The organism is Paraburkholderia sp. J63 (genome assembly GCF_905220245.1).
Classification (GTDB): domain Bacteria; phylum Pseudomonadota; class Gammaproteobacteria; order Burkholderiales; family Burkholderiaceae; genus Paraburkholderia.
The window spans coordinates 115,343-172,044 of the sequence record NZ_CAJMZF010000003.1 but is presented as its reverse complement, the minus strand read 5'-3'; the positions used below and the strand labels follow the sequence as shown (position 1 = coordinate 172,044).

Genomic DNA, 56,702 nt, shown 5'->3' with positions numbered 1-56,702 from the left:
CTGGAATTTCACAAGCTGCTCGCGCGTGCCGCCCGCAATCCGGTGCTCGTGATCCTGACCGACGCACTCGTGGAGATTCATGAACAGCTGCTCGAAGTGATCTCACCGCTGCCCGATAGCGCGGTGATGCCCTCGCGCAAGCGTCTGCTCAAGCACCTGATCGCGCGCGACGAAGACAAGGCCGCCGCAGAGATGGAAACGCATCTGAAGGCGTTGCAGAAGCACTATCTCGCGCAAACGTCCGAAGGCGCGCGCGCCGGGTAAGGCGCGCCCGCGCTCACTGCGGCCTCATTGAGTTCGCAAGCCGCCCAGCTCGCGCGTGGCCGCTTCGGCCGCGCGCAGCCCGAAGACCGCGGCTTTAATGAGCCCGCCCACGTAGCCGGAATTGGCTCCGCCTTCTATGCCCCCCGTCGTCGCCCCTGCCGCGTAGAGGCCTGGCACGGGGCAGCCTGCTTCGTCGAGCGCGCGCGCATCGGCGTCGATCACGATGCCGCCCATCGTGTAGGTCAGGCCCGCGCATAGCGGAATCGCCATATAGCGCGGCCCGCGCACCGGGGCTGCGCCGCCCGCCAGCATCGCCGGCTTCACGGTGCGTGGCGGCTCCAGCGAGGAGAGCGCCGCTTGCTCCAGCGCGCCGTTATAGGTGTCGATGCTTGCGGCAAGCACCTGCGCATCCATGCCGAGTCGATTCGCGAGCGCTGCGACGCTGTCCGCGCGATACACCACCGCGCCGAGTTCCTCGAGCGCCGGATTCGGCGGCAGCAAGAACGCGCGACCGGCCGTCTCCCAGATCGTCTCGTCGAGTATCACAAACGACGAAAGCGGCTCGTCGAGTGACGCAATCGCGTTGGCAAGCGCCACGCCGCCCAGGCCTTCGTCGGTGAAGCGCCGCCCGCTCGCATCGACGACGATCGCGCAGGACGCCACGATATCGAGCACCGGGTACGGCCAAAGCGCTTCGTCGTGCAGTGCCGCCTTGTGCTGCACATGCCCGTAGAAGCGGTTCATTCCGGTCAGCGCCGCGCCCGCCGCGTGCGCCATGCGGATGCCGTCGCCCATGCCGGTGCCGGCGCCGCGCTTGCACAGATGCTCCGGACGAGGTGAGATGGACTCGCGCACCATCTCCGCGTTGCCCTGGAATCCGCCATCGGCGAGCAGAACGGCATTGGCCCGGACCTCCAGGCGCCCGCCCTCTCTCGTCGTCGCCCGCAGTCCGGCACAGCGCCCGCCCGTCATTGTCAGCGCCTGGGCCCGCGTGCCGCGCACGAAGCGCCCGCCCTTCGCGACGAACGCCTGCTCCAGCGCCTGCAACAGGCGATCGCCCCCCTTTCCTCGCCAGTGATGCTTGAAGCCCGTCTCGCGCAGACTGAATGGCATGAGCATGTTGCCCATGAACGGATAATCGCCGCCGCGGCCGAATTGCGCGCCACGCAAGGCGAGCCAACGCACCACGCGGGCGCCGTCGCGGGCGAGCGCATCGGCGAGCGAAGCGTCGCGCAGCCCCGCGCTCGTCTGCGCAATGGCCTGCGCGAGCACGTCCGGTGCCTCGTCGAGATCGTGAAAAGCGATATGAAACACGCCACCGGCATATCGCGAGTTGGCCGGATACTGCGCTTCGCCACCTGCCTCCAGCACGACGGCGCTCACGCCGAGCTCCGTGAAGCGATTGGCCGCCACGAGCCCTGCCAGACCGCCGCCGACAATCGCCACGTCGGCGCTGAGGGTGCTTTCAATTGTCATCGTGTCTCCGCTGTCGAATCCTGCCATCACCCGAAATACGCTTGCTGGATCGCTTCCTGATGCCGCAACGACTCGCCCGCGCCCTGTGCGGCGACGCGGCCGACCGACAGCACGTAGCCATAGTCCGAGAGGGTGAGCGCTTCGTCGGCGTGCTGCTCGACGAGCAGCATCGTGAGGCCCGCGTCGCGCAATACGCGCAGCACATCGAACATGTGCTCGACCACGAGCGGCGCGAGCCCGAGCGAGGGCTCGTCGAGCAGCAGCAGCCTGGGGTCGGCCATGAGTGCGCGGCCGATGGCGACCATGGACTGCTCGCCGCCGCTCAGGGTGATGGCGCGCTGGCTCGCGCGCTCCGCAAGCTTCGGAAAAAGGTCGTATACGTAATCGAGCCGCTTGCGGAACAGCGCCGGGTCGCGGCGGCGTCTCAGACGGTGAAAGCCGAGTTCGAGGTTCTCGCTCACCGTGAGCGCCGCGAAAACCTGGCGGCCCTCGGGCACCTGCACGATGCCGAGCTCGACGACGTCCGGCGCCGAAAGCCGCGTGATGTCCTCGCCGTCGAACACGATGCGGCCTTGCGTGACGTCCACGAGACGCGAAATGGCGTTGATGAGCGTCGATTTGCCCGCGCCGTTCGCGCCGACCGCCGAGACGATCGTGCCGCCCGGGATGTCGAGCGAGACACCGTGAAGTGCCTCGGTGCCTTTATATCCCGCGCAGAGTCCCTCAATTTTGAGCATGTGCCCCCCTGACCCCCAGATACGCCTCGATCACCTTCGGGTTGGACTGCACCTCGGCCGCATTGCCCTCGGCAATCTTTGCGCCGTGATCGAGCACGACGATGCGGTGGCACAGATTCATGATGAAGCCGATGTCGTGCTCGACGATCAGAATCGTGAGCCCGTCCTCGTTCAACTCGCGCAACATGCGCCCGAGCGCAGCGGTCTCGTCGTCGTTCAGGCCCGCCGCCGGCTCGTCGAGCAGCAGCATGGCCGGATCGCTCGCGAGCGCACGCGCGATTTCGATCAGGCGCTGCTGACCGTGCGGCAGATGCACGATGAGATCGTTTGCGCGCGACTCGAGTCCCACGAACCGCAGCAGTTCGAGCGCGCGTTGCTCATAGCGCCTCTCGTCCCCGGCCACGCGCCGCCTGCGCAGCAGTGACGGAAGAAAACCATCGACCAGCTTCGGATGAAAGCCGAGCATCACGTTTTCGAGCACGGTGAGCCCGCTGAACAGACGCACGATCTGGAACGTGCGCGCCATGCCCATTGCGCTTCGCCGATGCAGCGGCGCGCCCGTAATGCGCGCGCCCTGGTAGAACACCTCGCCCGCACTCAGGGCGTCCACGCCCGTGATGAGATTGAAGGTGGTGGACTTGCCCGCTCCATTCGGTCCGATGAGCCCGACCGCCTCCCCCTCGTGGACATCGAACGATACGTTGTCCACCGCGCACAGCCCACCGAAGCGCTTGACGCCCTCCTGAATCGACAGCAACACAGGTCCGTTGACAGGCGTACGCGCCTTTTGAACAGTTTTCATCGTCCGGCTCCGTTCTCTTTCGTCACGCCGTCGCTCAATCCCTGCACGTTGCGGACCGCCCGATTCCGGCCGCGCAACCATGCCGCCAGCGAGACCACGAGGCCGGACAAGCCGTTGGGGATGAAGATCAAAAACAGCAGCAGGCATACGCCATAGGCGAGCGTTTGCAAATCGCCGAAGTCTGCGAGCAACTGCGGCGCGACCACCACTACGAGCGCGCCGAGAATCGGGCCGTACCGCGTGGCAAGGCCGCCCACCACCGCGATCGTGAGCATCGAAACCAGCGTCGGGAACTCGGCCATGCTCGGGCTCACCTGCTGGTTGACCATGGCGAAGCCAATGCCCGCAATGCCGGCGAGCACCGCGCTGAAGACGAACGTGCGCAGCTTCTGGACCGGGACGTTCACGCCCAGCGCCGCCGCCGCGCGCTCGTCGTCGCGAATCGCTTGCAGCGAACGGCCCAAATGCCCCGATACGATGGCGTTCTGCAAAATCAGCACGATGGTCACGGCAACGACGATCAGATAGTAGAGCTGAAGACGGCTCAGCGGCTCGTCACCCATCGCGAGCGGCGGAATCAGGATGCCGGCGGAGCCGCCCGTCACGTCGATCCAACGGTCGGCGACGCCCGAGATCACGAGGCCGAAGCACAGGGACGCCATGGCCAGATAGTGGCTACGCAGCCGCAGCAACGGAATGCCGATCAGCAACGCGACCAGCGCGCAGATGACGAGGCTCGCGGGAACGGCGGCAAGCACGGAAAAGCCGGCCCTCGACTGCAGCAGCGCATACGCGTATGCGGCGATGCCGAAGAAACCTTGATGCCCCATCGACACTTGACCGCAATAGCCGTACAGCACGTTAAAGCCCATGCCGAGGATCGCGTAGATGCCGATGAGCGAGACGAGGCGCATCTGGAAGCCGGTGGTCATGACAAGCGGTGCGCACAGCGCGGCGACCAGAAACACCACGAAGGCAGGCGAAATCAGCGGCAGACGAAGTCCCCGCTCTGCAGCGGGAGAGATAGACGTAGGTTTCATCGGCGAGCGGCCTCGAAGTCGCCCAGCAACCCGAACGGGCGCACGAGCAGCACAATCAGGATGAGCAGGAAAATGATGGGCTCGGCGTAGAGGCTGCTGCCATAGCCGGCTACAAACGCTTCGAGCACGCCAATGGCAAGACCGCCGGCCGCGGACGCGAACGGGCTGCCGAGGCCGCCGAGAATCGCCGCCATGAAGCCCTTCACGGTCAGCCCGACGCCCATCGACACCTGACCGCCAAGCAGCGGCCCGACGAGCACACCGGCGAGCGCGCTGACGAGTGCGCTGAACATGAACCCGAAGCGCACCACCCGCTCCGGGCGAATGCCCATCAGTTGCGCGATGCGCGGCTGCGCGCCCGTTGCGCGAATGCTGAGCCCGAAGCTCGTGCGGTACAACAGGAACCACGTGACGCCGAGCAGCACGACGAAGGCCACGACAATGGCGATCTGCTGCATGGTGGTGGTGATCGAACCGACCGCGATCGGATCGAGAGAAAAGACGTTGGGCACGTAGAGCTGGTTAGCACCCCAAATCAGCAACGCGCCGCCGCTCGCGATGGTCGCGGCGGCCAGCGTGCCGATCATCACCGTCAAAGGCGGCGCACCGCGCCGCACGAGCGGACGATAAACGCCGAACTCGAGCGCGAGCGCCGCAACCATCGCCACGACCATCACTGCGGCAATGGCGAGCGGCGTGGGCAAGCTGCACGTGAGCATGAAGAAGATTGCCGACATGGCGCCCAGCATCACGAACTCGCCCTGCGCGAAATTGATGACGCGATTGGTGCCGTAGATGAGCGAAAGCGACAAGCCGAGTAGCCCGTACACGCTGCCATTCGTCAAACCGGCGCAGAGAAATACCGCCATCCTGTCCATGAGATGGACCCTCGTACATGGGGCGCAGGCGCATTCGCGCGGCACTGCGCCGGGTGGGTTGGGCGCGTCAGCGCGGCTTGAACGTCTGGAGATCAGGCTTCACGAGACGCGCGCCGCCATCGGTCACCTGGACGAATACGTACCAGTTCTGGTCGGGCGAACCATGATGCTGCTGGGGGCTGAAGTGGTAGGCCGCGCCCGCCTCACCTTGCAGGCCCTTGAACTGGCCCAGTTGATCCATGGCGTTGCGAAATGCAAGGCGCGCGCCGGCAACATCGCCCGCGTCGAGCGCCTTTTGCACCGCCGGCGTCGCGATGACCTGGAGCGCCGCTTTGGCCGCGTCGTAGCCAATCACGGGATAGAGCGTCGGCTGATGCGGACCGTAGCGTCCGTTGAAGTCCGCGAAGAACTTCTTTACGTCGGGGCGATCGGGGTCCACCGTGTCCGGAACCAGAACGCCATCGCTCGCCGGTCCGGCAAGGCGGCGCAGCGTGTCGAGCAGCGCGCTGCGCGAGACGACGATCGGCATGTTGATACTCAGTTGACGTGCGGTGCGCAGCACACGCGCGCCATCCGCTGCGTAGGGGAACACCAGCAGAACATCGGGCTTCGCCTCGCGCAGGTTGATCAATTGCGGCGAAAGATCGGTCGCGTTCACGTCATAGGTCTGCTGCGCGACCACGGTGATGTGTTTCGCCTCGAGTGCCGCGCGGGTCGCACGCGCGCCGTCGGTACCGAACGGCAGCGAGTTGTTGATGATGGCCGGGCGCCTGAAACCTTGCTTCGCAAGCAAGTCCGCGATCGCCGCGGCGTCCTGACGGTTGGCCGGGCCAAAGCGGTAGTGCCAGGGCGCGGGCGGATTGGTCAGCGAATCCGTGCCGGCGGACAGCATGAAGTACGGGATCTTGTCGTCGGTCGCGACGGGAATCATGGCGGCGGCCGGTGCCGACGGATTACCGCCGATGATAACGAGCGCCTTGTCGTCTTCGGCACAGCGCGACGCGAAGGTGGCGGTGAGTTGCGGATCGGTCTTGCCGTCGTAGGAGATCAGCGAAATCTTGTGGCCCGCCACGCCGCCCGCTGCGTTGGCTTCGTCGACCGCGAGCTGCACGGCCTGAAAGCCCTGCGTGCCCGTATCGGCCGCCGCGCCACTGCGATCGTCCACCGAGCAGATCACGGCCGGCGCAGCGGCGTGGGCCGATACCGAGCACGCGAACGCAACAGCGGCGAAGGTCTGCCACAGCGCTTGCGTCCAACGGGACTGGGGCCGCGCTGTCGCGGTCGGGTTTGCAACGTTCATGACTGTCTCCTCAACCGGAAAATAAGCATCGAATGGATTCGATCTCGTGTTTTTCATTGGATGAACCTTTGGCATAATCATAAAATCGTGCGTTTTCCGCTGTCAAGAATGACGCCCTAAGGGTTTAGCCTTGGGTTCGCTCCGGGTTAGCTCCGGGTTTAGCTTCGTTTAACACCGCCATCAATCAGGAATGCAAATGAATCAGCAGACTTGCTGCAACACCATGCACAGCGTAAAGCTGGCACGTCAGGGCGAAGTGGGACTTGCATCCGTGCCGCGCCCCGAGCCGGCCCCGGACGAGGTCCTGCTTCGCGTACTGGCCGCCGGCCTGTGCCAGACCGATCTGCATATTCGCAACGCCACCGATTCGCGCACCCCGGATGGCACGACGCTTGGCCACGAGATCGCAGGCGTGGTCGAGCAATGCGGCGAGGCAGTCACGCGATGGCAGCCGGGCGAGCGTGTCGTCGTGCATCCATGCTGGTCGTGCGGCGTTTGCACCGCATGCCTCGCAGGACGCCAGAACGCCTGCCGCAATACCGGTTCGCGCCTCGCGCCGCCTCCCACCCCGGGTGTCACGAAGGACGGCGGCATGGCTCACTACGTCCGCGTGCCGGCGCGTGCGCTCATGGCAATCGGCGACCTCGACCCGGCCATCGCCGCCACGCTGACCGACGCCGCGCTCACGCCATACCATGCGATCGCGACCTGCGCGGAGTTATTGCATCCCGGCTCGACCACCGTGGTGATCGGTCTCGGCGGGCTCGGCAATCTGGCCGTGCAGATCCTGCGCGCGACGAGCACCACGCGCATTGTCGCGGTCGACCGGAGCGACGAAGCCATCGAGGCCGCGCGCCCGTGGGCCGACATCACGCTGCGCGCCGACGCGCAAGACTTCGCCGCCACCATCCTCGCGATGACCGACGGCTTTGGCGCCGACGTCGTGCTCGATTTCGTCGGCACCGATGAGACGCTGCGCACGGCAGCGGCCATCGTCGGCCGCTACGGCGCGATCCGCGTGATCGGTCTGTCCGGCGGCACGTTGCCGTTTGTCGCCCGCTCCGCGCACAACGCGTTGCCGCGCGGTGTCACGGTCATGTGTCCCTACGGCGGCACCTATGCCGACCTCGCCGCCGTTATCGCGCTAGCCCAGCGTGGCGCGATCCGCCCGCTCGTCACGCGCTTCGCGCTCTCCGATGCGCTGCAAGCCTTCGACGCCCTGGAGGCCGGCCGCATTCGCGGCCGCGCCGTGCTCATCCCCGAAGCCGGCTAGCCCACACGCGGGCTCGCCGGGCTGGCCGGCGAGCCTCAACGGGTGTTACGCCGACCGCGCCGCTGCGAAACGCGGCTGCTCGATCATCATGTCGGCAACCTTCTCCGCAACCATCATGACCGGGAAGTTCAGATTGCCGCTCGGAATATGCGGAAAGATCGATGCATCCACGACGCGCAGGCCTTCCACGCCGCGCACGCGCGCGGCGTTGTCCGTGACCGCGAGCGGATCGCTTTGCGGCCCCATGCGGCAGCTGCTCGACGGATGCCAGACGCCCACACAGGCGTTGCGCACGAACGCGCGCAACGCGTCATCGTCCGCGAGCAACTCCGCGAGCGTCGCGCCGCCCGCGATGACCTTGCGCATCAACAGGCTGCGCAATGGTGCGGGACCATCCAGCAGCGCAGCCAGCAGGTCGGTGACGAGCTTGTTGCGCCGGCTCAGCATGGCCACCTGGCGCACCTTCTCGCTGTAGCTGGCCGGAAACGGATCGGCCGTCACCGCGCTCACGCTGGCCAGCGCCTGCACGGCGGCCATGCGCCGGAAGCCGTCCATCAGGCGTTGCAGATCTCGCTCGTCGGCGAGCATGTTGAAATCGATTTCCGGCGCCGTACGCCAGTCGGGCGAGGCGAGCCGCACTTCGCCGCCGTTCGAGAACGGCTTGTTCACGTACATGAGCATCGTGCCGATGCGCTCGCCGACGGCATGCCACGACGTCTTCGTCACGATCGACACGAACATGTCGCCGGCCGGCGCGCCGCCGATTTGCGACGAGTAGCGCCAGCCGGTCAGGATGTGCCGCCGCGTCGCCGCGTTGACGCGTGCGCCCTTGCGGATGAAGGAGGCTAGCGCGATCGAGGGATGCTCCATCAGATGCTGGCCGACGCCCTCCAGCGCCGCCACGACCTCGAGGCCGAGTTCGCGCAGATGCGCCGCCGGCCCGATACCCGAGCGCATCAGAATGGCCGGCGATTGCAGCGCGCCCGCCGAGAGCACGACCTCTTGCGCGCGCACCTCGGCGGGACGTCCGGGCATATCGAGCCGGATGCCGACGCAACGACGGCCCTCGAACAGGAGGCCGGCGACTTCCGTCCCGGTCCAGATCGTGAGATTCGGGCGTGCGCGGGTGGCGGTGTCGAGGTACGCCATCGAGGCAGATACGCGCTTTTCATCGGCGTTGGATATCGCGATCGGAAAGTAGCCGTCGCGGAAGTCCCCGTTCTGGTCCGGCAGATACTCGTAGCCCATCTGCCGGAGCCCGGCGGCCACCGCGCTCGCATGACCGGGCCAGACGTCGGGCATGATGCGGCGCACCGGAATGCGTCCCGATGCGCCATGCAGCGGACCGCTGAAGTCGAGATCGCGCTCGACTTTCCGGAAATACGGAAGAACGTCGTTCCAGCTCCAGCCTTGCACGCCGCGCGCCTGCCAGTCGTCGTAGTCGGACGGCGCCCCTCGATTGAAAAACTGCCCGTTGATGGACGAGCCCCCGCCGAGAATGCGCGCCTGCTCGTACTTGCGCAGCTTGCGCGCCGCGCCGGAGCCGGGTTCGGCGGCCACCGTCGTGACGCGCAACTCGGGCCACAGGTAGCCCGGATTCAGATACGCGGTGCCCGGGTAGCTGTCGAGGATGGCGGCGGGCAGCCTGTCGTTGGGCAGATCCGCACCCGCCTCGCAAAGCAGTACGCGCCGTGACGGGTCCGCCGAAAGGCGATGGGCGAGCACCGAGCCCGCCGAACCGCCGCCCACAATGATGGTGTCAAAGGTTGTCATCGTGTCTCCTGCTTTTATGGTCTTTTCGCGTGACTGCGCCTCAGGAGCCCGCATCAATCCAGGCTGACTGCCACGCTCTTGAGCGACGTGTACAGATCGAGCACCTCGCGGCCACGCTCGCGTCCCCAGCCCGACTGCTTGTAGCCACCGAACGGCAATGCCGGCTCGTTCACCATGTGTGCGTTGACCGACACCGAGCCCGCCTTGATACGGCGCGCCAGCTTGTGCGCGACGCTGAGATCGCGCGTCCAGATACCGGCGAACAGACCGAATTCGGTCTGGTTGGCTTCGGAGGCGATGTGCTCGAGATCCTCGTCGTCGAAAGGCATCGCGCAGACGATCGGCCCAAAGATTTCCTCGCGGCGGATCGCCATGCCCGGCGAGGTATCCACGAACACGGAAGGCGCAACGAAATAGCCGTCCGGATCGAATGCGCGCGGTGCACCGAGGCGGCGGGCGCCTTCCTGCTCCCCGAGTTCGGCATAACGTTCGACGCGCTCCTTCTGCGCGTGCGAAATGACCGGCCCCATCTGGCTCGACGGATCGAGGCCATGGCCCACGACCAGCTTGTCGCCGTGGGCGATCACGCCTTCGACCACGCGGTCGAAGACCTTCCGGTGGACATAGAGCCGCGAGCCGGCCGAGCACACCTGGCCGCTGTTGAAGAAGATGGCATTGGCGGCGGCCGGCGTCGCACGTTCGATATCCGCATCGGGAAAGATGAACACCGGCGACTTTCCGCCCAGTTCCAGCGAGACCTTCTTCAGGTTGCCGAGCGAGGCCTCGACAATGCGCTTGCCCGTGCCGGTCGAGCCGGTGAAGGCGACCTTGTCGACGCCCGCGTGCGCGGCGAGCGCCGCACCCGCCGTCGCGCCAAAGCCGGTGACGATATTCACCACGCCGGGCGGGAAACCCGCGGCCTCGAATAGCTGCCCGAGCCGCAGCGCGTTGAGCGGCGTCTGCTCGGCGGGCTTGAGCACGACCGTGCAGCCCGCGGTCAGCGCGGGGGCGAGCTTCCATATCGCCATCGACAGCGGGAAGTTCCACGGAATGATCTGCCCCACTACGCCCACGGCTTCGCGCAGCGTATAGGCGTGCCATTCCCCGGGCTGCGAGACACTGACCGTCTCGCCATTGAGCTTCGTGGCCCAGCCTGCCATGTAACGCACCATCTCTGCCGTGCCGGCGATACCGCGCCGCGCGATGGCGAGCGGCTTGCCGTTGTCCACGGTTTCGATCTCGGCGAATTCGTCCCCATGGGCTTCGATGAGGTCGGCGAGCCTGAGCAGCAGGCGCGTGCGCTCCGCGGGCTTCATGCCCGGCCAGGGACCGGTTTCGAACGCGCGGCGCGCCGCCTTGACGGCGAGGTCGATATCCTCTGCTGCGCCTTCAGGCACTCGCGCGACAACCTGCCCCGTGCCCGGATCGAAGACATCGAAGGTTTTGCCGGAGCATGCCTCGACCCAGCGCCCGTCGATCAGCATGCGATGCGCCGAAGCGATGAAGCCGGCGCTCTGCTCGCCGAGCGTGGCATACCGGGGCGATGACAATCCAGTCTGCATTTCAGGAATCCTTATGAAGAGAGGGAGGGCTCGAGCAGCGAGCGCAGATCGAAACGCTCATCGGCGACATGCGCGGGCAAGACAGCCGCGCCCGCCGCGATGAGACGCCGCGCAGCGATATGATCGCCAGGACGGTTCACGGACTCGACGGAGATCAGGCGACCTTGCGCGAAGCCATAGATGGAGAACTTCATGGCGCCGCGGTCGCCGCGCAGCACGATTTCCTCGGCGCGCCGCATGCCAAGGCCGGCGATCTGCAGCTTCGCCCCGCCTTGATCGCTCCAGAACCACGGCACCGCGTCGTACGCGCTCAAGGCAACCGGCTCCTGCTGCGCGAGGCGCGCGGCCAGATAGCGCGCCTGATCGACGGCGTTCTGCACCGATTCGATCCGGCAGCGCCCGTCGGCAAAGCGCGACGGAAACGAGGCGCAATCGCCGAGCGCATAGACGTTCGGATCGGCGGTCGCAAGCGAAGCATCGACGACAATGCCGTTGTCGGTCTCGAGCCCGGCCGCCTGCGCCAGCTCCGCGTTCGGCACGACGCCGATACTGAGCACGACGAGGTCCGCCGGGATAGTCGTGCCATCTGCCAGTTCGACGGCGCTCACGCGACCCGCTTGCGCGTGGATCGCATGCACGTTCGCATCGAATGTGAATGTCGTGCCAAGCGCCTCGTGATGCGCCCTGAACGCCTCGCCGACCGGCGCGCTCACAACCCGGCTCATCGGCGCGGGGCCGGCTTCGATCACGTGCGCGGGCACGCCCCGCGCGGCGGCGACCGCCGCGAACTCGAGGCCAAGAAAGCCCGCGCCGATCACCACCGGCTCGCGCGCCTCGGCGAGCGCCGCGCGCAACGCACCGGCATCGCGCAACGAGCGCAGATCGATCAAGCCGTTCGCACGCGGCGCCGCCGCAAAGTTGCGGTTGCGCGCGCCCGTGGCAAAGACCAGCTGTTCGTAGCCGATACGGCGTCCGTCGAACGTCCACACACACCGGGCGACGCGGTCAATGCGCGAAACGCGCTCGCCGAGCATCAGCTCGATGCCTGCCTTCGCATAGAAGGCCTGTTGCTGAAAAGTGAGATGCTCCGCTTCGCACGCGCCGCCCAGATACGCCTTCGAAAGCGGCGGACGCTGATAAGGAAGTTCCGACTCCTCGCCGACGAGCGCCACACGCTTCGTGTAGCCGGCTTCGCGCAGCGAGGCCGCGAGCTGATAGCCCGCCTGCCCCGCTCCAATGATCACGATACCTGCCTCTGCCATGACTAGACCCTCGCAAATGCTCAAGCGTCCTCGTACGTGATGACCAGCGCCGGACACAGCCGCGCCGCCTCACGCACCGATTCATGCAGTTCGGGCGGCGGATTCTCCTGCAACACAATGACGAGACCGTCGTCCTCGTTCTGGCTGAACACCTTGGGCGCGGCCACCACGCACAATCCCGCTCCGATGCACTTCGTTGCGTCGACCTTGATTTTCATCTCATTTCCTTGCTCAGTTATCCGCTCAAAAAGCGATTGGGAAGTGCGCGCCACCCGTCCCGTGCCGCGCACGCGGCGCGCATCACCATTCGACTGGCAGTGCGTCCACGCCATAAACAAAGGCGTCGTGCCGGAACTTGATGTCCTCGAGCGGCACCGCGAGCCGCAGTTTCGGCAGGCGCTGGAACAGCGACGTGAACACGATCTGCAATTCCGCACGCGCAAGCGGTTGACCCAGGCACTGATGCACGCCGTAGCTGAACGCGACGTGGTGCCGGGCTTCGCGACGAATGTCGAACGCGTCCGGTTCCGGGAAGTGCCTGGGGTCGCGATTGGCCGCGCTGATGAGCGCAAGCACACCCTCGCCCTTCTTGATGAGCGTGCCGGACACCGTCACGTCCTCGAGCGCGACGCGCGGCCCGTTGTAATGGACGATCGTATGAAAGCGCAGCATTTCCTCGACCGTGTTGTTCACCAGCGAGGGATCGGCCACCAGCGCATCCTTTTGCGCGGGATTCGTCAAAAGCGACAGCGTGCCGAGCGCAATCATGTTCGCCGTGGTTTCGTGGCCGCCCATCAGCAGCAGCTCGATGGTCGCGAGCGCCTCTTCGCGCGTCATATGGCCGGGCACGACCTGACTCGTCACGAGACGGCTGATCAAGTCGCTGCGATTACCGGGCGACTCCATCTTCTGCGTGATCAGCCGGTCGAGATATTCACGCATCTCGGCACCCGCGCGCACCGGCACCTCCGGGTCGGCGGTGAGATCGAGCTTGGCCTTGCTGCGCTCCTGGAAGAATTCGCGATCCTCATAGGGCACGCCGAGAATGCGCGAGATCACGGTGGTCGGCACCGCGAGCGCGAAGTCCTCGAACAGGTCGGCCGGCGAACCTTTCGCCTCCAGCTCGTCCAGCAGAATATCGACGGTTTGCTGCAGCTCGGGCCGCATCGCCTCGACGTGATGAACCATGAACTCCTTGGTCAGCATGCGGCGGTAACGCGTGTGCTCCGGCGGGTCCATGCGGATGATGGTCGGAGGGTGCTCGTTCATCAGCAGCGACGCGCGCGCCGGGGCGATGAACGGATAGCCCGGCGTGGACGGAATCGTCGAGAAGCGGTTGTCGCCGAGAATCGCGCGCACGTCGTCGTAGCGCGTCGCGATCCATGCCTGCGTACCATCGGGCATCGTCACCCGGGACAGGCCCTCCTGCTTGCGGATTTCGCTATATTGCGCAGGCGGCGCGAACGGACAGCGGCGCATTGGAAAGGCCTGCGCAGCGGCGGATTGATCTTGCATGGTGTCTCCTCAGTAAATGACGTGCGCAGCGCGCAACTGGGCAATCGTTTCCGCATCGAGGCCGATACGCCCCGCGAGCACGTGGTCGGTGTGCTCGCCGAGCAGCGGCGGCGCCTTGGGCGGAGCAAGCGAGCCCTCCTGGAATTTCAGCGGCGACCCCACGAGGTTGATTCGCCCAGCGGTCGGATGATCGATTTCGCAGATCAGGTCGCGCGCCTTCGCTTCCTCCGAGGTCAGCGCCTCGAGCACGTTTTGCACGAGCCCCGCGGGCACGCCCGCCGCACGGAACAGCGGCAGCCATTCATGACGCGAGCGGGTGCGAAAACGCGCGGACATGATCTCGTCGAGCGCTTCCCGGTTCGCGCGGCGCCCGTCGTTATCGATAAAGCGCGGGTCGCGCGCGAGTTCGGGCAGACCGAGCACGTCGGCGCTGAAGCGCGCGAACTGGGCATCGCTGCCCACATGGAACATCAACGGGCCATCCTCGGCGTGATAGAGGCCCTGCGGAATGATGTCCGCGTGACTGTTGCCGTAGCGGCCGGGCGGCGTGTTCAGCAGCAATGCGTTGGCGGCAACCGAAACATGATTGGCAAGCGTGCAGTCGAACAGCGCGATGTCGATGGCCTCGCCGTGACCATTGCGCAGACGCCGCACGAACGCCGCCAGGATGGCCTGGGTCGCGTACATGCCAGCGGTGATGTCGCAAATCGGCACGCCGGCTTTCGACGCTTCGCCGTCCGGCTCGCCCGTGATCGACATGAGACCGCTTTCGGCCTGAATCACCGAGTCGTAACCGGGGCGCGCAGCGCTTGGACCAGTGCGGCCATAGCCGCTCACCGAACAGTAGATCAGCCGCGGATTCTCGGCCTTGAGCGCCTCATAGCCGAGCCCGTATCGCTCGAGCGTGCCGAGCATATAGTTCTCGACCAGAATATCGCTCTCGCGCGCCAGTTCCCTGATCAGCGCGGCGCCTTCCGGCTTCGAGAAGTCGATCGCGATCGACTGCTTGCTGCGATTGATCGCCAGGTAGTAGGTGCGTTCGCCGCCTTGAATCGCGGTGCCCCAATGGCGCGTCTGATCGCCCCCCTTCGGATGCTCGACCTTCGTCACTTCCGCGCCGAGATCCGCAAGCATCATCGCGCAGAACGGAGCGGCAAGTACGCGTGAAAGATCGAGAACGCGCACGCCCTTCAATGGCGGCTCGTGTTGATCGAGCGGCGGCAGGCCAGGTGCTGCGGCACGAGTCGCGGGGTGGATGTTGCTCATCGCTGCGCCTCGCCTTCCTGCGCAAACGCGTTCGGCCCGGATGTGAGCCCGAACTCGCGCAGCACCTCTTCGGTATGCTGGCCGAGCGTCGGGGGCGGACGGCGAATCAGCGTGGGTGTCTCCGAGAGGCCGATCGGATTCGACACGACCTTGAAGCGTCCTGCGTGCGGATGATCGAGCTCCGCCACCAGATCGCGCTGCACACGAGGATCTTCGAATACCTCCTCGAAATTGAGCACCGGCGAGAACATCGCTTGTGCGTCCAGCAGCTTTTCGTTCCAGTGCGCGAGCGGCATTTTGGCGAACGCGGCCGCGAGCCCGGCATCGACAGTTTCACGGTGCGCCAGACGCCCCTCTTTCGTGCCGAGCCGTTCGTCGGCCAGCAATTCGTCGGCCCCGACGGCAGACGCCAGGACGCGCCAGAACTTGTCCGTGTGAGCGATCACCATGATATGGCGCCCGTCCGAGGTCGCATACGTGTTGTACGGCACGATCTGCCAGTGCGCGTTGCCGATGCGTCCGGGCGTTTCGCCGGTCGCGAAGTAATAGGCATCGCGGGGAATCATGCTGAAAATCGTGGCGTCGATCATCGAAAGATCCACGCGCTGGCCACGCCCGGTGTGATGGCGCGCCTCGACGGCGGCAAGCACGCCGATCGTCGAAAGCAGCGGCGTGATGAGGTCCGAGTAAGGCATGCCCGTCTTGAGCGGCCCGGTCTGCGCATCGCCGGTCAGTTGCATGATGCCCGACATCGCCTGGACCACGGGATCCATGCCGGGTCGAATGCTGTCCGGCCCCGTGCGCCCAAATGCGGAGGTCGAGCAGTAAATCAGGCGAGGGTTGTTTGATGCGAGCGTCTCGTAGCTGATGCCGAGCTTTTCGGCCACGCCGGGCCGGAAATTCTCGACGACGATATCCACCTGCTCCGCCATTTTCTGCGCAAGCCGCTGGCCTTCCTCCGTCGTGAGATCGATCACGACGCTGCGCTTGTTACGGTTCAGCGTGAGGAAATACACGGCGTCCTTGCCAAGGAAGGTCTCTCCCGTCAGCCGCATCGTGTCGCCTTGCGGCGGTTCCACCTTGATGACATCGGCCCCGAAGTCGCCGAGCAGCATGGTGCCGAACGGGCCATTCATCATTTGCGTGAAATCGAGGACCTTGAGACCCTCAAGTGCACTTTTCATTGTTGCTCCTCCTGTCTTTGCGCCGCCTTGCCGTGCGCAGGTTAGTCGCCGGATTCGAGATCAGGTTGCCAATTTTTATTAAAGTCATTGGATCAACCTTTGATCAATTGCGACAAATACTGCATCGCGATCGGGTTGCTGTCAAGGACCGGCGATACCCTTCAGTTCTGCCTAGTCGTGGCGGCAGTCGGTCCCGAGATAGCGCTCGATAGTCGTCTCGTCAATCGGCAACCCGCCGGGATCCGCCATCTGGCTGGCCGCCCAGATATAGAGCAGCCAGGCGCCCGCGCCACGCACCGCAGCCCGAGAGGCCGGCCAGAATTTGCGTTCGACCCAGCGCACGAGCCGCATGCGGGCATGAGTCCCTGTCTTGCGCATTGCCTTCGTCCTCCTCCTGATTGGCGTCGGCTCAGGTCCGCTGTACCTGAATACCCATACACGGGCCGAGACGCGCCGGTGGGATCACCTGCCATGAGCCGTCTGCGTGACGGAAAAAGCGCATCGACAAAGTCTCGATCCCTCGCGCGACTTCAATGCGGATGCAGCGCTGCGAGCCGGCCCGCTCGCGCACGACCGAGGCGCGCCCGCCCGCCTGCCCGAACCATTTGTCGACGATCCCATGCAGGGAATCCGTCCGGTTTTTCATCGTGACTCTCCTGACACCCTCAATATTGGTCCATTGACCAAATACTAGATGTCACATGACCAATAAATCAAGAACGCGATGACCAGGCTTTACACCTAGGCAAGATCCTTTACCCCTGCATAGATCACCGGAAAATTTCGATGCCCGGCTGCTGTTCGGGGAAAGTGCGTATAATTGGTCAGAAGTGCTGTCTACACCTGGATTAATCTGGTCTATTGACCAAATACAATGAAAACTCTGACTATTGCGCTCGATTGCGCGGACGAAAAGGACAAGAAGGGAGCACAGCGTGGGAGGCGCGAAACACGTGTGCCGGAGATTCTTGAGGCGGCGATACGTGTGTTTGCAAACGAAGGCAACGCGGGGTTCACGCAACGGCGCGTGGCCGCCGCCGCCGAAGTACGACTCGCGACCTTGCAGCACTACTTCGGCAGTCGCGACGCTCTTTTGCTGGCAACGATCGACGAACTCGCGAAGCGTTACTTGAGCCGCTTCAGGCAAATTGCCGAGGATTCCTCACAATCGGCGGAAGCGCGGCTCGAAGCCCTGCTCGACGAGACCTTTGATGTCCTCACCGGCGCCGGGAATGTGGTGAGTCCATTCGCGCTTGAAGTCTGGTGCCTCGCCGAGCACCAAGAGCAGGTGCGGGAGAGGAACGAAGCAGTGAGCGGCGAGTTCCAGGCACTGTTCGGCAAACTGGTCGCCCAGATGAACCCGAATCTCAACGCTGGCGAATGCCAGATCCGAGGTGCGCTCATCTACTCCCACTGGCAGGGTTTGATCGTGTTCCTGCGGCGAGCCGGACGCAATACACCGAATCTCCCCGCGTTTCAGCATGCAACCCGCGTGGTCTGGAAGGCACTCAGCACGGCGCCGGCTTGACCTGCGCTGCCATCAGCGAGATCACGGCCCGGACAAAGCGGGGGGAGTGCCCTCTACCGCGGACCAGCGCGACGCGAGTCCCGGAGTCTTCAGCGGAGCTGGCCACCGCCCGCATCGGCGATAATTGAATGCCCCACCACAACCTCCGGATCATGACCGGGGAAGCGGGCCGCCGATGCATCAAGCAACGCCCACACTGACCGCCGAACAGCCATGAAACCGCATCTTCACGTCATTGCCACAGCGCTGCTGGCCGCCGCGCTGTTCGGCGTAGCCACGCCGCTCGCCAAGGCGCTGCTCGGCACGCTGCCGCCCTTCATGGTCGCGGGTCTCTTCTATCTGGGCAGCGGCGCCGGGCTCGCGCTCGCGATCCTCGTGCGGCGTCTGCTCCGCCGCGCGGACGAGCCGCCCGCCCATGCGCCGCTGCGGCTGGCCGAAGCGCCCTGGCTCGCGGGCGCGATCCTCGCGGGCGGCGTCGCCGGCCCGGCGCTGCTCATGTTCGGGCTCGTGACGACGCCCGCCGCCACGAGTTCGCTGCTGCTCAACCTCGAAGGCGTGCTCACGGCGCTCATCGCGTGGGTCTGCTTTCGCGAGAACTTCGACGCGCAGATCGCGCTGGGCATGGCGGCCATCGTTGCGGGCGGCGTGCTGCTCTCGTGGAGCGGGCCGCATGCAGGCCTCGCGCCGGGCGCGCTGTTCGTGGCCGGAGCCTGCCTGTGCTGGGCCATCGACAACAACCTCACGCGCAAGGTCTCCGCCAACGACGCCATGACGATCGCCTGCCTCAAGGGCGTGGTCGCGGGCCCCGTGAATCTGGCCGTCGCGTTCTGGCTGGGCGCGCACTGGCCGGACGGCGCGCGCCTCGCGGGTGCGCTGGCCGTGGGCTTCGCAGGTTATGGCGTGAGCCTCGTGCTGTTCGTGATCGCGCTGCGCAATCTGGGCTCGGCGCGCACGGGCGCGTATTTTTCGGTGGCGCCGCTATTCGGCGTCGCGCTTTCGCTGCTGCTCTGGCCGCAGCGTCCAGCGCCGACGTTCTGGCTCGCGCTCGCACTCATGGCGCTCGGTGTCTGGCTGCACGTGCGCGAGCGCCACGAACACGAGCACACGCATGCTGCGCTCGACCATACGCATCGGCACCGACACGATGCGCATCACCGGCACGAGCACGACTTCGACTGGGACGGCACCGAGCCGCACACGCATGCGCATCGCCACGTACCGCTCACGCATACGCACGCGCATTATCCGGACGTGCATCATCGGCATTCGCATTGAATCAGGCACAGCAATTTTCCCCAGGCGCTCGCGCAAACGAACGCGCACCATGGCTCTCGGCGCCTGCACGCAGGCATGAATGAAGGAGACAACGCGATGGCTTCCCTCTACCGTGAGATTCCCCTCGAAACCGATGCGGCCCACGCATGGGCGACGCTGCGCGATTCTCGCAACATCGCGCGGATATTCGCGGGTGTGCTGACCGACGCGCATCTGGAAGGCGACATGCGCACCGTGACGTTTGCTAACGGCAACGTGGTGCAGGAGCGGATCGTCGCCGTGGACGACGCTCACATGCGCGTGGCCTACACGGTTTGCGGGCCGAATTTCGATCAGCACGCCGCTTCGATGCAGATCGTGGCCGATTCCGGCGGACGCTGCCGGATGGTGTGGATTAGCGATTTCCTGCCCGATGAAAGGCGCGCCATGGTCGAGCCGCTGATGGACGCGGGCTGCGTGGCTGCGGGGCAGTTTTTCCGGGGATGAGGGAGGCGGGAAACCAGACGCGAGCGCCAAAGCGCTCGCGTTTCGGTATGCAGGGTGTCAGTGCCGACCGCTCGGGCCCGGGCTTGCTGGCGTGTCGTCTTCGGACGTATCGAAACCCCAGTCGCCGTAGTCGAGCCAATCTTCGCCAAGCAATTCGATGGGATGCTGCGTGCGCGACGAACCGTTTCCGCAACTGAGCGACCCGGCGGGACAATAACGGTCGCAGCCCCAGCAAATGCGTTCGGGATGCTTCGGATGCAGCGGAATCTTCTTGGCCATGGCAGTGCATGAAAACGGCGGACAGGCAACGAAATGCATTCTAGGACGCGCGGCCTGATGTTCCAGAGGCGCATTGCCGCATTCCTTCCCAGCCCGACCACCTCCTGCACGCCATTACGAATTGTCGTATGAAGTTAAGTTCCGCTGCCGCTTCACATTCGGGGGTTACGCGCGGATCGGGCAGTTAGTTGCACTTTCGGCAAAGCACAGCGCCTTCTCCATTCTTTTCAGCTCGACAACTCATCAAGCGAAACGCCATTGGTGCGCGGGCCAAAGGCGCCAATCGACACCATGACCACGAGCATGCAAAGCGTGATGCCCGCAAACACGCCATGCACGCCGAAGTCGCGCAGAAGCGCCGCGATGATGAAGCCCGACATCGTCGCGCCCACGCGGCTCGCCGAATAGACGACGCCGTTCGCGCGGCAGCGCACCGAGGTGGGAAAAAGCTCAGCCTGGTACGCGTGGTAGCAGACCGAGATCGTCTGCCCCGCGAGGCTGATCAGGATGCCGAGCACGATCAGCGCCGCAGTGCCGCGCGCCTGCGCGAACGCCAGCCCGAAGATCACGACGGCAAGCGCCGAGCCGACGATGAGCCATTTGCGCTCGATCCGGTCGGCCACCGGCATGGCCAGCAGCGGGCCGCACGGCAGCGCGATGGCGATCACGAAGGCATAGAGCAGGCTCTTCGTGACGGTCACGCCCTGCCCGATCAGCAGCGTCGGCACCCAGTTCGCGAAGCCGTAGTAGCCGACGGCCTGGCACAGGTTGAACGCCATGAGCATGATGAGCCGCGCACGGTAGGGCGGCCGCCATAGCTCGGCGAGCGATGCGCGCCGGTGCGTGGGCGGTGCAGGCGCGAGCGCGGGCGCCGGCAAGTCGCGGCCGCTCTCGCGCCGCGCGGCCCGCTCCAGTCCCGCGATGATGTGCTCGGCCGCTTCGGTGCGCGCATGGGTGGCGAGCCAGCGCGGGCTTTCCGGCACCGAGCGGCGCACGAACCACACCAGCACGGCGCCCAGCGCACCGGCCAGCACGACCCAGCGCCAGCCGTCGAGGCCGAACGGCGCGATGGGCACGAGCCACCACGAGAGCAGCGCCGAAGCCGGCGCGGCGGCAAACATCACGGCCTGATTGAACGCCATGGCGCGCCCGCGCATCTGCTGCGGCACCATCTCCGTGACGTAGCTGTCGATCGTGACGATTTCGATACCCACGCCGATCCCCGTGATGAAGCGCCACAGAATCAGGCCTTCGGATGAATGCTGCATCGCCATCAACACCGAGCCGACCGAGTACCATAACAACGAGAACGTAAAAACGCTTCGGCGTCCGAACTTGTCGGGCAGCCAGCCGAAGCACAGCGTCCCCACAAAGAGCCCGCCGAAAGTCGCCGCAACGAACGCGCCGATGCCGTTGAAGCCGAAGAAACCCGCGGTGGTGGTGTGCAGCAGGCCGCTCTTCGCCAGCCCCGGCGCGATGTAGCCCGTGAAGATGAGATCGTAGACTTCGAAGAAGCCGCCCAGCGAAATGAGCAGGACGAGTTTCCATAGCTGCCACGTGACGGGCAACCGGTCGAGCCGCGCGGACAAGGCCTGCGCCGCCGCGTGTCCGGTGACGGTCGCCTCCCGTTGTGCGCCGTGCACCTCGTCCGTGGTGAGGGTTCGTTGCATGTCTGTCTCCATGTCCGCCCTGCGTGCGGCATCGCGCGAGCGATTGCCGCCGCAGAGGTTTCGTTATGCGGGCTTGCGCGAGCGTCTGTGGCCCGCGATGAGTGGCGGCGAAGCGGCGCCGCTACGGCTGCGCTTTCGCGCGAGCGAGCCGCGCGAGCACTTCCTCCGTGTGCTCGCCCACCTTCGCGAGCGGCTGGCGCACGCCCGGACGGCGACCATCCATCAGCAGCGGAAGCAGCACGACTTCCGTGGTCTCGCCGTCGTCGGTCTGCATCGGCGCGAGGCCGCCGCTCTCGCGCAGATGCGGGTCGTCGAACAGTTGATCAGGGCGCACGATCGGGGCGTAGGGAATGCCCGCTGCTTCGAGCCTCGGCGTCAATTCGCTCACGTGCACCGTCTTCAGGACTTCGCCGAGACGCGCGAGCAATTCGGGCCGCACGGCCACGCGCGAAGCATTGGTGGCGTACTGCGGCTCCTGGGCAAGATTCGGACAACCCAGTACCTCGCACAGCGTCACGAACTGCTTGTCGCTCACCGCGCCGATAAAGAGCTGCTCGCCTTCGGCGAGCGTGAACACGTCGTACACGCTCCACGCCGAGACGCGCGAGGGCATGGGCGGCGGCGCTTCTTTGGTCATGGCGTACTGCTGCATGTGCTGGGCGCCCAGAAACACGCAGTTCTCGAAGAGCGCGCTCTGCACCTCCTGGCCACGCCCGGTCGCGTCGCGCTCGCGCAGCGCCGCCAGCACGCCGATCGCACCGAACATGCCGCCCATGATGTCGTTGACCGAGGTGCCCGCGCGCAGCGGCCTGCCCGCCGGCCCCGTCATGTACGAGAGCCCGCCCATCATCTGCACGACTTCGTCGAGCGCGAGACGGTGCTCATAGGGGCCCGGCAGAAAGCCCTTGTGCGAAACATAGATGAGGCGCGGATAGCGCTGCGAAAGCGTGGCGTAGTCGAGCCCGAGCTTGTTCATCAGGCCGGGGCGGAAGTTCTCGAGCATCACGTCGCTTTGCCCGATCAGCTCGATGGCCGCCGCGCGCCCCTCCTCCGTGTTGATGTCGAGCACCACGCTCTTCTTGTTGCGGTTGAACGAGCGGAAGAAGCCGATGCCGAGGCCGGGCAGATTGCGCGTCTTGTCGCCGCCGGGCGGCTCGATCTTGATCACCTCCGCGCCCAGATCGGCAAGGATCATGCCGCACGTCGGACCCATGACCATATGCGTGAATTCGACGACGCGCACGCCGTCGAGCGGAAGCCGTTTTTCGGTGTTCATGAAAACCTCAGGATAACGAATCAGTGTGAGCGGGCGGCATGAAACGTCTTCGGCAGGCCCGCGCGCCAGAGCGTGCCGTGCAGCGTTTCGTTCCCGAGCCATTGCGCCAGTTGTGCGCGCAAGGCGAGCAAGGCCTCTACGTCGATGCCGGTCCGGATGCCCATGTCGGCCAGCATGAACGCCAGGTCCTCGCTCGCGGCGTTGCCGCTCGCACCCGGCGCGTGCGGGCAGCCGCCGATACCCGCGAGCGAGGCGTCGAAGCGCGCGATGCCCGTCTCCAGCGCGGCATAGACATTGGCGAGTGCGAGGCCGCGCGTGTCGTGAAAGTGGGCGCACCAGAGCCGCTCGCCCGCGATGGCGCGCGCCTGTGCGAAGAGCTCGCGCACCGCGGCGGGGTTCGCGTAGCCGACCGTATCGGCGAGACTCACACGGTCCGCGCCCGCATCGAGCAGCGCCTGCATGTAGCGCAGCACGTCCTCTCTTTGCACGCGCCCCTGCAGCGTGCAGCCGAACGCCGTGCCGATGCCGCCTTCGATCAGCGTCTTCGCGCCCGCCGCGTCGCGCGCGGCGCGCATGCGCGCGACTTCGGCGACCACTTCGCCGGGCGTCTTGCGCAGGTTCGCGAGGCTGTGCGCCTCGCTTGCGGAAAGCGGCACGAGCATGAGGTCGGCGCCCGCTTCGAGCGCGCGCTCGGCGCCCTTGAGGTTGGGCACCAGCACCGAAACGAACAAGCCCGGCAAGCGCTTCGCGAAATCGACGAGTTCGGCCGTATCGGCCAGTTGCGGCAGCAAGCGGGCGGGCACGAACGAGCCCACCTCGATCTCGCGCAGGCCGGCGGCGTGCGCCGCGCGCAGCCACTCGCATTTGCGCGCGGTGGGCAGTACGCTCTCGATGCTTTGCAGGCCATCGCGCAAGCCGACTTCGCGGATCACGGCGCGCTCGGGGAATGAGGGCATGAAGGGTCTCCATAGATTGCCGGTTCGTATCTCGCCGCATAACGGGGCCGACGATGTGCTAACTTTAGTCATTCCCCACGATACATAAAGCGGTAATTTGGCATCGTTGTCGTTCCAAATGGGAAACACAGCGGAAACACAGCAAAGCCCCCGCGCCTCACCCGCGCGGCGGACCGAAAGCCCCTGGAGAGAGACGGAGCAGCGCGCATGCACGACATCGACATCAAGACCTTGCGATTGCTGGTTGCCGTGTGCGAGCACGGCAACATGGGCCGCGCCGCGCGCGACGAGCACATCGAGCCTTCGGCGATCAGCAAGCGCATCGCGCAGCTCGAGGCCAGCCTCGGCGTGCCGCTCCTCACGCGCTCGCGGCGCGGCGTGCAGCCTACGCCCGCGGGCGTCGCGCTGCTCGAGCACGCGCGCAGTGTGATCTTCACGCTCGAGCGCGCGCTCGGCGACATCGCGGCATTCGGCAGCGGCTTGCGCGGCAGCGTGAGCGTGTGCGCCTCCGCGTCGGCCATTGCCGAGGCGCTGCTGGACGACCTCGCCTCGTTCATGCGCATGCCGGCGCACCAGAACATCCGCGTGAACGTGGACGAGCGCACCTCCAGCGAGCTGGTGCAGCGCGTGCGCGATGGCGTGGCGGCGGTGGGCGTCTGCTGGGACAACGTGGAGCTCGCGGGCCTGCAGTCGCGGCCGTGGCGCGAGGACCGGCTCGCGCTCGCGGTGCATCCCGATCATCCGCTCGCGCGCCGCAAGAGCGTGGCGTTCGCCGATACGCTCGACTACGAGCACGTGGGCCTGCCGCCATCCACGGCGGTGCATACGCTGCTGCAGCGCTCGGCGGCGCGCAGCGGGCGCACCATCGACTATCGCGCGACCGTGTCGAATTTCGACGCAGCGTTCCGCGTGGTCGCGGCCAACCTCGGCATCAGCGTCGTGCCGCAGGAAGTCGCCCAGACCTACGCGCGCGTCATGAACGTGCGCACGCTTGCGCTCGCCGATGCCTGGGCGCGGCGGCGCTTCATCGTCTGCTTTCGCGAGTTCGACGCGTTGCAGCCCGCCGCGCAGCGCATGGTCGAACATCTCGTCGCGCGGGCGCAGTTGTCGGGCGCGGCAGCGCGCGACGCGGGCCAGGCGCGGGACTGAAGCGGCGCCTCACGAAGGCCGCGCCGAAGCCCCGTGCGTCGTTTACACTTCCAGCATTCCCGCATTCCCGGTTCACTCCCCAACGCTCGCTTCTTGCGCGCCCCAAGCCGCCTTTGCCATGCCTGATGAAAAACGCCGCCGCGTCGTAGTCGCAAGCCTGCTTGCCGCGCTCGGCGCCGCGCATGCCCGCGCGAGTGGCGGCGCGACGCGCAACTTCACCATCGCGCTGGTGCTCAAGGACCTCCCCGATGCCTTCACTCAGGCCATGGTCGCCGCCGCAAAGGTCTTTCAGGCGCACGCCCCCTACCCGTTCGCGCTGCTGGTGCAAGGCGTCGCGACGGAGACCGATGCGGACGGCCAGATCCGCCTCATCGACGCGCTGGCTGCCCGGCGCGTGAACGCCATCGTGCTCGCGCCCACCGATTCGCGCGCGCTCGTGCCGGCCGCGCGCCGCTGCGTGAAGCAAGGCATCCTCACGCTGACGATCGACAATCCGCTCGACGCCGACGCGCTTCGCGCGGCGGGCATCCGCGTGCCCTATGCGGGCCCCGACGACCGGCGCGCCGCGCGGCTCGTCGGCGACTATCTCGCGCATCGTCTGCGGCCAGGGGACCGGGTCGGCATTATCGAAGGCGTGCACGGCGCGCGTAATGCACAGCAGCGCACCGCCGGCTATCGCGATGCGATGCAGGCCGCGCACATCGATATCGCGGCCATCGCGCCCGGCGACTGGGACTATGGCAAAGGCCGTCTCGCGGCCGCTGCGATGCTCGCGGCGCACCCCGGCATCCGCGCGTTGCTCTGCGCGAACGACAACATGGCGCGCGGCGCCGTGGACGCCGTGCGCGCGGCGCAGTTGAGCGGCCGCGTCTTCATCACGGGCTTCAACGACGACGACGCCATCAAGCCGCTGATCAAGAAAGGCCAGGTGCTCGCCACACTCAACCAGTTCGCCGCGAAGCAGGCCGTCTACGGACTCGACGTGGCGATGCAGGCCCATGTCGAGCAGCAGACCCAGGACGATCTTTCGGACTTCATAGAAACGCCTGTTGTCCTCGTGACGAAGGACAACGTCTAAACCGCTCGCGCAATGAGACACCTCCCGCCCCTGAACGCTTTGCAGATCTTCGAAACGGTCGCCCGCTACGGCAGCTTCACGCGCGCGGCGGAGCACCTGTGCCTCACGCAGGGCGCGGTGAGCCGGCAGATCCTCGCGCTCGAAGAGTACTACCGGCTGCCGCTGTTCCGCCGCTCGCCCAAGGGTCTCACGCTCACGCCCGAGGGCGAGCAGTTGCTGCCCGCGGTGCGCGATGGTTTCGCGCGCATCGAAGAAGCCTCGATGCGCCTCACGCGCCAGCGCACCGAGCTGGCGCTCAAGGTGCCCACCTGCGTCATGCGCTGGATGCTGCCGCGCATCATGCGCTTCCAGGCCGAGCATCCCGACCTCCAGGTGCAGATCACCACTACCTGGCAGCACGAAGCAGATTTCCAGGCCGAGCCGTTCGATGCCGCCATCGTCTATGCGCCGGCGCCGGGCGCGGGCGTTCATGCGGTGCTGCTCTTCGACGAATACCTCACGCCCGTATGCGCGCCCGAGTTGCTGGCAAAGCATCCCCTCGCGCAAGCCGACGACCTCGCGCAGCAAACCCTGCTGCACCCGACCCGCGATCATCGCGACTGGAAGCTGTGGCTCACGCAAGCGGGCGCGCAGCACGTCAACGCCCACGCGGGCCCCACGTTCGAGTCGCTCGATCTCGCGACCAGCGCCGCGATGCAAGGCTTTGGCGTGGCTATCGGCGACCGCACCCTGGCCTGCGAGGACCTTGCCGCAAACCGGCTCGTGACGCCCTTCGAGCTGGCCGTGGCAACGGGGTGGCGCTACTATTTCGTCTACCCCGAATGCGTCGCGCAGCAACAGAAGGTGCAGCGCTTCAGCGAGTGGATCGCACACGATCGCGAGCGCCAGGGCGCCGGTTGACGGGCAAGCCGAACGGCGCCCGGAGCGCCATGAGGCAAACGCATGACCGCCATGAGAATTATTCGATTGCCGCGGCCGCGCGCTTTGGGCTAAATGGACGTTTTCTATCGTGGCGTCTGCAATGGCGCCGCCTGCCCGAGGGAGAACACATTGATGCAGAGCGCCGCCCGCACCCGCTCGAAGCTGCCCGACGTGGGTACGACGATCTTCACCGTCATCGGTCAGCTCGCCGCCGGGCACGATGCGCTGAATCTCTCGCAAGGCGCGCCCAGCTTCGAACCCGATGCGCGGCTCGTCGATAACGTGGCCGCCGCCATGCGCGCGGGCCATAACCAATACGCGCCGATGGCGGGCATTCACACGCTGCGCGAAGCGCTCGCCGCCAAGTTCGAAACGCTGCATGGCGCGCACTATGATCCGGCCAGCGAAGTCACGGTGACGGCGAGCGCGAGCGAAGGCCTCTACGCCGCGATCAGCGCGCTCGTTCATGCCGGCGACGAAGTCATCTATTTCGAACCGTCGTTCGACAGCTATGCGCCCATCGTCCGCCTGCAGGGCGCGACGCCCGTGGCCATCAAGCTCGCACAGCCGGATTTTCGCGTGAACTGGGACGAAGTCGCCGCCGCGATCAATCCGCGAACGCGCATGATCATCGTGAACACGCCGCACAATCCCACCGCCACGCTCCTCGACGAGCACGACATCGCGCGTCTCATGGCGCTCACGCGCAACACCGACATCGTGATTCTCTCCGACGAGGTCTACGAGCATGTGGTGTTCGACGGCGTGCAACACCAGAGCATGGCGCGCCACCGCGAACTGGCCGAGCGCAGCGTGATCGTTTCCTCGTTCGGCAAGTCGTATCACGTGACGGGCTGGCGCGTCGGCTATTGCCTCGCGCCAGCCGCGCTGATGGAAGAAATCCGCAAAGTCCATCAGTTCATGATGTTCGCCGCCGATACCCCGATGCAATACGCGTTCGCGCAAGCGCTCGCCGAGCCGGCGACGTATCTCGGCCTGGGCGCGTTCTATCAACGCAAGCGCGACTTGCTCGTGCAGGCGCTGGCCGGCTCGCGTTTCGAACTGCTGCCGAGCGCCGGCAGCTTCTTCCTGCTCGCCCGCTTTCGCGCGTTCTCCAGCGAGCGCGACAGCGATTTCGTGCTGCGCCTGATTCGCGACGCGCGCGTGGCGACCATTCCGCTCTCCGCGTTCTACACGGACGGCACCGACGACGGCCTCATCCGCCTGAGCTTTTCGAAAGACGACGCCACCCTGCTCGAAGGCGCGCGCCGGCTGTGCGCAATCTGAGCGAACGCGGACCGCTGCGAATATTTCGTACAACAAACGACAACCATCGCCACTTTGTATGGCATCGCCCAAGTGCCAAAGCGCCAGGGACGATCGACAGGAGATCACCATGAAGCTACCCAAGCTGCTGCTCGCACTCGCCTGCGCCTGTGCCGCGCTTCCGGCGTTCGCGCAGACGACGACGCTACGCTTCGGCGTGGAGGCGCAGTATCCGCCATTCGAATCCAAGGCCGCGGACGGCAGCCTGCAGGGCTTCGACATCGACATCGGCAATGCCGTGTGCGCCACGGCGCATCTCACCTGCAAGTGGGTCGAGACCTCGTTCGATGGATTGATCCCCGCGCTGAACGGACGCAAGTTCGACGCCATCAACTCCGCGATGAACGCAACGGCCAGGCGCCGCGAAGCCATCGACTTCACCACCGTGATCTATCGCGTCCCCACGCGCCTGATCGCCCGCAGCGACAGCGGCCTCACGCCCACCGCGGCATCGCTCAAGGGCAAGCAGGTGGGTGTGCTGCAATCGTCTATTCAGGAAACCTACGCAAAGGTGCACTGGCAACCCAAAGGCGTGAACGTCGTGCCCTACCAGGACCAGAACCAGATCTACGCCGATCTCGCGTCGGGACGCCTCGACGCGACGCTCCTGCTCGCGCCCGCCGGCCAGTCGGGCTTTCTTTCGCGGCCCGACGGCAAGGGCTTTGCGTTCGTCGGCGCACCGGTGCGCGACGACACGATCCTTGGCAGCGGCGTGGCGTTCGGCCTGCGCAAAGGCGACGATGCGCTGCGCCAGCGCCTGAATGTGGCCATCGCGACGCTCGAATCCGATGGCACCGTCACGTCGCTCGCGCACAAGTATTTCGGCGATATCGACGTGTCGCCGAAATAAGAGCTTGCGGATCGGGCCCCGCGCACGGAGACGCCAATCCGCAAAGCAGTGCTAACGATTACTGGCGCTTTTGCTGCTGCAAATATTGCTGCACGTCGCTCATCGAGACGCGGCCCGTATGCGCCGTATCGATCTGGTCGAAGTGCTGCGCGATATAGCCGAGGCCATTGCTTTGCGCCTGCGCCTTCGTGATCGAGGCGCCGTTGCTCAGCACCGAATTCGCGCCTAGCCGCGCTTCAATGCGCTTTTGCGCTTCTTGCTGCAACTGCGTGCCTGTGGATGGCGTCACGGGCATCGGACGGTTGGTGGGGAAAAACGGGCCGTCCACGCCGTGCCCGCCTTGCGGGAGCGTGACGGGTGCCACGGCCTGGGTGGCCGCCTGCGCGTTGCCGACCACGGCAGCGAGCACGATTAGCGGCGCGAGGCGCCACAGCTTATCGAATTCGGACATGATCACTCGCATTCAATGGGTGTGCCAAGGGATGGGCATGCGGTCCCCGGCTCGCCGGGGACCCGTCTCTCAAGCTTACTGCGTTGCCGTGGCCTGTGCCGTGGCCGTCGTCGGCGTCGTGGGCGTGCCGGCCGGGCTCTCGTCGGACCACGGCGCGGGCAACGTCCAGAGCGAAAGCGCCAGCGCAATGGGCTGTCCGGCGTAGTAGTTCGCGAGATCGGCCTTCATCTTCGGACGCGCCACGTCGTCCAGATAAATCATGTGTCCGCCCTGGAAGAAGTTCACCTGCAGGTTCGGCGCCAGTCCCTTCACCGTTTGCAGACGCGCGAGTTGCTTCTCCGTATTGAAGAACGGTGTGGCGAGATCGTGATAGCCGTTTTCGGACAGCACCTTCAACTGCGGATTCAGCTGAATCGCGCCCAGCAGATCAGGCAGCGTATCGGGCAGCGGCTGACCGTCGTGCGAGAAGTCCCATACGTTGATGATGTTGTCGTTCAGCGGCATATAGGTCGCGTTCGGCGCGCGGTAGCCGAGGTAATCGGGCATCTGCGTCGCCAGCGCGGTCGTGAACGGCTGCGAGATCAGAATGTCCGACGGGTCGCTGTCGCTCTGCAAGCGCGGGTCCGAATTGGGCAAGGACACGCGTCCATCGTAACGGCCGATGGTGGTACCCGGAATCAGTTCGAGATTGAACGGATTCGCGTTGAAATAGCCCTGTAGCGCCTGCAACGTCAGGCTCGATGGCCAACGCCACGAATCGAGCGTGCGCGCGGGCGGGAACACGGGCGTGCCGAGCGCGTCGGGTATGCCAAGCTGGCTCAGCACCCACGATTGCGCGTATTTTCCGAAATGGTTGTACTGGCCCGTCGCGAAGATCTCCGACTGATAGGCAAAGAGCCCCTGATCGATCATCGGCGGCGATACCTGATTGAAGTACGCGGCCACCTCGGCATAGCCGGGGTAGTAGCCCGCGAGCGTATCGGTATCGAGCGCGAGGCCCTCTGTTGAAGCCGTGATGGCCGTGGCCTCGATCGCATCGGCGAAATAATTCAGGATCGACGACTGCAGCACGATGCCCGTGAGCTTGACGCCGGCCGTCTCTAGCGCGAGCGCAAGCATGTCCGTGCGCGGCGTGCCATACGATTCGCCATAGAGATAGATGGGCGAGCCGCTGCGGTTGTTCACCGCGAGATAGCGCATGATGAAATCGCGCATCACGTTGACGTCCGGATCGCAGCCCCAGAAGCTCTGGTTCGTGTACGGCTGGATGGCCTCCGAAAGCCCCGTGCCCGGAGGATCGATGAAGACCATGTCCGTGGTATCGATCAGGCTGTCCGCGTTATCGACGAGCGGAAAGTTCGGCCAGTTCGTCATCAACGGGTCGGGCGTGGCCACACGCGTGGGCGCGAACGAACCCAGCCGCAGCCAGATCGACGCCGAGCCTGGCCCGCCGTTATAGATGAACGTGACGGGCCGCGGCGTGCCGTTCGTGCTCGGCGCGGTATAGGCGACGTACGACATCGTCGCTTCAGGCGTGCCGTCCGGATTCGAAGCCGTTAAATGGCCCGTGGTGGTCGTGTAATTGACCGTCGTTTTTCCCGCTGTCCATTGATAATGCATAATCGCCGCCTTTTCCGCGACTTTCTTGAGCGCAAGCGCGTCGCCTGCATTGGGCGAATAGGCGATCGGGTCCACATAAGGCTGATTGCGATTTTGCCCTTGCTGGTTGCCATTCTGCGATTGCTGATTCGCGGCCACCTCGTTCATTGCGCTCGCCCCAGAAGACCCGGAGCTGCCATCGCCGCCGCCGCATCCCGCGAGCATCAGCACGCCAACGATCAACGCGCAGGGCGCGGCTAGCCAGCCCACGCTGCGCGGGCGGCCCTTGCTGGAGCTACTGTCTGGATTCATTTCTGTCCCTGTGAATGGTGAAGTACCGCTACACAAAGGGCGCCTTCGCCGCGGAGACGCGTTGGGGAAAACAGACCGCACATGCAGGATTCGTCGGCACGCAATGGCTGACATCAAGCTTTCTATATTCCGACAGTTTTAATTCAATTCACCGGATCGGCAATTATTCCGGATTACTAACTATATAAATCGCTTGATTCCGGAAACTTGTACCGCCTTGCGCCAATTAGCCGGCTGAAATATTTCGTAATGAAACTCGGCAGAGGAAAAATAGGAGGTTTCGCAGCGCTTTGTCAAGACGAGTTTTTAGCCTATGCGCCGTGGATAATTGAAGGTCGTTTTAATTGCAGTGGCTTAATAAAATACGCAATAGCGTGAATGGGAGATTTTCTGAAATTCCTGATCTCCGCGCGGGGGATAACTTCTTCAGTTCGATGCGTACACAACGATTTATCCGCGCGTGCCACCACATCGCTCGACGTGGTGGCACGGCGGCCCCTACTCACTCAATGACTAATATCCTCAAGCGCCAAACCCCGCGTGTTCGGCCCGAGCAGAATCATCACAATACCCACGAACATCGCCACGCCGATGAAAATCGCCACGCCCGGCACGCCGTAGTGATGCAGCAGAATACCGATGGCCAGCCCCGCGAACGCCGCCGCGATCCGGCTCCACGAATACACGAAGCCCACCGCGCGGGCACGCACGCGCGTGGGGTAAAGCTCGGCCTGGTAGCCATGGTAGGCATACGACATCACGTTCGACGCCAGCGTGAACAGCACGCCCAGCACGATCAGCACCGAGGGCTGCGAGGCCTGGGAAAAGAGCGCGATAACAATCGCCATGATCAGAAGGCCGCCGACAATCTGCGTCTTGCGCTCGAGCTTGTCCGCGAACCACACACCGATTAGCGGTCCGAACGGATTCGCGATCGCGATCACGAACGCATAGGCAAGGCTCTGCGTGACGTGAATGCCACGATCGATCAGCAGCGTTGGCACCCAGGCCGCGAAGCCGTAGAAGCCGATCACCTGCGCCATGTTGAAGATCGAGAGAATCACCGTACGGCGCAGATAAGGCGGGCGCAGCACTTCGCCGAGCGAGCCGCGGCCGCCCTTTTCGAGCTGAATGGCGCCGGGCTGCGCGAGCTCGATGCCCTTCTCGGCCACCACGCGGCGCTCGATTTCAGCAACGATGCGCTCCGCTTCGTCCACATGTCCGTGGCGCGCGAGCCAGCGCGGGCTTTCCGGGATGTTGCGGCGCAGGAACCACACCACCACCGCGCCCACCGAGCCGATCAGAATCACGACGCGCCAGTAATCGAGGCCGAGCGGCTGCGTATCCTTGAGGATGTATGCGAGAAACGCCACCACGGGCACCACGCTGAACGTGATGAACTGGTTGACCGCATAGGCGCGCCCGCGCTCGGCGCTCGGAATCAGCTCGGAGATGTACGTGTCGATCGTGACCAGCTCGATGCCGATGCCGATGCCGGCGATGAAGCGCCAGATATTGAGCCCGAGGCCCGTCGTCTGGAACGCCATGATGGCCGTGCAGGCGACGTACCAGATCAACGACCACGTAAAGATGATGCGGCGCCCGTAGCGGTCGGCCACCTGACCGAACACCAGCGCGCCGACCCACAGCCCCGCGAACGTCGAGAACACGAAGGTGCCGAAGCCGGCGACCTTGAGCGGCCCGAGCGCGGAAAAGAAGCCGAGCGACTCGGGCGTGAAGAGGCCCGAATGCACCATGCCCGGCGCCACGTAGCCGGTGAAAAACAGGTCATAGAACTCGAACACCCCGCCGAGCGAAAGCAGAACCACCATCGTCCAGACTGTGCGCGACGGCGGCAGCCGGTCGAATCGGGCGGCTATTTCCGCGGATTTTTCTATCGACATCGGAATACCTCATTACATTTTGTAAGCATGGGGAGAGCAAAAGGCCGATGTATCGCACGCAATGCGAAACGAAGCGCACGCGGTCTCCTCGGCGCAGATCCTTGCGTCGTCATCGTTTTCGCGTCGCGGTGCGCGCTCGCGAGACGCAGCAAGCCGCCGCCGCACGCATTCGAAATGCGACACAGCTTGCAGCTTATTGGCACCGGAGCATCGAGACACCTGGTTGAAACCCAAATTCGCGCGTTTTGTGATGCCATGCGGGGCCGATATGGCCGCTATGTGGAATGCGATGGATTTTCGTTCTGTCGAACCGGGTTGCGTTTTTTACGCGGCCATCGAAGTGAGCGATGGCCGCGGAAATCCACTCGACCGGATGCTGGATTGGCCAACCCAGATATCGGCACCCCACACTTTATTTAGATTCGTGCACCGACCCGGCATCAATACGCTTCCCGTCGACCCGGAAATCGCCCCCGCGACGACCTCGAGCGGCAAAAAATTCTTCTATAAGACTGCCCGATTCCTTCCCCTTTTTACAAGGGTCTTTACCACCTTGACAAGCAATCGACGGCTCGAACAAAAAATCACGCACGGCGCGCGGGAATCGCCCACGACACCCCGCGAGGCCTTACCCGGCGGCCTCCCAGGCTGTGAACGTTTTCAGCGCGCGTGCGCCCGATCGGTGCAAACGCGCCACGTTCGCGGCCAATCAGGACCGCGCAACGGCTTTCCACAATATGAAATCGATGGACAGTAAGCCCCCAGAGCTCCGCAAATTGAGGCAAAATCCAGGTGTTTCGCCGACTGCGCGCAGCCGGTGGTCTTACCACCCCGTTTTTGAACCCCGCCAAGAAGCCGATGAGTACTCAGCAACCCACCATCATCTATACCCTGACCGATGAAGCGCCGCTGCTCGCCACCAGCGCGTTTCTGCCGATCATCCGCACCTTCGCTGCGCCGGCCGGCGTGAACGTCGAGACCAGCGATATTTCCGTGGCGGGCCGTATCCTCGGCGAATTTCCGGAGTTCCTGAGCGAAGACCAGCGCGCGCCGGACAATCTGGCCGAACTCGGTCGCCTCACGCAGCTGCCGGAAACGAACATCATCAAGCTGCCGAACATCAGCGCTTCGGTGCCGCAGCTCGTTGCCGCGATCAAGGAACTGCAGAACAAGGGCTTCAAGGTCCCCGACTATCCGGAAGACCCGAAGACCGACGAAGAAAAGTCCATTCAGAAGCGCTACTCGAAGTGCCTCGGCTCCGCGGTGAACCCGGTGCTGCGCGAAGGCAACTCGGACCGCCGCGCGCCGCTCGCCGTGAAGAACTACGCGAAGAAGCACCCGCACAGCATGGGCGAGTGGAGCATGGCTTCGCGCACGCACGTCGCGCACATGAAACACGGCGACTTCTACCACGGCGAAAAGTCGATCACGAACGACCGCGCGCGCGAAGTGCGCATGGAACTCGTGACGAAGAGCGGCGAGACCATCGTCCTCAAGCCGAAGGTTTCGCTGCAGGCCGGCGAGATCGTCGACAGCATGTTCATGAGCAAGAAGGCGCTGCTCGCGTTCTACGAAGAGCAGATGGAAGATGCGCGCAAGACCGGCATCATGCTCTCGCTGCACGTGAAGGCCACCATGATGAAGGTCTCGCACCCCATCGTGTTCGGCCACGCCGTGCGCACGTTCTACAAGGACGCGTTCGAGAAGCACGCGAAGCTGTTCGAAGAGCTCGGCGTGAACGTCAACAACGGCATGGTCGATCTGTACACGAAGATCGAAGCGCTGCCCGAATCGAAGCGCGAAGAAGTGATCCGCGACCTGCACGCGTGCCATGAGCACCGTCCGTCGCTCGCGATGGTCGACTCGGCCAAGGGCATCTCGAACCTGCACGCGCCGAACGACGTGATTGTCGACGCGTCGATGCCCGCGATGATCCGCGCCGGCGGCAAGATGTGGGGCGCCGACGGCCGCCCGGCCGACACCAAGTGCCTGATTCCGGAAAGCACGTTCGCGCGCATCTACCAGGAAATCATCAACTTCTGCAAGACCAACGGCGCATTCGATCCGCGCACGATGGGCACGGTGCCCAACGTCGGCCTGATGGCGCAGAAGGCCGAAGAGTACGGCTCGCACGACAAGACCTACGAGATCCCGCAAGACGGCACGGCGCGCATCGTCGACAACGCCACGGGCGAAGTCATCGACGCGCTCACGCAGGAAGTCGAGCAGGGCGACATCTGGCGCATGTGCCTCGTGAAGGACGCGCCGATCCGCGACTGGGTCAAGCTCGCCGTCACGCGCGCGCGCAACTCGGGCATGCCGGCCGTGTTCTGGCTCGACCCGTACCGTCCGCACGAAAACGAGCTGATCAAGAAGGTCGAGGCCTACCTGAAGGACCACGACACGGACGGCCTCGAGATCCATATCATGTCGCAGGTTCGCGCGATGCGTTACTCGCTCGAGCGCGTGATCCGCGGTCTGGACACGATCTCGGTCACGGGCAACATCCTGCGCGACTACCTGACCGACCTGTTCCCGATCATGGAGCTGGGCACGAGCGCGAAGATGCTCTCGATCGTTCCGCTGATGGCGGGCGGCGGCATGTACGAAACGGGCGCGGGCGGCTCGGCGCCGAAGCACGTGCAGCAGCTCGTACAGGAAGACCACCTGCGCTGGGATTCGCTCGGCGAATTCCTCGCGCTGGCCGTCTCGCTCGAAGACCTCGGCATCAAGACGAACAACGCGCGCGCCAAGCTGCTCGCGAAGACGCTCGACGCCGCCACCGGCAAGCTGCTCGACAACAACAAGGGCCCGTCGCCGAAGACGGGCGAGCTCGACAACCGCGGCAGCCAGTTCTACCTCGCGATGTACTGGGCGCAAGAGCTGGCCGCGCAGAAGGACGATGCCGAGCTCGCCGCTCACTTCGCCCCGCTCGCGAAGGCGCTGGCCGAGAACGAGCAGACCATCGTGAGCGAGCTCGCCGCGGTGCAGGGCAAGCCGGTCGACATCGGCGGCTACTACAAGCCGGACTTCGCGAAGCTCGCCGCAGTCATGCGCCCGAGCAAGACGTTCAACGCAGCACTCGAAGCCGTGGCGAAGTAAGCCGCGCGCGAAGCCGGGAGGCTGGGCTGGGGGCTACCCCGCCCGGCCTCGTCCGGTACGAGGCGTCTTGCCTCATTCACGTAAATCGCCCTTGCAGCGTATCTCGCTGCAAGGGCGATTTTGTTTTGGCGGGGTTCAGTTCACGTGCCGCATCCGCCGTTTTGTCCTAATTGAACCGATGAATGGCGGCAGCTATGCGCGCTACCGTGCGATGATCGAAGCAGGACAAGAGACCTTTCCGCAATATTCACGGCAAACACTCCATGCGAACGACCTCTCATGGCAGCCCCCGAATAGCGCTCGGACGTGTACTCAAGCAACCGCTGCTGAACGCCGTGGCGTGGTTGCCCGATGGGGTCCAGCGGGCCATGTTCACGCCCCCGATACGGCGTATCTGCATTCGTGTACCGGTGCTGCGCGCGGTCTACTCGGGGTGTCTGCGCCGCCATCCGATCGATCTTCAGTATGGAACGGACACGAGCGGCCTCGTGGATCCGCCCATCGCGCACCGTGACGCCCACCTCGTTGGGCAACTGCGGCCTTACATGGGCTCGCAGCCCACGATCATCCGCCGCGCGCTCGACACGCTCGGCGATATCGCCGGCTATACCTTTATCGACATTGGCTGCGGCAAGGGCCGGCCCATGGTCGTCGCCTCCGAATATCCGTTCGCGCTGGCGCTGGGCTACGACATCAGTGCGGACCTTGTGAGGATAGCTAACGAAAATTCCGTCGTCATGGCACGGCACTATCCACAAAGGCCGCCTATTCGCGCGCTGCACGCCAATGCCGCCGAGTTGCGGTTTCCGGCGGGCAAGGTGGTCGTATTCCTGTTCAATCCGTTCGGCCCCGAATTGATGGCGGAGTTGCTCGACAAGCTGGAGTCAGCGCTCGCGAACGGCACCATCGAGCACCTCTTCATCGTGTACGACAACCCGGTTTGCGGAGCGGTTTTCGACGCATCGAGCCATTTGCAACGCTGGTTTGCCGGGGTATTTCCCTACGACCGCGGCGAAGTGGGTTTTGGGCCGGAAGACGCGGAGAGCGTCGTCATCTGGCAGAGCTTGCGCGGCGCACGCCCCGACAAATTTTCGGATCGCCATCGCCGCATTGAAACCAAGGACCGGCTCAGCGCTTCCCTCGAAGACTGAGCGCCCCTCGCCGCCGCGAAAAACTCATCGAGAGAGGATAAGCCTGTGCCGACTGCCACGGTCGCGATGCCCGCGTCGACGCTCTCACCCGCTGCTTTGCGCTACGAATTGCTCACCTGCGGAACCATCGACGCCCTGCGCGCCTTCGAGCCGCAATGGCGCGCGCTTTCCGCATCGGCCGAAGCCCATTCGCCTTTCATCGACTTTGCTTACTTCGAGGCCGCGGCGGCCGCGGCCATGGCGCTCGGCGCAACGATCGAAGTCGCGACGGTGCGCGATGCCCACGAGTTGCTCGTGCTATGGCCCGTTGCAATCACGCGCAAGGGCGCACTGCGCAGCGCCGAGGCGCCCGGTTGCGGATGCGGCGAAGAATACGGCGGCCCCTTGATCGCCGATACGCGCCGCACCGAGCTCTACGACGCCGCGGTCCAGGCCATCCTGCGCATTCACGCCGACGTGCTGCACATTCCCATGCTCGAAAACGGCAGCGCGCTGCAGCGTGCGCTCAATGCGGCGCCGCAATCATGGGTGCAGGCGTCGCTGCCTGCCCGCTGGCGCGTCATGCCCGGCTACGCGATCGGGCTGCGCGCCTACCCCGCCTGGAGCGATTTCCTCGCGACACGGCATGCCACGTTGCGGGCCGCGCTGCGCTCCAGTATCAAACGGCTGCGGCGCAACGGCGAAGTCCGTATCGGCTGGTGTGAAAGCGCGGACGAAACGGCGCGCGTCTTGACCTGGCTGTTTGCGAACAAACGCCAATGGGCGCTCAAGCGCGGAATCGAGTCGCGCTATCTGATGGATGACCGCATGCGCGATTTTTTCATCGACCTTGCGCGCAAGATCGACCTCAGCCGCATGCCGCTTGTCGCCTGCGTGCAAGTCGACGGGCAGCCGGTGGCCGCTTCGGTCAATCTCGTTGGCGCGCGTGCGATCGAGTACCTGATCACGACGTATGACGAGGCGTTCAGCGTGTATTCCGTCGGCAACCTGCTGGTCGAGTACCTGGCCCAATGGGCCCATGCGAATGGCCGCGATTTCGATTTCCGGCCCCTGCACGGCGACTACAAGGCGCGCTGGGCAGATCGCGAAACCTGCCATGAATCGCGGCTCGTGGTGCTCAATGCGCGTGGACGATTAATCGAATTGCCGTTGGCATGGGCCCAGGTAAAGCGCGTCTACCGCAAGGCCCGCGCGATCACCGCCTGACGCCCGGCCTTCGCCCAGCGAGGCGCATTCGTAAAAGCCGGCATCTGGTTTCCCCTAGGACCACGATCAACACCTCTTTTTGAAAAGTGCTTGCTATCGCACCACCGCTGCAATACATTGGTCTCTCCAAAACCAATTTGGGAGACCGATCATGCGTCAACTCATTACCGCCGTAGTCGCCGCTTCGGCATTCGGCGCAGTCGCGGCCCACGCGCAGGAAGTCGTCGTTATCGGGCATTCCGCCCCGCTGACCGGTCCGCAGGCGGCCAACGGCAAGGACAATGAGAATGGCGCGCGCCTCGCTATCAACGAGCTCAATGCGCAGCACGTGAGCGTCGCGGGCAAGGCGGTCACCTTCAAACTGGATTCGCAGGACGACCAGGCGGACCCGAAGGTCGGCGTGCAGGTCGCCCAGAATCTGGTCGATCACGGCGTGGTCGCCGTCATCGGTCCGTACAACTCCGGCGTGGCGATCCCGGCATCGCGCGTCTATCACAGCGCGAATATCCCGATGCTGCCCGTCGCGTCCAATCCCGCGCTGACGCAGCAGGGCTTCAAGAATATTTTCCGCATCGGCGCGAGCGACGAGCAACTGGGCGGCACGATGGCCGAATTCGCGGTCAAGACGCTCCACGCCAAAACGGCCGCCATCATCGACGACAGAACGGCCTACGGCCAGGGCGTGGCCCAGCAGTTCGAAGACGTCGCGAAAGCCAATGGCCTGAAGATCGTCGATCATCAGTTCACGAATTCCCAGGCGACCGACTTCCTCGGCATCCTCACGGCCATCAAGGCCGAAAATCCCGATGTGATCTTCTTCGGCGGCTACGCGGCCCAGGGCGCGCCCATGGCCAGGCAGATGCGTCAGCGCGGCCTGCGCGCCAAGCTGCTGGGCGGCGACGGCATTTGCTCGGCCGACATGGGCAAGGTGGCCGGCGATGCGGCCTCCATCGTCTATTGCGCCCAGGGTGGCGTCGCGCTGGACAAGACGCCCGAAGGCCGCGACTTCCTGAAGAAGTACCACGACGCCTACCATATGGACACCCAGGTCTATGCGGTGAACTACTACGACGGCGTGAAGCTGCTGGCCGACGCGATGGTCAAGGCCGGCACGACCACGGACAAGGCGAAGCTCATCGATCAGTTGTCCAAAGAACATTACAAGGGCGTCGCGGGCACCTATTCGTTCGACGCGAAGGGCGATCTCGTCGGCGCGCCCACCACGGTTTATGTCATTCGCAACGGGCTCCCCGCGCCCTATGCCCAGTAAGTCACTCATCCGCTTGACCATTCGACTCTCATGAAACCGACACGTACTATTTCTACCGTCGAAGTGCATACCGGCGGCGAGGCATTCCGCATCGTCACGAGCGGCCTGCCGCGCCTGCCGGGCGACACCATCGTGCAGCGCCGCGCGTGGCTCAAGGAAAACGCCGACGATATCCGCCGCGCGCTGATGTTCGAGCCGCGCGGCCACGCGGACATGTATGGTGGCTATCTCACCGAGCCCATTTCGCCGGGCGCGGACTTCGGCGTGATTTTTCTGCACAACGAAGGTTATAGCGACCATTGCGGCCACGGCGTCATTGCGCTGTCCACGGCGGCCGTCGAGCTGGGCTGGGTGCAGCGGACGACGCCCGAAACGCGGGTCGGCATTGACGCGCCCTGCGGTTTCATCGAGGCCTTCGTGAAGTGGGACGGCGAGCACGCGGGCAGCGTGCGCTTCGTGAACGTGCCGTCATTCCTGTGGAAGCGCGACGTGACGGTGGAAACGCCGAGCTTCGGCAAAGTCACGGGCGATATCGCCTACGGCGGCGCGTTTTATTTCTATGTCGACGGCGCGCCTTTCGATCTGCCGGTGCGCGAATCGGCGGTCGAAAAGCTCATTCGTTTCGGCGCCGAAGTCAAGGAAGCCGCCAACAAGGCCTTCCCGGTCCAGCATCCGGAGATTCCCGAGATCAATCACATCTACGGGACGATCATTGCCAACGCGCCGCGCCATGCGGGGTCGACTCAGGCCAATTGCTGCGTGTTCGCCGATCGCGAAGTCGACCGCTCGCCCACGGGCTCGGGAACCGGCGGACGCGTGGCGCAGCTCTATCAGCGCGGCGAACTGAAGGCCGGCGAAACGCTCGTGAACGAGTCCATCGTCGGCACGATATTCAAGGGCCGCGTGCTGCGCGAGACTTCGGTCAATGGCATGCCCGCCGTGATTCCCGAAGTCGAGGGCGAGGCGTATATCTGCGGTTTCGCGCAGTGGATCATCGACGAACGCGATCCGCTCACCTACGGCTTCCTCGTGCGCTAAGACCCATTCTCCCCCGTACCTGGGGTTTGCGACGCACGTCCGGGTTCTTCCCGGCGTGCGCCTTTTTTGCCTGCCATTCCCGATCTTCGCGCCGATAGTCGGAGTCGCGCGTATCAGAGGGGCGCGATATCGCGCTGGACCCGATGGATATGCTGCTCCACGTAGAACGCGGCAGCGTCTGCGTCGCCGGTCACGATGGCTTCGTAAATGAGCCGGTGCTCCGCGACGTAAAGGCGAATGCGGGCGGGATCGTAAATGCCGTCGTCCTTGAGACGCTTCCACAAGGACTGGTCCATCGTGTCGGCAATCTCCTGGGCGAGCTTCACGAGCAGCGCATCGCCGGTCATCACCGCAAGCTGGCGATGAAACAGGCGGTCGCTGTTGTTCCAGAGCGCACGTTCTTCGGGGTCCGAAACATCGGTGAGCGTCTCCATCTGCGCGAGATAGTGCTCGGCCAGCGCGTCGCGCTTCCTGTGGGCCGCCGCCCGGCGCGCAATGGCGGGTTCGAGAATCAGGCGGACGTCCAGCGTCGCCGACGGGCTGTAATCGGGCTCGACGAGACTGGCTTCGGCCATGCCCGCTGGCGCGCTGGCCCGCGCGAGCACGTCGGGCGCATTCGCCGCGACGTAGGTGCCCGAATTTCTGCGCGTGACGACGAGGCCTTCGTTCTGGAGCGCGCCGATCGCCTCACGCACGGCCGGACGCCCGACGCCGAACAGGGCAGCCAGTTCGCGCTCGGAAGGCAGGCGCGATTCCGGAAGATAAATACCAGCCCGGATCTCGGCGCGGATCTTTTCGCAGACCTGCTCGTAGATCTGGAGGGGGCGGAAATTCGCGGGGAAATCGATGCGTGCGGAAGCCATGTTGGATCGGTCGGAGCGTTGGTCTCCAATATACCACTTACGACCATAGCAAAAACCACCCGAGCCGCTGCGTACCCATATTGCGTCGATGTGGCCTGCAGGAATTCCAGCCAAGGTCAACACACCGGATTCATGGATTGATAACCAGCCAAATGTGGTTTAAATTGAATCCACTTAAGCGACTTCTCCAAAGCGAGTCTTCCCAGCCATGACCCCTCCGCCAGTCAAAACTTTCGACGCGCACGCCACGGCCGCGCTGCTCGACTATCCGACGCTCGTGCAGATGCTGCGCGAAACCATCGTGGAATACGCCGACGGAAAGATTGTGAGTCCTGAACGTCTGGTCATCCCCTTGCAGGAAGGCGGCGTGATGCTTTCGATGCCGTCGAGCGCGAGCGACATTGCGATCCACAAGCTGGTCAACGTGTGCCCGACAAACGGCAAGCGGCAACTCCCGACCATCCACGGACAGGTCATTGCGTGCGACGCGCACACGGGCGAGATGCTGTTCGTGCTCGACGGGCCCACGGTCACCGGGCGCCGGACCGCGGCGGTCAGCGCGCTCGGCATCATGTGCCTGCACGCGAGCGCGCCGCAGGAGATCCTCATCATCGGCACGGGAAAACAGGCCGTCAATCATGTGGAAGCGTTCGCGGCGCTCTTTCCGCAGGCGCGGTTGCTTGCGAAGGGCTCGACGCCGGAGCGCACGCAGCACTTCGTCGAATCGCTGCGTGCGATCGCGCCCAATCTCCGCGCGCTCGACGGCGATATTCCCGATTCGGTCGATGTCGTCGTGACGGTCACGACGAGTCAAACGCCCGTTTATACCGCGCCTGCGCGGGCCGGGCGTCTGGTCGTCGGCGTCGGCGCGTTCACGCCTGCGGCGGCGGAAGTGAGCAAAGCGACTGTGGACAGCAGTTTCCTCGTCGTCGACGATCCCGCGGGCGCGAAGCACGAGGCCGGCGACCTGATTCAGGCGGGCGTCGACTGGGCGAACGTGAATGCGCTGGCTGCGGCGATCAAGGGTGATCTCAAGCCCGTAGCGCCGGTCTTTTTCAAGAGCGTTGGCTGTGCCGCGTGGGATCTGGCGGCTTGCCGGGTCGCTCGCGCGCATGCCGGCTGAAGGCATGCGCGCATTGCACATCACCCGCTAACTCAAACTCCGGCGGCGTCGGCCAGCGGCGCCTGCGCCAGCCGCTTGCGATAGACGAAGTACACCAGCGACACCCCTACGAGCCAGGGTACGCCCACGATCCACGAGATGTCCCAGAACTCGGTGTCGAGCCCCATCGTCACGAGAATCGCGGCGAGCAGCGCGATGCCCGTGATCTGCGCAACCGGAAAGAACGGCATGCGCACGGGCAGCGCGCGGCCACGCCATGCGCGACGGAAGCGCAGGTGCGTCACGAGAATCACGATCCACACGAAGATGCCGCCGAACAGCGCGATGCCGAACAGGTAGTTGTACGCGAGCGGGCTGAAGAACGACACCGCCGCGGCAGCCAGAATGCCCGCGCCCGAGATCAGCGTCGCGACGAGCGGCGTGCCGTTGGCCGAGAGCTGGCCGATCCAGCGCGGCGAGTAGCCGCCACGCGCCAGCGAAAACAGCGTGCGCGACGAGAGATAGATGTTCGTGTTCATGCTCGACAACGCCGCCGTGATCACGACGAAGTTCATGAGCCCTGCCGCATGAGCAATGCCCGCATGGGCGAACAACTTCACGAATGGGCTCTGCTGCACGACCTTCGCCCCCGCTTCCGTCCACGGCAGATACGCCACCATGATGCCGAGCGCGAGAATATAGAACAGCGTGAGGCGCAGCACCATCGAGCGCAACGCGTTCGGAATCGCCTTCGACGGGTCCTTGGCCTCGCCCGAGGTCACGGCCACGATCTCGACGCCATAGAACGAGAAGATCGCCATCAGCACGCCCATCCAGACGCCGCCAAAACCGTGAGGCATGAAGCCGCCCGGCAAGCCCGTGAGGTTGTGCATGCCCACCGCCGCCGTGCCGGTGCCGAGACCAAACAGATGCGCGAGGCCCACGACGATGAAGCCGAGAATCGCCACCACCTTGATGAGCGCGAACCAGTACTCGAACGAGCCGAAGTTCGTGACCGAGCGGCAGTTCACGTAGACGAGCGCGATGCCGAACGCCATCGACCACATCCACACGGGCACGCCGGGAAACCAGAAGCCCATGTAAACGCCCACGGCGATGGCCTCGCCGCCCACCGCCACCACTTCGATGATCCAGTACGTGTAGCGCACGACGAAGCCGGTCCAGCGGTTCAGATACATTTCGGCATACGTACCGAACGAGCCCGCGGTCGGATGCGCGACCGCCATCTCCGCGAGGCTGAACACCATGATGACCGCGATGAGCGCGGCGATCGCATAGCTGATCAGCACGGCCGGACCCGCATAGCCGATGGCGATGCCGCTGCCCATGAAGAGGCCCGTGCCAATCGCGCCGCCTATGCCGATCATCGCGATCTGGCGTTGCGAAAGCGCCTTGTGCAGCCCCTTTTCGCGTGAGGTGATGCTTGTGTCTTCCATGTCGTTGCTCCCTTGGGAGAGTCGGACTGCGTAGCGAGTCAGGTGAAGGTCAGGCTGCGGGCAGCAGCGTGGAGAGGCTGTCGATCACGGCGGGCTGCGTGAGCACGCCCGGCGAAAGACGGAGCGTCTGGCCGCGCGTATCCACGAGCACGCCGTGGGTGGCGAGCTTCGCTTCGAGCGCGCGCGGGTCCACATGCGCGGGCAAATCGGCCATCACGCTACCGCCGCGCTCGCTCTCGTTGCGCGGCGAGCGCAGCGCGTAGCCTTTGCTGTCGCACAGCGCGATGAGGCGTCTCGCGAGCGCGAGATTGTGCTCGCGCATGCCGGCCGCCGCGGGCGAGAGCCGCCACGCGAGTCCCGGCGCGGAGGCCACGAACGGCAGGAACGAGGGCGTGCCGTGGTCGAAGCGGCGCGCATCGGGGGCGAGCGAAAAGCGCGAAAGGTCCCAGTTGAAGGGGTCCGGCTGGCTGAACCAGCCCTGCACCATCGGCGCGAGATCGTCGTCGATCAGGGCCGGCGCCAGATACGCGAGACCGGTGCCGGGTGCGCCGCAGAGCCACTTGAGCGTGGTGGTGGCCGCGAAGTCCACGCCCGGGTGCGTGACGTCGAAATCGAGAATGCCCGCGCCCTGGGTGATGTCCACGGCAATCAGGCTGCCTTGCGCCTGGCCATGGGCGACAAGACGCGCGAGGTCCGCGCGCTTCGACGCCGTGGACGTGACCCAGGTGACGATGGCGAGTGCCACGTCGTCGTGCCAGCGCGCGATGAAGGCGTCGTCGCTCACGTAGGCCGCACCGCTTTCGAGCGGCACGGTGTCGAGCGTGAAGCCCAGCACGTTCGCCAGATTGGCCAGCATGTAGTGCAGGCTCGGAAAGCAGTCGCCCGCGATCAGCACGCGCTTGCCCGCGAGCCGCCTGCTGCCCAGTGCGCCCACGAAGCGCGCGAACGCGTCGGTCACGTTCTCGGCGGCGAACACCGCGTGTGCGGGCGCATGTACGAGCCGCGCCCACGAATCGAGCACCTCGCGGCGCGCTTCGAGACCATAGTCCCAGCGATCGAGGTCAGGGCGGCACCAGCTCGACGCGAACGTGTCGAGCGCGCCGCGCACCGCCTCCTCCTGACCTGGAAACATGCCCACCGAGTGATAGAGCAGCCAGCCGGCCCGTGTGGAATCGTCGTATTTACTATTCATTCGTAATCCTTCATAAGCTCGTGACGCCGAAATCAGAACATATGGCGCATGCCGACGCCCACGCCCAACTGATTGCTCTTGCCCGGCAATTCCGTGTACGCGCCGCCGCTCACCTTGTTGTAGTCGACGGTCGCATAGACCTGGCTGCGCTTGGAGAGCGAATACTCGGCGAGCAGCACGCCCGTGTAGCGCTTGCCGCCGTTGCCCGCGAAGCCGTTCACGTCGTTCATGTCGTCGTAGTAGAACGCGCCCGTGAGCGCGAGCGCGGGCGTCGCCTGATATTGCACGCCGGTGAAGAGCGTCATGTCGCGGCGCGGGTTTTGCGCGAACGAGCCCGTGGTGACGGTGCGGCTCGGGTCGTTGAGCGATTCGTCCACGAAACCGGTGGCGTCGCGCCCGCCCATGTAGCCGACGAAGAGCGTCGCGTGGCCGAGTGCGTACTTGCCGCCCACGCCCCACATGCGCTGCACGTTGTTGGAGAGGTCGCGCTGTTCCTGGTAGGTGCCGCCGAAGCTCGCCGGCCCGAGATCGTAGGAAACGCGCAGGCCCCAATACGAGTTCTGGCTCAGGCTGCCCGGCTGCTGCCCGAAGCCGTAGGTCGCGCCCAGATGCAGGCCGCCGAACTGGCCCGCATAGGCGGCGGTGTTGTCGATACGGCCGATCGTCATGAAGAACGGCCAGGAGTTCGCCGTGTAGTTGCCGACCGTGAGCGGATCGAAGTCGCCGAAGAAGTTGAACGACTCCGTGCCCTGGCGGCCCAGCGTGAAGGTGCCGAGGCGCCCCGAGAGACCCACGTAGGCATAGCGGCCGAACAGGCGGTTCATGTCCACCGTGCCGTTTTGCGGCTCGAAGCCGCTTTCGAGGCGAAACAGCGCAGTCATGCCGCCGCCCAGATCCTCTTCGCCCTTCAAGCCCCAGCGGCTATTGGTGATGGCGCCGTTGGCGAGTTGCACCTGATTGTCGTTCTGCGCGTTCGCGTTGGTGGTGAAGCGCACGCTCTGATCGACGATGCCGTACAGCGTAACGGCGCTCTGCGCGAGCGCGCTGCCCGAGAGCCCTACGCCGAGGGTCGCGATCGCAGCCTTGAGTTTGCGTTGCATGGTCTCTTTTCTCTCTTCTCTTGAGTGGAATGTCTTCGATGGAATTCCGTGGACACGCCGTTGCGCGGCGTTTATTTCGTATAACGAATCACCTGCGTGACTTGGCTGTCGCCGATCATCCGCGCACGAACCGTTCGAGCCGGTCCATCGCCTCGATGAGGCTCGCATCGCTGCGCGCGTAGCACAGCCGGATCTGCTGCGCCGACTCCTCGCCGAAGGCGATGCCGGGCGCGAGGCCCACGCCCGCGTCGCGTACGGCGCGCTTGCAAAAGTCGAGCGTGTCGGTCACGCCTTCCACGCTGAACATCAGATAGAACGACGCCTGGTTCGGCACCACCTTCACGCCCGGCATCGCCCGCAGCCGTTCGAGCGCGATTTGCTGGCCGCCGCGGCAGCGCTCGACGAACGAGCGCACGAACGACTCGCCCTCGTTGAGCGCCACCGTGGCGCCGGCCTGCAAAAAGGCCTGGCCACCGCTCGTGTTGAACTGGATGAGTTTCTCGAAGGTCTCCAGCATCGCGCGCGGATAGACGAGCCAGCCCATGCGCCAGCCCGTCATGGCCCAGGCCTTCGAGAAACTGTTGACCACGAACAGCGGGTCGTCGGGCATCGCGTATTCGAGCATCGAGGCCGCGTGCGAGCGGTCGTAGACGATGCGCTGATACACCTCGTCCGCGAGGATAGCGATGCCGCGCTTGCGCGCGAACTCCATGAGCGCGCGCTGTTGCTCCGCTTCGATCATCCAGCCCGTGGGATTGCCGGGCGACGCGTAGTAGATCGCTCGCGTGCGCGCATCGCAGGCGTCGAAGAGACGCTGCAGATCGAGATGCCAGCCATCGTCGCCATGGCCGAGCGGCACCGCGCGCACCTCGCCGCCCGTGATCGTGATGGCGCGCAGGATGTTGGGCCACGAAGGCGTCACGCACACGACGTTGTCACCGGGTTCGATCAGCGCCTGCGCGACCAGCATGACCGAGTTCATGCCCGAGCACGTGGCCGCAATGCGCTCATCTTCCAGCGTCACGCCGCACAGGCGCTGGTAATAAGCCGCAATCGCTTCGCGCAGCGGGGCAATGCCGCGGTTCTGCGAATAAAAGGTCTGGCCGCCGGCGAGCGCCGCGGCGGCCGCGTCGCAAAACGGCTTGGGCGTCGGCAAATCGCTTTCGCCCGCCCACAGGCCGATGACGTCGGTACGCCCGACGCCCAGGCGCCATACGTCGATGATGGGCGAGTCGGGCATGGCCAGGATCGCGTCTCGGGTGAGGTTCATCGCGTCTCCAATCGGTTCGATCGTGCTGGGTTTAAAAGCGGTTTAAATACGGTTTAAATGCCGTTCAAATGACATCAAGCCGGTGCCATTCAGGCTTCTTCGCGTGCCTGCGCCAGCGCGCTGTGAAAGCCCTGGCGGACCAGTTCGATGTCGTTCGCGCACACCGCCATCCGGTAGCCGTCGGCGAAGGCGCGGTGGGCCGCGTGGGCGTCTGCCGTGAAAAGGCCGCATGGCAGGCCGTGCGCACGCGCGGCGCGCTGAACACGCTCGCAGTCGCGCTCGAGCACGGCGGGATCGTGTGTGCCGCGCGACAGCGCGAGGTCGCCGGTGCCGATGAACAGATAGTCCACGCCGGGCACCGCCGCGATGGCCTCAACGTTCTCCACGCCTTGCACGGTTTCGATGAGCAGCCCCACGGCCACTTCGCGGTCGGCCATGAGCATGGCGTCGATGCCGGCCAGCAAGGGCCGCACGCCCCCGCCCGAGCGGCGGCCGTGCGGCGGGTAGCGGCACGCATCGACGGCGCGGCGCGCGTCGTCGACGGTTTCGACGAGCGGCACGAGCACCGAGGCCGCGCCGGCGTCGAGCGCCTGAGAGATGGCCGCGGGCCCGTTCTCGGCGCAGCGCGCAATCACGGGAACCCGCTGCGCCGCCGCGCCGATCGCGGCTTCGAGCGTGCCGCGCTCCCACAGCCCGTGTTGCAGGTCCAGCACTAGCGCCGCGGGCTTCGCGTGCACCGCGAACTCCGCCATCGGTACGCTGCCCAGCGCCAGCCAGATCAGGTCGAGCGGCTGGGTGCCGCGCAGCCCCGGCTTGAGCGATTGAAAAAGCATGAACGTCACTCCCGACACATTCGTCCCGCACGTGGCGCACTTCGTGTTCCGCCGTCCGCTTCGTGCATTCTGAATTCAGTTTTTTGGTTGAGAGCAAGGTAAGCGGAGAAAATGCCGCTGTCAAACAAAATTGTTTAGACCTGAAGTAATTTAGGGGAAGTCCCCGATGATTCGCGGGGCTTTCGGGCCGTTTCGGGGACCTGCGCCGGGACCAACGCGGCAACGAGCCCGCGCCGCTGCGGCGCGCGGTGGCTTGACAGCGCGTGCGCCCGCCCCCTACCCTAGATCCGATACTGAATCCAGAATAAAGGCGCTGCCGCCCGATGCCCAACTCATCCGCGAAGATCTCCGAGAAAGTCACCAAGCTGCCCCGGCGCACCGCGCTGCGCCAGACCACGCTGACCGAAACCATCTACACCGAAATTCGCGCGCGTCTGCGACGCGGCGCAATCGGCCCGGACGACCGCGTGCTCGACTACGAGATCGCCGACGAGTTCGACTGCACCCGCATGCCGGTGCGCCAGGCGCTGCTGCGTCTCGTGAACGAGGGCTATCTCGCGGGCACCACGCGCGGCTTCGTCGTGCCGATCCTCACGAGCGACGACGTGCGCGAGATCTTCGAAGTGCGCCGCCTGCTCGAACCCAGCGCCGCCGCGAGCGCCACGGCGACGCTGGAGCGCCGGCTCGACGACGCGCTCAAGCGCGCCTACCAGAAGGCGCTCAAGGCCTACGAGAAGCACGACGGCGACGCCATGATCGAAGCGAACATTGCGTTTCGCGACGCGTGGCTGGGCGCGGTGCAGAATGCGCGTCTGCAGGAAACCATCCGCCGTTTCGCCGACCATGCGCAGCAGGTGCGCCTTGGCACGCTCAACGACCCGGCTACGCAGAAGATCGTCGTCGACGGCATGAAGGTCATGCTCGAAGGTTTTCTCGAACGCGACCCGAAGAAAGTCAATGCCGCAATGGCCGACTTCATGGCCAGCGCGGAACGCCGTTATTTCGCTCTGCTGAGCGGACAGCCTTGAGCTAGCGCCGCTTCATTCGCCTCATGCATGCCGGCTGCGCCGCCCATCATCCGCCGATGATGCAGCACCGGGCGCAGCGGCGTATCGTTACCCCATGCGGGTGGCGCGCGACGCCGCCCGCCAGAGCAAGGACACGCTCGTCGGGGAGCGATATGACGATTCGGCAACGTACGCGTGCGCCCTGCGCGGTGCTGGCGCTCGGTGTTGTGCTGGGCCTCGTGGCGGTGGCGGCAGGCGCGGGCATGTGGCTTCACGCCGTGCAAGCGGGCGCAGGCTCCGGCGAGGAGCCGGCTTCCGTGGCCGCGATCCTGTTCGGCGTCTTTCTCGCGGTCTGCGCGGGCCACGAGATCTGGCGCCGGAAGATGCGCTAAGCGCGCGCCGCGCAAGCCTCATCAAGTCCGGCGGCCGCCTCGCGCGGCGCGCCGTGGGCGCCTTTGCGGCTCACGCCGCCGCGAACCCTTCCTCGCCGATCATTTCGAGCAGCAGCGTCTCGAACGCCTGCGCGGCCACGGTGCGCGACGCGTGGCGCCGGCCGAGCAGCGCCACGGTGCGCTGCGGCAGCGCGGGCGTCACGGGCACGCTCGCGAGGCCCTTGTGCTCACGCAGCACGGTCGAGGGCAGCAAGGTGGCGAGCGAGCCGTCCTTCACGAGCTTGAGCACGGTGCCCACCGCATTGGCCTGCACCATGACGGGCGGGCGCAACTGGTGAGCGTGGAAGTAGGCGTCGGCGAACTTGCGCACCACGAAGTCGGGGCTCAGCATCGCGAGCGGAATCGCGTCGAGTTCCTCGGCCGTCACGGGCTTGCGCCGCCGCGCGAGCGGATGCCCCGTCGCCACGAGCAGCGCGATGTGCTCGGCGAACAGCGGCCGGGCCTGAATGTGCTCCGAGCGCACGTCGGTGAAGCCGATGCCCAGATCGAGCGCATCGTGCTCGAGGCCCGACTCGATCTCTTCGAGCGGACGCTCGCTCACTTCCACGGCAATGGCCGGATGCGTCGCATGAAAGCGGCGCAGCGCGGGGCCGATCAGATATTCGGCAAAGGTGGGTGCATAGGCGAGCCGCAGCAAGCCGCGCGTAAGGCCGCGCACGTCCTGAAGCGCCCGCTTGCCCGCGTCGAGATGCTCGAGCGCCTTGCGCGCGTGCTCGATATAGACGCGCCCGAAATCCGTGAGGCTGATCGAGCGGCCGCTGCGGTCGAAGAGCGCACCGCCCAGTTCCGCTTCGAGCTGGCGAATCTGCTGCGAAAGCGCCGGCTGCGAAACGTGCAGCACTTCGGCCGCGCGCGTGAAGTTCTTCAACTCGGCCACGGTGAGCACGTAGCGGATCGGACGGAGCAACAAGGCGGCTGCCTCCATAAGTCGCGCTTATAGCGACGATCGCAATATCGTCTTGGACTCGCACGCGCGCAATGCGCAGAATGGAGTCACGCCAAAGTTGCGCGAAATGCCGGCATGGCCACACCGCTGGCCGGCGCGCCATCATTCTACCGTTGGGGGACAGGATGTTCGAGGCCTTCGCAATGTCCGTCGTGGCAGTCACGGCAGGCGCCAGCCTGACGTTTCTGTGCGCGATCCTCATGCCCGATGCGCTCGTGAAGAAGAGCGCCGAAGGCGGGCCGTTCGCCGACCTGGGCACGGCGAGCGCGCGTCAGCGGACCGTCCGTGCGCGACGCGCGCGCCGGGTGCGGCGTGCCGGTCACGCGCTGCCCTGAATTCGCTGTGAATCCGGCGTGAAGCGCGGCTGCAATATTTGCGTCGAGCCGCGTGCCTGCCGGTCAATACACGTCGCGCACATAGCGCCGGTCGCGCGCCATCTGGCCGACGTACTCGCCGGCCGCTTCGCCGCTCATCCCGCCATGCTGCGCGACGACCGATCTCAAGGCCGCATCCACGTCCTTCGCCATGCGGCTTGCGTCGCCGCACACGTAGAAGTGCGCGCCTTGCGCAAGCCACGCCCATAATTGCGCGCCATGCTCGCGCATGCGGTCCTGCACGTAGACCTTCTCTTTCTGGTCGCGCGAGAACGCGAGATCGAGTCGGCTGAGCAAGCCGTCCTTCTGCATGGACTCGAGTTCGTCGCGATAGTAGAAGTCGCTGGCCGCATGCTGCTCGCCGAAGAAGAGCCAGTTGCGGCCTGTGTCGCCATGCGCGCGCCGCTCGTGCAGAAAGGCGCGGAACGGCGCGACGCCCGTGCCGGGGCCCACCATGATCATCGGCGTGTCGCCTTGGCGCGGCGGCCGGAAATGCGTGCTCTTCTGCACGAAGACCGGCACGCTGCCCCCGGTTGCCCGGTCCGCGAGGAACGTGGAGGCCACGCCCTTGCGCTCGCGCCGGCCATTGTTGTAGCGCACCGCCGAAACGGTCAGATGCACCTCTCCCGCATGCGCCTTCGGGCTCGACGAGATCGAGTAGAGCCGCGGCTGCAGGCGCTTGAGCATGCTGGTCAATTCGTGCGCCGAAAGCTCGACGGGGAATTCGTGCAGCACGTCGGCGAGTTGTTGTCCCCACAACCAGTTCTTCAGATCATTCTTGCGCTCGTCTCGCAGCAGTTCGTTCAAGCCCTGACCGCGTGCGCGCGAAGCGATAAACGCGAGCGCGTCGGGGCCGGGCCGCGCGATCTCGTAGTGCTTGCCGAGCGCATCCGCGAGGCGCATCTCGCCGACGCCCGCCACCTCGACCGGCGCATCGGCGCGCAAGTGCGTGAGCGCAAGCAGTTCGTCGACGAGCGCGGGACAGTTCGTCGGCCATACGCCCAGTGCGTCGCCCACTTCGTATTCGAGCCCCGCGGCATCATCGCCGTCGCCGGTCGCGAGCGAGAAGTAGCGCGTGTCCTTGGTCGCGCCCGTCGTGTTCAGGCGCACGTTATGGATGAGGCGCGTCGAGGCCGGGCGCGCCTTGGTCGCCGCGCAGCCGGGCAGCACTTCGGGAATCGCGCCGCCCGCAGGCACCGCGTGCAGCGCGGCGTCCTCCTCCTTGATGCGCGCGACCACGCGGTCGAGCCAGGCGTCCGCGGTGCTCTGATAGTCCGTATCGCATTCCACGCGCGCCATCAGCCGTTGCGCGCCGAGCGCTTCGAGACGCACGTCGAGGTTGCGGCCGTGGCCGCAGAACTGGTCGTAATTGCGGTCGCCGAGCGCGAGCACGGCATAGCGCAATGCGGCCAGGCGCGGTGCGCTCTCCGCCTTGAGCGCGGTCCAGAACGATTCGCCGTTGTCGGGCGAATCGCCGTCGCCGAAGGTGCTCGTCATCAGCAGCACGTATTGCGCTTTCTCCAGCGCCTTTTCCAGATCCGCGAGCGCGTAGTCGGCCATGCAGGCCGTGCGGATCTCGAAGCCCGACTCCATCAAGCGCATGGCGTAGCGTTCGACGAGCGACTCCACATTGCCCGTCTGCGAGGCCCAGAGCAGAACCACTTTCGGGCGCGTATGGGCAATCCGCACGGCGCCCTGCTTTTCGGCCTGCTTATCGTGGTTCGATGGCCCCGCTTCGAGTGCGGGCGCAACGCGCGCCTCGCCGCGGCTGAACAACCCGGCCAGCAGTCCGTCGAGCCACGCGCGCGTGCTCGCGGGAAACGGCGCGTGCGCGGGCAGCACGGGCACCGCTGCGACGCTGCCCTGGGCCTCGCCCTTCGACGAGCGCAGCCCGCCGACGAAACCCGCGAGATAGAGCCGCTCCGTGTCGCTGAGTTCCGGCGCGGCCACCTCGCCGAGGTCGAGTAGATTCGCAAACGCATCGATTCGGGACATGTCGAGTTCCTGAGACGGATGAGCCGCGCCGTCTTCGCGTGCGTCGAGCGCGTCGGGCGCATCGGGCACGGGAGGAACGGGCTCAGGCGCCACGCGCGCGAGCGCAACGGCACAAAATTTTAGTTCGGGCTGCTGAGATAATGCGTCGATCGCATCGCTCGTGACCGCATTCACGCAAAGCTCGTCGCCGAATACGTCGTTCCAGTGCATCGGCGCGAAGCAGTTGCCCGGCTGCACGCGGTCGGTCACCACGGCGGGCATCACCACGCGCCCGCGCCGCGAGCGCACCTCCACGCGGTCGTTGGCCGCGACGCCGAGCGCGCTCGCGTCCTCCGGATGAATCTCGACGAACGGCCCCGGATTGAGCTTGTTGAGCATGGCCACCTTGCCGGTCTTCGTCATGGTGTGCCACTGGTGCTGCACACGCCCTGTATTGAAGACGATGGGGAACGTGCCGTCGGGCAATTCGGCGGGCGCCACGTGCGGCCGCGCAAAGAATACAGCCTTGCCGTCCGGCGTGGGAAAGGCGATGCGCGGGCGGCTGCCGTCCTCGCTTTCGCGCAAGGTCTGACTCACGCCATCGTTCAGGTAGCGAACGGGATTGCGATCACTCTGCGTATCGTGTGCCTGCGGGGAACAAGGCCATTGCAGCGGCGTCTCGCGCAGCCTCGCGTGGCTCGCGCCGCGCAGATCGTAGCCCGTCTTCGGGTTCGAAAACGCCACGATCTCCTCGAACACCTGCGCCGCGCTCGCATAGCTGAACGCTTCCTCATAGCCCATCGCGCAGGCCACGCGCGCAATGATCCGCCAGTCGGGCATGGCCTCGCCCGGCGGCTCGATCGCCTGCTGCATGAGCGTCATGTTGCGCTCGGAATTGATCATCACGCCCTCGGCCTCGGCCCAGAGCGCGCCTGGCAGCAGGACGTCGGCATACGAATTTGTTTCGGTGTCCAGAAAAGCGTCCTGCGCGATCACGAGCTCGGCCGCGCGCAGCCCCGCCACCACGGTTTGCCGGTTGGCGACCGAGGCCACCGGATTCGTGCAGATGATCCAGCATGCCTTGATCTCGCCGGCCGCCATGCGCGAGAACATGTCGATGGTGCCGCCGCCGAGCCGCGTCGTGAGCGTGCCGCGCGGCACGCGCCAGCGGTCTTCCACGAAGACGCGGTCTTCCTCCGAGAGCACTGTGCGCTGGCCCGGCAAGCCGGGCCCCATGTAGCCCATCTCGCGCCCGCCCATCGCATTGGGCTGCCCCGTGAGCGAGAACGGCCCGCTGCCGGGGCGGCAGATCTTTCCCGTCGCCAGATGCAGGTTGCAGATGGCGTTCGTGCTCCACGTGCCGTGCGTGCTCTGGTTCAGGCCCATGGTCCAGCAGCTCATCCACTCGGGCGCCTCGCCGATCATCTGCGCCGCGCGGCGAATATCGGCCTCTGCGATCCCCGTGATGGCCGCGACTTTCTCCGGCGTGTAGTCGCCGAGGAAGGCCGGCATCGCGTCCCAGCCCTGCGTGTGCTGCGCGATGAACGCCGCGTCGGTGTGGCCGTTCTCGTGCAGCAGATAGAGGAGGCCGTTGAGCAGCGCGAGGTCGGTGCCCGCCTTGATCTGCAGGAACAGCGACGCCTTCGCGGCCGTCGCGGTGCGGCGCGGGTCCACCACGATCAGCTTCGCGCCCGCCTTCACGCGGTCCATCATGCGCAGGAACAGGATCGGATGGCAGTCCGCCATGTTCGCGCCGATCACGAAGAACAGGTTGGCGCGATCGAAGTCCTGGTACGAGCCGGGCGGCCCGTCCGCGCCCAGCGAGAGCTTGTAGCCGCTGCCCGCGCTCGCCATGCACAGCCGCGAGTTCGACTCGATGTTGTTGGTGCCGACGAAGCCCTTCGCGAGCTTGTTCACGAGGTACTGCGCCTCGATCGACATCTGCCCCGAAACGTAGAACGAGAGCGCATCGGGGCCATGCGCGTCGAGCGTTTCGCGCAGGCGGCGCGACGTATCGGCAATCGCCTGCGCGAGCGGCAGCGGCACCGGGTCCTCGTCGCGCGCGTGGCGCACGAACGCGCGTTCGAGCCGCCCGGACTTGCGCAGCGCCACGTGCGCCGACGCCCCCTTGGTGCACAGGCGCCCGAAGTTGCTCGGGTGCTCGGTGTCGCCGGCGATCTTCGTGACCTCGCCGTCCTGCACGTGCAGCACCATTCCGCAGCCCACGCCGCAATACGGACAAACGGTCTTGACGCGCTTCCCGGTCATGCTCGACTCGAACCCTTCAGTAGAACGAATATCAAGCCGAAACCCAGACCTGGCCATTCTCGACGCGCGCGGCGAACGCATGCACCGAGCGCACGGGATCTTCTATGCACTCGCCGGTCGAGAGATCGAAGTGATGCTTGTAGATCGGCGACGCCACGACGATGCGCTCGCCGAGACTGCCCACGAGCCCGCGCGAGAGCACCGCGGCCTGCGAGTTCGGGTCGTAGTTGCCGATGGCGAACACGCGCGCGGCGCCGTCGTCGACATGGAACACGGCGATCTGCTCGCCCTTCACGAGCGCGCACACGCCCGTGTTGGGCACGATGTCATCGAGCTGGCAGACGGGCACCCAGGTGTCCTGTGCAATGGCGTTGCTGGCGACGTGGCTCATTTCGTACTCCTCGTAAGTGAACGGATTCAAACGGATTCAAGCGGATTCAAGCGGATTCAAGCGCACTCAGACGGCTTCGACGACGACGGGAATCTGTGCGAGCGCGTCGTAATCGGCGCGCACCGGAATCTGCTGGCGCTCCTCGGGCGTGGCCGGACGAATCTGGCCGCGCTCCTCCACGAACGCGACGTGCTGGTCGCCCTCGTCGCTGTTGACGAAGTGGCGGAAGCGCCGGCGCGTCTCCCGATCGGTCACGGCCTTCTTCCACTCGCATTCGTAGGTGTCCACCACGAGCTGCATCTCGGCTTCGAGCT

At 65.3% G+C, this 56,702-nt stretch carries 52 protein-coding genes (2 of these 52 running past the window's edge); 20 read left to right on the top strand and 32 right to left on the bottom strand.

All coding sequences use genetic code 11. The features are described 5' to 3' along the window. Positions 1-264 carry the 3' portion of a FadR/GntR family transcriptional regulator gene (locus tag U5775_RS05035; protein WP_322057018.1) on the top strand. The gene continues 540 nt to the left of window position 1, outside the view, so 264 of the gene's 804 nt are visible here — the last part of the coding sequence; the start codon falls outside the window, past its left edge; the stop codon is at positions 262-264. A 24-nt stretch (positions 265-288) separates the two neighbouring features. Here the strand turns inward: U5775_RS05035 and U5775_RS05030 are convergent, their stop codons facing one another. From U5775_RS05030 to U5775_RS05005, 6 genes are all read right to left on the bottom strand, one after another. Then, positions 289-1,740: an FAD-dependent oxidoreductase gene (locus U5775_RS05030; protein ID WP_322057017.1), complete on the bottom strand. Its 1,452-nt coding sequence runs from the start codon at positions 1,738-1,740 to the stop codon at positions 289-291. A 26-nt stretch (positions 1,741-1,766) separates the two neighbouring features. Next, the gene (locus U5775_RS05025; protein ID WP_322057016.1) at positions 1,767-2,477 is read right to left on the bottom strand and encodes an ABC transporter ATP-binding protein; all 711 of its coding nucleotides are present in this window, start codon (positions 2,475-2,477) and stop codon (positions 1,767-1,769) included. Continuing rightward, positions 2,464-3,279: an ABC transporter ATP-binding protein gene (locus U5775_RS05020; RefSeq protein WP_322057015.1), complete on the bottom strand. Its 816-nt coding sequence runs from the start codon at positions 3,277-3,279 to the stop codon at positions 2,464-2,466. The genes U5775_RS05025 and U5775_RS05020 overlap by 14 nt, the downstream gene beginning before the upstream one ends. Then, a complete protein-coding gene (locus U5775_RS05015; RefSeq protein WP_322057014.1) occupies positions 3,276-4,319 on the bottom strand; it encodes a branched-chain amino acid ABC transporter permease in 1,044 nt (347 codons plus the stop codon). Before U5775_RS05015 ends, U5775_RS05020 begins: the two co-directional genes overlap by 4 nt. Beyond that, positions 4,316-5,197 carry a branched-chain amino acid ABC transporter permease gene (locus U5775_RS05010; RefSeq protein ID WP_322057013.1) on the bottom strand — a complete coding sequence of 294 codons (882 nt, stop codon included), beginning with the start codon at positions 5,195-5,197 and terminating at the stop codon, positions 4,316-4,318. Before U5775_RS05010 ends, U5775_RS05015 begins: the two co-directional genes overlap by 4 nt. A 67-nt stretch (positions 5,198-5,264) precedes the next feature. Next, positions 5,265-6,497: an ABC transporter substrate-binding protein gene (locus U5775_RS05005; protein WP_322057012.1), complete on the bottom strand. Its 1,233-nt coding sequence runs from the start codon at positions 6,495-6,497 to the stop codon at positions 5,265-5,267. 196 nt (positions 6,498-6,693) lie between these two features. Here U5775_RS05005 and U5775_RS05000 point away from each other — a divergent pair, with 196 nt between their 5' ends. Beyond that, complete coding sequence (locus tag U5775_RS05000; protein WP_322057011.1) at positions 6,694-7,770, top strand: alcohol dehydrogenase catalytic domain-containing protein; 1,077 nt, start codon at positions 6,694-6,696, stop codon at positions 7,768-7,770. Between the two features lie 45 nt (positions 7,771-7,815). On the opposite strand, the gene U5775_RS04995 is transcribed toward U5775_RS05000, so the two are convergent. The 9 genes from U5775_RS04995 to U5775_RS04955 form a co-directional block, all read right to left on the bottom strand. Continuing rightward, positions 7,816-9,543, bottom strand: coding sequence for a GMC family oxidoreductase (locus tag U5775_RS04995; RefSeq protein ID WP_322057010.1), 1,728 nt, complete (start codon positions 9,541-9,543; stop codon positions 7,816-7,818). A 53-nt stretch (positions 9,544-9,596) separates the two neighbouring features. Beyond that, the gene (locus tag U5775_RS04990; protein ID WP_322057009.1) at positions 9,597-11,105 is read right to left on the bottom strand and encodes an aldehyde dehydrogenase family protein; all 1,509 of its coding nucleotides are present in this window, start codon (positions 11,103-11,105) and stop codon (positions 9,597-9,599) included. An 11-nt stretch (positions 11,106-11,116) separates the two neighbouring features. Continuing rightward, complete coding sequence (locus U5775_RS04985; protein ID WP_322057008.1) at positions 11,117-12,367, bottom strand: NAD(P)/FAD-dependent oxidoreductase; 1,251 nt, start codon at positions 12,365-12,367, stop codon at positions 11,117-11,119. 20 nt (positions 12,368-12,387) lie between these two features. Then, entirely contained in the window at positions 12,388-12,585 is a 198-nt protein-coding gene (locus U5775_RS04980; RefSeq protein ID WP_322057007.1) for a ferredoxin, read from the bottom strand. A gap of 82 nt (positions 12,586-12,667) precedes the next feature. Continuing rightward, positions 12,668-13,882 carry a cytochrome P450 gene (locus tag U5775_RS04975; RefSeq protein ID WP_322057006.1) on the bottom strand — a complete coding sequence of 405 codons (1,215 nt, stop codon included), beginning with the start codon at positions 13,880-13,882 and terminating at the stop codon, positions 12,668-12,670. A gap of 9 nt (positions 13,883-13,891) precedes the next feature. After that, a complete protein-coding gene (locus U5775_RS04970; protein ID WP_322057005.1) occupies positions 13,892-15,148 on the bottom strand; it encodes a CoA transferase in 1,257 nt (418 codons plus the stop codon). After that, complete coding sequence (locus U5775_RS04965) at positions 15,145-16,332, bottom strand: CoA transferase (protein ID WP_322057004.1); 1,188 nt, start codon at positions 16,330-16,332, stop codon at positions 15,145-15,147. The genes U5775_RS04970 and U5775_RS04965 overlap by 4 nt, the downstream gene beginning before the upstream one ends. A 171-nt stretch (positions 16,333-16,503) precedes the next feature. Further along, positions 16,504-16,710: a hypothetical protein gene (locus tag U5775_RS04960; protein WP_322057003.1), complete on the bottom strand. Its 207-nt coding sequence runs from the start codon at positions 16,708-16,710 to the stop codon at positions 16,504-16,506. A gap of 31 nt (positions 16,711-16,741) precedes the next feature. Then, complete coding sequence (locus tag U5775_RS04955) at positions 16,742-16,978, bottom strand: hypothetical protein (protein WP_322057002.1); 237 nt, start codon at positions 16,976-16,978, stop codon at positions 16,742-16,744. A gap of 228 nt (positions 16,979-17,206) precedes the next feature. Here U5775_RS04955 and U5775_RS04950 point away from each other — a divergent pair, with 228 nt between their 5' ends. The 3 genes from U5775_RS04950 (at position 17,207) to U5775_RS04940 (ending at position 19,621) form a co-directional block, all read left to right on the top strand. Further along, on the top strand, positions 17,207-17,860 hold the full coding sequence (locus U5775_RS04950) for a TetR/AcrR family transcriptional regulator (RefSeq protein ID WP_322057001.1): 654 nt from the start codon (positions 17,207-17,209) through the stop codon (positions 17,858-17,860). Positions 17,861-18,073: 213 nt separating this feature from the next. After that, positions 18,074-19,135 (top strand): DMT family transporter, encoded by a 1,062-nt coding sequence (locus U5775_RS04945; RefSeq protein ID WP_322057000.1) that lies wholly within the window; start codon positions 18,074-18,076, stop codon positions 19,133-19,135. A 96-nt stretch (positions 19,136-19,231) separates the two neighbouring features. Further along, entirely contained in the window at positions 19,232-19,621 is a 390-nt protein-coding gene (locus tag U5775_RS04940; RefSeq protein ID WP_322056999.1) for an SRPBCC family protein, read from the top strand. Between the two features lie 57 nt (positions 19,622-19,678). Here U5775_RS04940 and U5775_RS04935 read toward each other — a convergent pair whose 3' ends face one another. The 4 genes from U5775_RS04935 to U5775_RS04920 all read right to left on the bottom strand — a co-directional run bounded on the left by U5775_RS04935 (position 19,679) and on the right by U5775_RS04920 (position 23,802). Continuing rightward, the gene (locus U5775_RS04935; RefSeq protein ID WP_322056998.1) at positions 19,679-19,900 is read right to left on the bottom strand and encodes a DUF3079 domain-containing protein; all 222 of its coding nucleotides are present in this window, start codon (positions 19,898-19,900) and stop codon (positions 19,679-19,681) included. A gap of 227 nt (positions 19,901-20,127) precedes the next feature. Further along, positions 20,128-21,570 carry an MFS transporter gene (locus U5775_RS04930; RefSeq protein ID WP_322056997.1) on the bottom strand — a complete coding sequence of 481 codons (1,443 nt, stop codon included), beginning with the start codon at positions 21,568-21,570 and terminating at the stop codon, positions 20,128-20,130. A gap of 121 nt (positions 21,571-21,691) precedes the next feature. Beyond that, on the bottom strand, positions 21,692-22,846 hold the full coding sequence (locus tag U5775_RS04925) for a CaiB/BaiF CoA-transferase family protein (protein WP_322056996.1): 1,155 nt from the start codon (positions 22,844-22,846) through the stop codon (positions 21,692-21,694). A gap of 20 nt (positions 22,847-22,866) precedes the next feature. After that, a complete protein-coding gene (locus U5775_RS04920; protein ID WP_322056995.1) occupies positions 22,867-23,802 on the bottom strand; it encodes a hydroxymethylglutaryl-CoA lyase in 936 nt (311 codons plus the stop codon). Positions 23,803-24,009: 207 nt separating this feature from the next. Between U5775_RS04920 and U5775_RS04915 the strand changes: the two genes are divergently transcribed. The 5 genes from U5775_RS04915 to U5775_RS04895 all read left to right on the top strand — a co-directional run bounded on the left by U5775_RS04915 (position 24,010) and on the right by U5775_RS04895 (position 29,126). Continuing rightward, positions 24,010-24,951, top strand: a complete 942-nt coding sequence (locus tag U5775_RS04915) for a LysR family transcriptional regulator (protein ID WP_322056994.1) — start codon at positions 24,010-24,012, stop codon at positions 24,949-24,951. Between the two features lie 118 nt (positions 24,952-25,069). After that, entirely contained in the window at positions 25,070-26,029 is a 960-nt protein-coding gene (locus U5775_RS04910; RefSeq protein ID WP_322056993.1) for a substrate-binding domain-containing protein, read from the top strand. Positions 26,030-26,041: 12 nt separating this feature from the next. Beyond that, positions 26,042-26,929 carry a transcriptional regulator GcvA gene (gcvA, locus tag U5775_RS04905; protein ID WP_322056992.1) on the top strand — a complete coding sequence of 296 codons (888 nt, stop codon included), beginning with the start codon at positions 26,042-26,044 and terminating at the stop codon, positions 26,927-26,929. A gap of 153 nt (positions 26,930-27,082) precedes the next feature. Next, a complete protein-coding gene (locus U5775_RS04900) occupies positions 27,083-28,237 on the top strand; it encodes a methionine aminotransferase (protein ID WP_322056991.1) in 1,155 nt (384 codons plus the stop codon). 109 nt (positions 28,238-28,346) lie between these two features. Continuing rightward, positions 28,347-29,126: an ABC transporter substrate-binding protein gene (locus U5775_RS04895; RefSeq protein ID WP_322056990.1), complete on the top strand. Its 780-nt coding sequence runs from the start codon at positions 28,347-28,349 to the stop codon at positions 29,124-29,126. Between the two features lie 58 nt (positions 29,127-29,184). Here U5775_RS04895 and U5775_RS04890 read toward each other — a convergent pair whose 3' ends face one another. The 3 genes from U5775_RS04890 to U5775_RS04880 all read right to left on the bottom strand — a co-directional run bounded on the left by U5775_RS04890 (position 29,185) and on the right by U5775_RS04880 (position 33,392). Further along, complete coding sequence (locus U5775_RS04890) at positions 29,185-29,577, bottom strand: 2-oxoglutarate dehydrogenase (protein ID WP_322056989.1); 393 nt, start codon at positions 29,575-29,577, stop codon at positions 29,185-29,187. Positions 29,578-29,652: 75 nt separating this feature from the next. Beyond that, positions 29,653-31,488, bottom strand: a complete 1,836-nt coding sequence (locus U5775_RS04885; protein WP_322056988.1) for a S10 family serine carboxypeptidase-like protein — start codon at positions 31,486-31,488, stop codon at positions 29,653-29,655. Between the two features lie 506 nt (positions 31,489-31,994). After that, positions 31,995-33,392, bottom strand: coding sequence for an MFS transporter (locus U5775_RS04880; RefSeq protein ID WP_415913512.1), 1,398 nt, complete (start codon positions 33,390-33,392; stop codon positions 31,995-31,997). A gap of 223 nt (positions 33,393-33,615) precedes the next feature. On the opposite strand from U5775_RS04880, the gene U5775_RS04875 reads away from it, so the two are divergent. The 6 genes from U5775_RS04875 to lhpH all read left to right on the top strand — a co-directional run bounded on the left by U5775_RS04875 (position 33,616) and on the right by lhpH (position 41,159). Next, entirely contained in the window at positions 33,616-34,149 is a 534-nt protein-coding gene (locus tag U5775_RS04875) for a hypothetical protein (RefSeq protein ID WP_322056987.1), read from the top strand. A 101-nt stretch (positions 34,150-34,250) separates the two neighbouring features. After that, positions 34,251-36,494 carry an NADP-dependent isocitrate dehydrogenase gene (locus tag U5775_RS04870; RefSeq protein ID WP_322056986.1) on the top strand — a complete coding sequence of 748 codons (2,244 nt, stop codon included), beginning with the start codon at positions 34,251-34,253 and terminating at the stop codon, positions 36,492-36,494. A gap of 488 nt (positions 36,495-36,982) precedes the next feature. Beyond that, a complete protein-coding gene (locus U5775_RS04865) occupies positions 36,983-37,645 on the top strand; it encodes a class I SAM-dependent methyltransferase (RefSeq protein ID WP_322056985.1) in 663 nt (220 codons plus the stop codon). A 45-nt stretch (positions 37,646-37,690) separates the two neighbouring features. Next, the gene (locus U5775_RS04860) at positions 37,691-38,851 is read left to right on the top strand and encodes a GNAT family N-acetyltransferase (protein WP_322056984.1); all 1,161 of its coding nucleotides are present in this window, start codon (positions 37,691-37,693) and stop codon (positions 38,849-38,851) included. Positions 38,852-39,002: 151 nt separating this feature from the next. After that, positions 39,003-40,121, top strand: a complete 1,119-nt coding sequence (locus tag U5775_RS04855) for a branched-chain amino acid ABC transporter substrate-binding protein (protein WP_322056983.1) — start codon at positions 39,003-39,005, stop codon at positions 40,119-40,121. 30 nt (positions 40,122-40,151) lie between these two features. Then, positions 40,152-41,159 (top strand): trans-3-hydroxy-L-proline dehydratase, encoded by a 1,008-nt coding sequence (gene lhpH, locus U5775_RS04850; protein WP_322056982.1) that lies wholly within the window; start codon positions 40,152-40,154, stop codon positions 41,157-41,159. A gap of 113 nt (positions 41,160-41,272) precedes the next feature. Here lhpH and U5775_RS04845 read toward each other — a convergent pair whose 3' ends face one another. After that, positions 41,273-42,022 carry a FadR/GntR family transcriptional regulator gene (locus tag U5775_RS04845; protein WP_322056981.1) on the bottom strand — a complete coding sequence of 250 codons (750 nt, stop codon included), beginning with the start codon at positions 42,020-42,022 and terminating at the stop codon, positions 41,273-41,275. Between the two features lie 208 nt (positions 42,023-42,230). On the opposite strand from U5775_RS04845, the gene lhpI reads away from it, so the two are divergent. Next, positions 42,231-43,145: a bifunctional Delta(1)-pyrroline-2-carboxylate/Delta(1)-piperideine-2-carboxylate reductase gene (gene lhpI, locus U5775_RS04840; RefSeq protein WP_322056980.1), complete on the top strand. Its 915-nt coding sequence runs from the start codon at positions 42,231-42,233 to the stop codon at positions 43,143-43,145. A 32-nt stretch (positions 43,146-43,177) separates the two neighbouring features. Here lhpI and U5775_RS04835 read toward each other — a convergent pair whose 3' ends face one another. The 5 genes from U5775_RS04835 to U5775_RS04815 all read right to left on the bottom strand — a co-directional run bounded on the left by U5775_RS04835 (position 43,178) and on the right by U5775_RS04815 (position 48,976). Continuing rightward, positions 43,178-44,581: an amino acid permease gene (locus tag U5775_RS04835; protein WP_322056979.1), complete on the bottom strand. Its 1,404-nt coding sequence runs from the start codon at positions 44,579-44,581 to the stop codon at positions 43,178-43,180. A 49-nt stretch (positions 44,582-44,630) separates the two neighbouring features. After that, positions 44,631-45,773, bottom strand: coding sequence for an aminotransferase class V-fold PLP-dependent enzyme (locus U5775_RS04830; protein WP_322056978.1), 1,143 nt, complete (start codon positions 45,771-45,773; stop codon positions 44,631-44,633). 32 nt (positions 45,774-45,805) lie between these two features. Continuing rightward, positions 45,806-46,873 carry a porin gene (locus U5775_RS04825; protein ID WP_322056977.1) on the bottom strand — a complete coding sequence of 356 codons (1,068 nt, stop codon included), beginning with the start codon at positions 46,871-46,873 and terminating at the stop codon, positions 45,806-45,808. Positions 46,874-46,988: 115 nt separating this feature from the next. After that, positions 46,989-48,143, bottom strand: a complete 1,155-nt coding sequence (locus U5775_RS04820) for a pyridoxal phosphate-dependent aminotransferase (protein ID WP_322056976.1) — start codon at positions 48,141-48,143, stop codon at positions 46,989-46,991. A gap of 89 nt (positions 48,144-48,232) precedes the next feature. Next, a complete protein-coding gene (locus U5775_RS04815; protein ID WP_322056975.1) occupies positions 48,233-48,976 on the bottom strand; it encodes an HpcH/HpaI aldolase family protein in 744 nt (247 codons plus the stop codon). 323 nt (positions 48,977-49,299) lie between these two features. Between U5775_RS04815 and U5775_RS04810 the strand changes: the two genes are divergently transcribed. Then, positions 49,300-50,004 (top strand): GntR family transcriptional regulator, encoded by a 705-nt coding sequence (locus tag U5775_RS04810; RefSeq protein WP_322056974.1) that lies wholly within the window; start codon positions 49,300-49,302, stop codon positions 50,002-50,004. Between the two features lie 152 nt (positions 50,005-50,156). Then, positions 50,157-50,375 (top strand): hypothetical protein, encoded by a 219-nt coding sequence (locus tag U5775_RS04805; RefSeq protein ID WP_322056973.1) that lies wholly within the window; start codon positions 50,157-50,159, stop codon positions 50,373-50,375. A gap of 70 nt (positions 50,376-50,445) precedes the next feature. On the opposite strand, the gene cynR is transcribed toward U5775_RS04805, so the two are convergent. Continuing rightward, positions 50,446-51,345 carry a transcriptional regulator CynR gene (gene cynR / locus U5775_RS04800; RefSeq protein WP_322056972.1) on the bottom strand — a complete coding sequence of 300 codons (900 nt, stop codon included), beginning with the start codon at positions 51,343-51,345 and terminating at the stop codon, positions 50,446-50,448. Between the two features lie 179 nt (positions 51,346-51,524). On the opposite strand from cynR, the gene U5775_RS04795 reads away from it, so the two are divergent. Then, a complete protein-coding gene (locus U5775_RS04795) occupies positions 51,525-51,716 on the top strand; it encodes a hypothetical protein (RefSeq protein WP_322056971.1) in 192 nt (63 codons plus the stop codon). A gap of 63 nt (positions 51,717-51,779) precedes the next feature. On the opposite strand, the gene U5775_RS04790 is transcribed toward U5775_RS04795, so the two are convergent. From U5775_RS04790 to nirB, 3 genes are all read right to left on the bottom strand, one after another. Beyond that, complete coding sequence (locus U5775_RS04790) at positions 51,780-55,997, bottom strand: bifunctional nitrate reductase/sulfite reductase flavoprotein subunit alpha (protein WP_322056970.1); 4,218 nt, start codon at positions 55,995-55,997, stop codon at positions 51,780-51,782. A 31-nt stretch (positions 55,998-56,028) separates the two neighbouring features. Next, positions 56,029-56,388 (bottom strand): nitrite reductase small subunit NirD, encoded by a 360-nt coding sequence (gene nirD, locus U5775_RS04785; RefSeq protein ID WP_322056969.1) that lies wholly within the window; start codon positions 56,386-56,388, stop codon positions 56,029-56,031. Between the two features lie 66 nt (positions 56,389-56,454). Continuing rightward, positions 56,455-56,702 carry the 3' end of a nitrite reductase large subunit NirB gene (gene nirB / locus U5775_RS04780; protein WP_322057190.1) on the bottom strand. 2,359 nt of this gene lie beyond the right edge of the window, so only the last 248 of its 2,607 coding nucleotides appear in the window; its start codon lies beyond the right edge, outside the window; it ends in the stop codon at positions 56,455-56,457.

Excerpts from the sequence above, each read along its gene's own strand:
- U5775_RS05030 (WP_322057017.1), bottom strand. The coding sequence starts at position 1,740 with ATGACAATTGAAAGCACCCTCAGCGCCGACGTGGCGATTGTCGGCGGC.
- U5775_RS05025 (WP_322057016.1), bottom strand. The coding sequence starts at position 2,477 with ATGCTCAAAATTGAGGGACTCTGCGCGGGATATAAAGGCACCGAGGCA.
- U5775_RS05020 (WP_322057015.1), bottom strand. The coding sequence starts at position 3,279 with ATGAAAACTGTTCAAAAGGCGCGTACGCCTGTCAACGGACCTGTGTTG.
- U5775_RS05015 (WP_322057014.1), bottom strand. The coding sequence starts at position 4,319 with ATGAAACCTACGTCTATCTCTCCCGCTGCAGAGCGGGGACTTCGTCTG.
- U5775_RS05010 (WP_322057013.1), bottom strand. The coding sequence starts at position 5,197 with ATGGACAGGATGGCGGTATTTCTCTGCGCCGGTTTGACGAATGGCAGC.
- U5775_RS05005 (WP_322057012.1), bottom strand. The coding sequence starts at position 6,497 with ATGAACGTTGCAAACCCGACCGCGACAGCGCGGCCCCAGTCCCGTTGG.
- U5775_RS05000 (WP_322057011.1), top strand. The coding sequence starts at position 6,694 with ATGAATCAGCAGACTTGCTGCAACACCATGCACAGCGTAAAGCTGGCA.
- U5775_RS04995 (WP_322057010.1), bottom strand. The coding sequence starts at position 9,543 with ATGACAACCTTTGACACCATCATTGTGGGCGGCGGTTCGGCGGGCTCG.
- U5775_RS04990 (WP_322057009.1), bottom strand. The coding sequence starts at position 11,105 with ATGCAGACTGGATTGTCATCGCCCCGGTATGCCACGCTCGGCGAGCAG.
- U5775_RS04985 (WP_322057008.1), bottom strand. The coding sequence starts at position 12,367 with ATGGCAGAGGCAGGTATCGTGATCATTGGAGCGGGGCAGGCGGGCTAT.
- U5775_RS04980 (WP_322057007.1), bottom strand. The coding sequence starts at position 12,585 with ATGAAAATCAAGGTCGACGCAACGAAGTGCATCGGAGCGGGATTGTGC.
- U5775_RS04975 (WP_322057006.1), bottom strand. The coding sequence starts at position 13,882 with ATGCAAGATCAATCCGCCGCTGCGCAGGCCTTTCCAATGCGCCGCTGT.
- U5775_RS04970 (WP_322057005.1), bottom strand. The coding sequence starts at position 15,148 with ATGAGCAACATCCACCCCGCGACTCGTGCCGCAGCACCTGGCCTGCCG.
- U5775_RS04965 (WP_322057004.1), bottom strand. The coding sequence starts at position 16,332 with ATGAAAAGTGCACTTGAGGGTCTCAAGGTCCTCGATTTCACGCAAATG.
- U5775_RS04960 (WP_322057003.1), bottom strand. The coding sequence starts at position 16,710 with ATGCGCAAGACAGGGACTCATGCCCGCATGCGGCTCGTGCGCTGGGTC.
- U5775_RS04955 (WP_322057002.1), bottom strand. The coding sequence starts at position 16,978 with ATGAAAAACCGGACGGATTCCCTGCATGGGATCGTCGACAAATGGTTC.
- U5775_RS04950 (WP_322057001.1), top strand. The coding sequence starts at position 17,207 with ATGAAAACTCTGACTATTGCGCTCGATTGCGCGGACGAAAAGGACAAG.
- U5775_RS04945 (WP_322057000.1), top strand. The coding sequence starts at position 18,074 with ATGAAACCGCATCTTCACGTCATTGCCACAGCGCTGCTGGCCGCCGCG.
- U5775_RS04940 (WP_322056999.1), top strand. The coding sequence starts at position 19,232 with ATGGCTTCCCTCTACCGTGAGATTCCCCTCGAAACCGATGCGGCCCAC.
- U5775_RS04935 (WP_322056998.1), bottom strand. The coding sequence starts at position 19,900 with ATGGCCAAGAAGATTCCGCTGCATCCGAAGCATCCCGAACGCATTTGC.
- U5775_RS04930 (WP_322056997.1), bottom strand. The coding sequence starts at position 21,570 with ATGCAACGAACCCTCACCACGGACGAGGTGCACGGCGCACAACGGGAG.
- U5775_RS04925 (WP_322056996.1), bottom strand. The coding sequence starts at position 22,846 with ATGAACACCGAAAAACGGCTTCCGCTCGACGGCGTGCGCGTCGTCGAA.
- U5775_RS04920 (WP_322056995.1), bottom strand. The coding sequence starts at position 23,802 with ATGCCCTCATTCCCCGAGCGCGCCGTGATCCGCGAAGTCGGCTTGCGC.
- U5775_RS04915 (WP_322056994.1), top strand. The coding sequence starts at position 24,010 with ATGCACGACATCGACATCAAGACCTTGCGATTGCTGGTTGCCGTGTGC.
- U5775_RS04910 (WP_322056993.1), top strand. The coding sequence starts at position 25,070 with ATGCCTGATGAAAAACGCCGCCGCGTCGTAGTCGCAAGCCTGCTTGCC.
- gcvA (WP_322056992.1), top strand. The coding sequence starts at position 26,042 with ATGAGACACCTCCCGCCCCTGAACGCTTTGCAGATCTTCGAAACGGTC.
- U5775_RS04900 (WP_322056991.1), top strand. The coding sequence starts at position 27,083 with ATGCAGAGCGCCGCCCGCACCCGCTCGAAGCTGCCCGACGTGGGTACG.
- U5775_RS04895 (WP_322056990.1), top strand. The coding sequence starts at position 28,347 with ATGAAGCTACCCAAGCTGCTGCTCGCACTCGCCTGCGCCTGTGCCGCG.
- U5775_RS04890 (WP_322056989.1), bottom strand. The coding sequence starts at position 29,577 with ATGTCCGAATTCGATAAGCTGTGGCGCCTCGCGCCGCTAATCGTGCTC.
- U5775_RS04885 (WP_322056988.1), bottom strand. The coding sequence starts at position 31,488 with ATGAATCCAGACAGTAGCTCCAGCAAGGGCCGCCCGCGCAGCGTGGGC.
- U5775_RS04880 (WP_415913512.1), bottom strand. The coding sequence starts at position 33,392 with ATGTCGATAGAAAAATCCGCGGAAATAGCCGCCCGATTCGACCGGCTG.
- U5775_RS04870 (WP_322056986.1), top strand. The coding sequence starts at position 34,251 with ATGAGTACTCAGCAACCCACCATCATCTATACCCTGACCGATGAAGCG.
- U5775_RS04855 (WP_322056983.1), top strand. The coding sequence starts at position 39,003 with ATGCGTCAACTCATTACCGCCGTAGTCGCCGCTTCGGCATTCGGCGCA.
- lhpH (WP_322056982.1), top strand. The coding sequence starts at position 40,152 with ATGAAACCGACACGTACTATTTCTACCGTCGAAGTGCATACCGGCGGC.
- U5775_RS04845 (WP_322056981.1), bottom strand. The coding sequence starts at position 42,022 with ATGGCTTCCGCACGCATCGATTTCCCCGCGAATTTCCGCCCCCTCCAG.
- lhpI (WP_322056980.1), top strand. The coding sequence starts at position 42,231 with ATGACCCCTCCGCCAGTCAAAACTTTCGACGCGCACGCCACGGCCGCG.
- U5775_RS04835 (WP_322056979.1), bottom strand. The coding sequence starts at position 44,581 with ATGGAAGACACAAGCATCACCTCACGCGAAAAGGGGCTGCACAAGGCG.
- U5775_RS04830 (WP_322056978.1), bottom strand. The coding sequence starts at position 45,773 with ATGAATAGTAAATACGACGATTCCACACGGGCCGGCTGGCTGCTCTAT.
- U5775_RS04825 (WP_322056977.1), bottom strand. The coding sequence starts at position 46,873 with ATGCAACGCAAACTCAAGGCTGCGATCGCGACCCTCGGCGTAGGGCTC.
- U5775_RS04820 (WP_322056976.1), bottom strand. The coding sequence starts at position 48,143 with ATGAACCTCACCCGAGACGCGATCCTGGCCATGCCCGACTCGCCCATC.
- U5775_RS04815 (WP_322056975.1), bottom strand. The coding sequence starts at position 48,976 with ATGCTTTTTCAATCGCTCAAGCCGGGGCTGCGCGGCACCCAGCCGCTC.
- U5775_RS04810 (WP_322056974.1), top strand. The coding sequence starts at position 49,300 with ATGCCCAACTCATCCGCGAAGATCTCCGAGAAAGTCACCAAGCTGCCC.
- U5775_RS04805 (WP_322056973.1), top strand. The coding sequence starts at position 50,157 with ATGACGATTCGGCAACGTACGCGTGCGCCCTGCGCGGTGCTGGCGCTC.
- U5775_RS04795 (WP_322056971.1), top strand. The coding sequence starts at position 51,525 with ATGTCCGTCGTGGCAGTCACGGCAGGCGCCAGCCTGACGTTTCTGTGC.
- U5775_RS04790 (WP_322056970.1), bottom strand. The coding sequence starts at position 55,997 with ATGACCGGGAAGCGCGTCAAGACCGTTTGTCCGTATTGCGGCGTGGGC.
- nirD (WP_322056969.1), bottom strand. The coding sequence starts at position 56,388 with ATGAGCCACGTCGCCAGCAACGCCATTGCACAGGACACCTGGGTGCCC.